57 protein-coding genes, 1 tRNA gene, 1 pseudogene and 1 riboswitch (1 of these 60 running past the window's edge) are annotated in these 54,953 nt (G+C 62.9%); of the genes and pseudogenes, 29 read left to right on the plus strand and 30 right to left on the minus strand.

Features of this window, described 5'->3' with window-relative positions:
* Positions 1–242: 242 nt before the first annotated feature.
* The 6 genes from rpsJ to IEY26_RS13605 all read right to left on the minus strand — a co-directional run bounded on the left by rpsJ (position 243) and on the right by IEY26_RS13605 (position 6,782).
* Positions 243–551: a 30S ribosomal protein S10 gene (gene rpsJ / locus IEY26_RS13580; protein WP_188979879.1), complete on the minus strand. Its 309-nt coding sequence runs from the start codon at positions 549–551 to the stop codon at positions 243–245.
* 2 nt (positions 552–553) lie between these two features.
* Positions 554–1,816 (minus strand): translation elongation factor EF-1 subunit alpha, encoded by a 1,263-nt coding sequence (gene tuf / locus IEY26_RS13585; RefSeq protein WP_188979881.1) that lies wholly within the window; start codon positions 1,814–1,816, stop codon positions 554–556.
* Between the two features lie 189 nt (positions 1,817–2,005).
* Positions 2,006–2,953, minus strand: coding sequence for a homoserine dehydrogenase (locus IEY26_RS13590; protein ID WP_188979883.1), 948 nt, complete (start codon positions 2,951–2,953; stop codon positions 2,006–2,008).
* Positions 2,950–3,480 carry an amino acid-binding protein gene (locus tag IEY26_RS13595; RefSeq protein ID WP_229774142.1) on the minus strand — a complete coding sequence of 177 codons (531 nt, stop codon included), beginning with the start codon at positions 3,478–3,480 and terminating at the stop codon, positions 2,950–2,952. The genes IEY26_RS13590 and IEY26_RS13595 overlap by 4 nt, the downstream gene beginning before the upstream one ends.
* Before the next feature lie 326 nt (positions 3,481–3,806).
* Positions 3,807–5,993 carry an elongation factor EF-2 gene (locus IEY26_RS13600; protein ID WP_188979888.1) on the minus strand — a complete coding sequence of 729 codons (2,187 nt, stop codon included), beginning with the start codon at positions 5,991–5,993 and terminating at the stop codon, positions 3,807–3,809.
* A gap of 99 nt (positions 5,994–6,092) precedes the next feature.
* Complete coding sequence (locus IEY26_RS13605) at positions 6,093–6,782, minus strand: PHP domain-containing protein (protein ID WP_188979889.1); 690 nt, start codon at positions 6,780–6,782, stop codon at positions 6,093–6,095.
* A gap of 347 nt (positions 6,783–7,129) precedes the next feature.
* Between IEY26_RS13605 and IEY26_RS13610 the strand changes: the two genes are divergently transcribed.
* The gene (locus IEY26_RS13610) at positions 7,130–7,891 is read left to right on the plus strand and encodes a DUF5781 family protein (protein ID WP_188979891.1); all 762 of its coding nucleotides are present in this window, start codon (positions 7,130–7,132) and stop codon (positions 7,889–7,891) included.
* A gap of 25 nt (positions 7,892–7,916) precedes the next feature.
* Here the strand turns inward: IEY26_RS13610 and IEY26_RS13615 are convergent, their stop codons facing one another.
* The 10 genes from IEY26_RS13615 to IEY26_RS13660 all read right to left on the minus strand — a co-directional run bounded on the left by IEY26_RS13615 (position 7,917) and on the right by IEY26_RS13660 (position 18,720).
* Complete coding sequence (locus IEY26_RS13615; RefSeq protein WP_188979893.1) at positions 7,917–8,066, minus strand: hypothetical protein; 150 nt, start codon at positions 8,064–8,066, stop codon at positions 7,917–7,919.
* A 116-nt stretch (positions 8,067–8,182) separates the two neighbouring features.
* Entirely contained in the window at positions 8,183–8,797 is a 615-nt protein-coding gene (locus IEY26_RS13620) for a 30S ribosomal protein S7 (protein WP_188979895.1), read from the minus strand.
* The gene (locus IEY26_RS13625; RefSeq protein ID WP_188979897.1) at positions 8,798–9,226 is read right to left on the minus strand and encodes a 30S ribosomal protein S12; all 429 of its coding nucleotides are present in this window, start codon (positions 9,224–9,226) and stop codon (positions 8,798–8,800) included.
* A gap of 79 nt (positions 9,227–9,305) precedes the next feature.
* Positions 9,306–10,157: a mechanosensitive ion channel family protein gene (locus IEY26_RS13630; protein WP_188979899.1), complete on the minus strand. Its 852-nt coding sequence runs from the start codon at positions 10,155–10,157 to the stop codon at positions 9,306–9,308.
* A gap of 400 nt (positions 10,158–10,557) precedes the next feature.
* Complete coding sequence (locus tag IEY26_RS13635; protein WP_188979901.1) at positions 10,558–10,989, minus strand: NusA-like transcription termination signal-binding factor; 432 nt, start codon at positions 10,987–10,989, stop codon at positions 10,558–10,560.
* Positions 10,990–10,992: 3 nt separating this feature from the next.
* Positions 10,993–12,186 (minus strand): DNA-directed RNA polymerase subunit A'', encoded by a 1,194-nt coding sequence (gene rpoA2 / locus IEY26_RS13640; RefSeq protein WP_188979903.1) that lies wholly within the window; start codon positions 12,184–12,186, stop codon positions 10,993–10,995.
* On the minus strand, positions 12,187–15,096 hold the full coding sequence (locus IEY26_RS13645) for a DNA-directed RNA polymerase subunit A' (RefSeq protein ID WP_188979905.1): 2,910 nt from the start codon (positions 15,094–15,096) through the stop codon (positions 12,187–12,189). It abuts the gene before it with no gap.
* A 3-nt stretch (positions 15,097–15,099) separates the two neighbouring features.
* The gene (gene rpoB / locus IEY26_RS13650; RefSeq protein ID WP_188979907.1) at positions 15,100–16,926 is read right to left on the minus strand and encodes a DNA-directed RNA polymerase subunit B; all 1,827 of its coding nucleotides are present in this window, start codon (positions 16,924–16,926) and stop codon (positions 15,100–15,102) included.
* A 4-nt stretch (positions 16,927–16,930) separates the two neighbouring features.
* Complete coding sequence (locus IEY26_RS13655; RefSeq protein WP_188979909.1) at positions 16,931–18,493, minus strand: DNA-directed RNA polymerase subunit B''; 1,563 nt, start codon at positions 18,491–18,493, stop codon at positions 16,931–16,933.
* Positions 18,490–18,720, minus strand: coding sequence for a DNA-directed RNA polymerase subunit H (locus tag IEY26_RS13660; protein WP_188979911.1), 231 nt, complete (start codon positions 18,718–18,720; stop codon positions 18,490–18,492). The genes IEY26_RS13655 and IEY26_RS13660 overlap by 4 nt, the downstream gene beginning before the upstream one ends.
* A 176-nt stretch (positions 18,721–18,896) precedes the next feature.
* Here IEY26_RS13660 and IEY26_RS13665 point away from each other — a divergent pair.
* The 3 genes from IEY26_RS13665 (at position 18,897) to IEY26_RS13675 (ending at position 20,487) form a co-directional block, all read left to right on the plus strand.
* Positions 18,897–18,969: transfer RNA gene (locus tag IEY26_RS13665), tRNA-Asp, on the plus strand.
* Between the two features lie 164 nt (positions 18,970–19,133).
* Positions 19,134–19,448: a quaternary ammonium compound efflux SMR transporter SugE gene (gene sugE, locus IEY26_RS13670; RefSeq protein WP_188979912.1), complete on the plus strand. Its 315-nt coding sequence runs from the start codon at positions 19,134–19,136 to the stop codon at positions 19,446–19,448.
* A 49-nt stretch (positions 19,449–19,497) separates the two neighbouring features.
* The gene (locus IEY26_RS13675) at positions 19,498–20,487 is read left to right on the plus strand and encodes a deoxyhypusine synthase (RefSeq protein WP_188979914.1); all 990 of its coding nucleotides are present in this window, start codon (positions 19,498–19,500) and stop codon (positions 20,485–20,487) included.
* 71 nt (positions 20,488–20,558) lie between these two features.
* On the opposite strand, the gene IEY26_RS13680 is transcribed toward IEY26_RS13675, so the two are convergent.
* On the minus strand, positions 20,559–21,158 hold the full coding sequence (locus tag IEY26_RS13680; protein ID WP_188979916.1) for a TetR/AcrR family transcriptional regulator: 600 nt from the start codon (positions 21,156–21,158) through the stop codon (positions 20,559–20,561).
* Positions 21,159–21,260: 102 nt separating this feature from the next.
* Positions 21,261–21,328, plus strand: a riboswitch (Fluoride riboswitch).
* A 2-nt stretch (positions 21,329–21,330) separates the two neighbouring features.
* On the opposite strand from IEY26_RS13680, the gene IEY26_RS13685 reads away from it, so the two are divergent.
* From IEY26_RS13685 to IEY26_RS13695, 3 genes are read left to right on the plus strand one after another with little or no spacing between them, the layout of a single operon-like run.
* Complete coding sequence (locus IEY26_RS13685; RefSeq protein ID WP_188979917.1) at positions 21,331–21,717, plus strand: CrcB family protein; 387 nt, start codon at positions 21,331–21,333, stop codon at positions 21,715–21,717.
* On the plus strand, positions 21,714–22,073 hold the full coding sequence (crcB, locus tag IEY26_RS13690; protein ID WP_188979919.1) for a fluoride efflux transporter CrcB: 360 nt from the start codon (positions 21,714–21,716) through the stop codon (positions 22,071–22,073). Before IEY26_RS13685 ends, crcB begins: the two co-directional genes overlap by 4 nt.
* Before the next feature lie 47 nt (positions 22,074–22,120).
* Positions 22,121–22,774, plus strand: a complete 654-nt coding sequence (locus tag IEY26_RS13695) for a hypothetical protein (RefSeq protein WP_188979921.1) — start codon at positions 22,121–22,123, stop codon at positions 22,772–22,774.
* A gap of 46 nt (positions 22,775–22,820) precedes the next feature.
* On the opposite strand, the gene IEY26_RS13700 is transcribed toward IEY26_RS13695, so the two are convergent.
* Positions 22,821–23,066: a type II toxin-antitoxin system HicA family toxin gene (locus tag IEY26_RS13700; protein ID WP_188979922.1), complete on the minus strand. Its 246-nt coding sequence runs from the start codon at positions 23,064–23,066 to the stop codon at positions 22,821–22,823.
* Entirely contained in the window at positions 23,067–23,330 is a 264-nt protein-coding gene (locus IEY26_RS13705) for a type II toxin-antitoxin system HicB family antitoxin (protein WP_188979924.1), read from the minus strand.
* Positions 23,331–23,461: 131 nt separating this feature from the next.
* Here IEY26_RS13705 and IEY26_RS13710 point away from each other — a divergent pair, with 131 nt between their 5' ends.
* Positions 23,462–24,532, plus strand: a complete 1,071-nt coding sequence (locus tag IEY26_RS13710) for an aminotransferase class I/II-fold pyridoxal phosphate-dependent enzyme (protein WP_188979926.1) — start codon at positions 23,462–23,464, stop codon at positions 24,530–24,532.
* A gap of 52 nt (positions 24,533–24,584) precedes the next feature.
* On the opposite strand, the gene IEY26_RS13715 is transcribed toward IEY26_RS13710, so the two are convergent.
* From IEY26_RS13715 to IEY26_RS13730, 4 genes are all read right to left on the minus strand, one after another.
* Positions 24,585–26,552, minus strand: a complete 1,968-nt coding sequence (locus tag IEY26_RS13715; protein WP_188979928.1) for a DUF7282 domain-containing protein — start codon at positions 26,550–26,552, stop codon at positions 24,585–24,587.
* 117 nt (positions 26,553–26,669) lie between these two features.
* Positions 26,670–27,443, minus strand: a complete 774-nt coding sequence (locus IEY26_RS13720) for a hypothetical protein (RefSeq protein ID WP_188979930.1) — start codon at positions 27,441–27,443, stop codon at positions 26,670–26,672.
* Positions 27,444–27,515: 72 nt separating this feature from the next.
* Positions 27,516–28,721 carry a PQQ-binding-like beta-propeller repeat protein gene (locus tag IEY26_RS13725; RefSeq protein WP_188979932.1) on the minus strand — a complete coding sequence of 402 codons (1,206 nt, stop codon included), beginning with the start codon at positions 28,719–28,721 and terminating at the stop codon, positions 27,516–27,518.
* A gap of 189 nt (positions 28,722–28,910) precedes the next feature.
* Positions 28,911–29,435, minus strand: coding sequence for an adenine nucleotide alpha hydrolase family protein (locus tag IEY26_RS13730; RefSeq protein WP_188979934.1), 525 nt, complete (start codon positions 29,433–29,435; stop codon positions 28,911–28,913).
* Between the two features lie 204 nt (positions 29,436–29,639).
* Between IEY26_RS13730 and IEY26_RS13735 the strand changes: the two genes are divergently transcribed.
* The 11 genes from IEY26_RS13735 to IEY26_RS13785 all read left to right on the plus strand — a co-directional run bounded on the left by IEY26_RS13735 (position 29,640) and on the right by IEY26_RS13785 (position 39,353).
* Positions 29,640–29,795 carry an HVO_A0556 family zinc finger protein gene (locus IEY26_RS13735; protein ID WP_188979936.1) on the plus strand — a complete coding sequence of 52 codons (156 nt, stop codon included), beginning with the start codon at positions 29,640–29,642 and terminating at the stop codon, positions 29,793–29,795.
* Between the two features lie 162 nt (positions 29,796–29,957).
* Positions 29,958–31,151: an ABC transporter substrate-binding protein gene (locus IEY26_RS13740; RefSeq protein WP_188979938.1), complete on the plus strand. Its 1,194-nt coding sequence runs from the start codon at positions 29,958–29,960 to the stop codon at positions 31,149–31,151.
* Between the two features lie 357 nt (positions 31,152–31,508).
* A complete protein-coding gene (locus IEY26_RS13745) occupies positions 31,509–31,895 on the plus strand; it encodes a MaoC family dehydratase (protein ID WP_188979940.1) in 387 nt (128 codons plus the stop codon).
* A gap of 48 nt (positions 31,896–31,943) precedes the next feature.
* Entirely contained in the window at positions 31,944–32,330 is a 387-nt protein-coding gene (locus IEY26_RS13750) for a DoxX family protein (protein ID WP_188979941.1), read from the plus strand.
* Between the two features lie 48 nt (positions 32,331–32,378).
* Positions 32,379–32,654, plus strand: coding sequence for an AbrB/MazE/SpoVT family DNA-binding domain-containing protein (locus IEY26_RS13755; protein WP_188979943.1), 276 nt, complete (start codon positions 32,379–32,381; stop codon positions 32,652–32,654).
* Entirely contained in the window at positions 32,651–33,034 is a 384-nt protein-coding gene (locus IEY26_RS13760; protein WP_188979945.1) for a PIN domain-containing protein, read from the plus strand. The genes IEY26_RS13755 and IEY26_RS13760 overlap by 4 nt, the downstream gene beginning before the upstream one ends.
* 39 nt (positions 33,035–33,073) lie before the next feature.
* Positions 33,074–33,886 (plus strand): undecaprenyl-diphosphate phosphatase, encoded by an 813-nt coding sequence (locus tag IEY26_RS13765; RefSeq protein ID WP_188979947.1) that lies wholly within the window; start codon positions 33,074–33,076, stop codon positions 33,884–33,886.
* 100 nt (positions 33,887–33,986) lie between these two features.
* Entirely contained in the window at positions 33,987–37,190 is a 3,204-nt protein-coding gene (locus tag IEY26_RS13770; RefSeq protein ID WP_188979949.1) for a PKD domain-containing protein, read from the plus strand.
* Between the two features lie 71 nt (positions 37,191–37,261).
* Positions 37,262–38,029: a hypothetical protein gene (locus IEY26_RS13775; protein ID WP_188979951.1), complete on the plus strand. Its 768-nt coding sequence runs from the start codon at positions 37,262–37,264 to the stop codon at positions 38,027–38,029.
* Positions 38,030–38,034: 5 nt separating this feature from the next.
* On the plus strand, positions 38,035–38,814 hold the full coding sequence (locus IEY26_RS13780; RefSeq protein WP_188979953.1) for a hypothetical protein: 780 nt from the start codon (positions 38,035–38,037) through the stop codon (positions 38,812–38,814).
* Entirely contained in the window at positions 38,811–39,353 is a 543-nt protein-coding gene (locus IEY26_RS13785; RefSeq protein ID WP_188979955.1) for a hypothetical protein, read from the plus strand. The genes IEY26_RS13780 and IEY26_RS13785 overlap by 4 nt, the downstream gene beginning before the upstream one ends.
* A gap of 100 nt (positions 39,354–39,453) precedes the next feature.
* On the opposite strand, the gene IEY26_RS13790 is transcribed toward IEY26_RS13785, so the two are convergent.
* Positions 39,454–40,170 (minus strand): SDR family NAD(P)-dependent oxidoreductase, encoded by a 717-nt coding sequence (locus tag IEY26_RS13790; protein ID WP_188979957.1) that lies wholly within the window; start codon positions 40,168–40,170, stop codon positions 39,454–39,456.
* 188 nt (positions 40,171–40,358) lie between these two features.
* Between IEY26_RS13790 and IEY26_RS13795 the strand changes: the two genes are divergently transcribed.
* The 5 genes from IEY26_RS13795 (at position 40,359) to IEY26_RS13815 (ending at position 43,139) form a co-directional block, all read left to right on the plus strand.
* Positions 40,359–40,970, plus strand: coding sequence for a nucleotidyltransferase (locus IEY26_RS13795; RefSeq protein WP_188979959.1), 612 nt, complete (start codon positions 40,359–40,361; stop codon positions 40,968–40,970).
* Positions 40,948–41,145: a hypothetical protein gene (locus IEY26_RS13800; protein ID WP_188980344.1), complete on the plus strand. Its 198-nt coding sequence runs from the start codon at positions 40,948–40,950 to the stop codon at positions 41,143–41,145. Before IEY26_RS13795 ends, IEY26_RS13800 begins: the two co-directional genes overlap by 23 nt.
* Positions 41,146–41,210: 65 nt before the next feature.
* Positions 41,211–41,459 carry an AbrB/MazE/SpoVT family DNA-binding domain-containing protein gene (locus tag IEY26_RS13805; RefSeq protein ID WP_188979961.1) on the plus strand — a complete coding sequence of 83 codons (249 nt, stop codon included), beginning with the start codon at positions 41,211–41,213 and terminating at the stop codon, positions 41,457–41,459.
* Between the two features lie 149 nt (positions 41,460–41,608).
* Positions 41,609–42,658: a CNNM domain-containing protein gene (locus tag IEY26_RS13810; RefSeq protein WP_188979963.1), complete on the plus strand. Its 1,050-nt coding sequence runs from the start codon at positions 41,609–41,611 to the stop codon at positions 42,656–42,658.
* A 46-nt stretch (positions 42,659–42,704) separates the two neighbouring features.
* A complete protein-coding gene (locus IEY26_RS13815) occupies positions 42,705–43,139 on the plus strand; it encodes a hypothetical protein (protein ID WP_188979965.1) in 435 nt (144 codons plus the stop codon).
* Here the strand turns inward: IEY26_RS13815 and IEY26_RS13820 are convergent.
* The 4 genes and pseudogenes from IEY26_RS13820 to IEY26_RS13835 all read right to left on the minus strand — a co-directional run bounded on the left by IEY26_RS13820 (position 43,136) and on the right by IEY26_RS13835 (position 44,605).
* Positions 43,136–43,651: a DUF7342 family protein gene (locus IEY26_RS13820; protein ID WP_188979967.1), complete on the minus strand. Its 516-nt coding sequence runs from the start codon at positions 43,649–43,651 to the stop codon at positions 43,136–43,138. The genes IEY26_RS13815 and IEY26_RS13820 overlap by 4 nt on opposite strands.
* 71 nt (positions 43,652–43,722) lie before the next feature.
* Positions 43,723–43,887 (minus strand): annotated as a pseudogene (locus tag IEY26_RS13825) (PIN domain-containing protein); the annotation flags it as partial.
* Positions 43,888–44,047: 160 nt separating this feature from the next.
* Entirely contained in the window at positions 44,048–44,248 is a 201-nt protein-coding gene (locus IEY26_RS13830) for a type II toxin-antitoxin system RelE family toxin (protein WP_229774158.1), read from the minus strand.
* Positions 44,249–44,314: 66 nt separating this feature from the next.
* Positions 44,315–44,605 carry a ribbon-helix-helix domain-containing protein gene (locus tag IEY26_RS13835; RefSeq protein WP_229774144.1) on the minus strand — a complete coding sequence of 97 codons (291 nt, stop codon included), beginning with the start codon at positions 44,603–44,605 and terminating at the stop codon, positions 44,315–44,317.
* 419 nt (positions 44,606–45,024) lie between these two features.
* Here IEY26_RS13835 and IEY26_RS13840 point away from each other — a divergent pair, with 419 nt between their 5' ends.
* The 4 genes from IEY26_RS13840 to IEY26_RS13855 are packed head-to-tail and all read left to right on the plus strand — an operon-like array spanning position 45,025 to position 51,736.
* Complete coding sequence (locus tag IEY26_RS13840) at positions 45,025–47,949, plus strand: LamG-like jellyroll fold domain-containing protein (RefSeq protein WP_188979969.1); 2,925 nt, start codon at positions 45,025–45,027, stop codon at positions 47,947–47,949.
* 55 nt (positions 47,950–48,004) lie between these two features.
* Positions 48,005–49,036 carry a glycosyltransferase family 4 protein gene (locus IEY26_RS13845; protein ID WP_188979971.1) on the plus strand — a complete coding sequence of 344 codons (1,032 nt, stop codon included), beginning with the start codon at positions 48,005–48,007 and terminating at the stop codon, positions 49,034–49,036.
* Positions 49,033–50,127 (plus strand): glycosyltransferase, encoded by a 1,095-nt coding sequence (locus IEY26_RS13850; RefSeq protein ID WP_188979973.1) that lies wholly within the window; start codon positions 49,033–49,035, stop codon positions 50,125–50,127. Before IEY26_RS13845 ends, IEY26_RS13850 begins: the two co-directional genes overlap by 4 nt.
* Complete coding sequence (locus tag IEY26_RS13855; RefSeq protein WP_188979974.1) at positions 50,120–51,736, plus strand: O-antigen ligase family protein; 1,617 nt, start codon at positions 50,120–50,122, stop codon at positions 51,734–51,736. The genes IEY26_RS13850 and IEY26_RS13855 overlap by 8 nt, the downstream gene beginning before the upstream one ends.
* Position 51,737: 1 nt before the next feature.
* On the opposite strand, the gene IEY26_RS13860 is transcribed toward IEY26_RS13855, so the two are convergent.
* Complete coding sequence (locus tag IEY26_RS13860) at positions 51,738–53,165, minus strand: flippase (protein ID WP_188979977.1); 1,428 nt, start codon at positions 53,163–53,165, stop codon at positions 51,738–51,740.
* Positions 53,166–53,702: 537 nt separating this feature from the next.
* Between IEY26_RS13860 and IEY26_RS13865 the strand changes: the two genes are divergently transcribed.
* Positions 53,703–54,338: a glycosyltransferase gene (locus IEY26_RS13865; RefSeq protein ID WP_229774159.1), complete on the plus strand. Its 636-nt coding sequence runs from the start codon at positions 53,703–53,705 to the stop codon at positions 54,336–54,338.
* 1 nt (position 54,339) lies between these two features.
* Here the strand turns inward: IEY26_RS13865 and IEY26_RS13870 are convergent, their stop codons facing one another.
* A protein-coding gene (locus IEY26_RS13870; protein ID WP_188979981.1) for a glycosyltransferase crosses the window boundary here: on the minus strand, positions 54,340–54,953 show its 3' portion. The gene runs 250 nt beyond the window's last position; 614 of the gene's 864 nt are visible here — the last part of the coding sequence; its start codon lies off the right edge, out of view; it ends in the stop codon at positions 54,340–54,342.

The following is a 54,953-nucleotide window of genomic DNA, read 5'->3' on the forward strand; positions in this document are numbered from 1 at the left end:
TCTACGAGCCCGCGTTCGCATTCATTTGTAGCCGACCGTCGTTATTTGTACCTTGTGTTTCGAGCGTCCGAAGCGGGCGAAGCGGGGGCGGACGGCAGGAGTGTCGCCACTGTGGGGCGTGAAGAACGGGAGAGAGTGTGGAGAGAGAAGTCCGAGTGCGCGTAGCGCGTCCCACGCGCATCCACGCGGCGAACTTCGATGTGGCTGGAACGCGTCAGAGGGCGTTCGAGCCGGTGATGCGGTTAGTCTTCCAAGACGATCTCGATGGAGACGTCGTTGGGGACCTGGATCCGCATGAGCTGGCGGAGTGCGCGCTCGTCGGCGTCGATGTCGATGAGGCGCTTGTGGACGCGCATCTCCCAGTGCTCCCACGTCGCCGTCCCCTCACCGTCGGGGGACTTGCGCGAGGGGACGTTCAGTTTCTTCGTCGGGAGCGGCACAGGGCCGCTCAGGCTGACGCCGGTCTTGTCCGCGATCTCCCGGACGTCGTCGCAGATGTCGTCCAGGTCGTCGGGGCTAACGCCGGCGAGTCGCACTCGTGCCTGCTGCATGCTTATTCGTTGACCGAGAGGACCTTCCCGGCCGCGATGGTCTGACCCATGTCACGGACAGCGAAGGAGCCGAGTTCCGGAATCTCGGAGGACGGTTCGATGCTGAGGGGCTTCTGCGGGCGCACGGTGACGACCGCAGCGTCGCCGGACTGGATGAAGTCCGGGTTCTCCTCGGCGACCTCGCCCGTGGACGGGTCCATCTTCTGGTCGATGGACTCGATGGTACACGCGACCTGTGCGGTGTGCGCGTGGAAGACCGGCGTGTAGCCGGCCGTGATGACGGACGGGTGCTGCATGACGACGACCTGCGCCTGGAAGGTCTCGGCGACCGTCGGCGGTTCGTCGGCGGGGCCACAGACGTCACCACGGCGGATGTCGTCCTTACCGATGCCGCGGACGTTGAACCCGACGTTGTCACCGGGCTCGGCCTCGGGGACCTCTTCGTGGTGCATCTCGATGGTCTTGACCTCGCCACCGACGTCGGACGGCTGGAAGCTGACGTTGTCGCCGACGTTCATGATGCCGGTCTCGATACGTCCGACGGGGACGGTACCGATGCCGGAGATGGTGTAGACGTCCTGAATCGGGAGGCGCAGCGGCGCGTCCGTCGGGGGCTGCGGCTCCGGAAGGTTGTTGAGGGATTCGAGGAGCGTGTCGCCGTCGTACCACGGCGTGTTCTCCGAGGGTTCGGAGACGTTGTCGCCCTCGAAGGCGGACGTCGGGACGAAGGAGGCGTCCTCCGTCGGGAACGCGACCTGATTGAGGAGGTCGGTGACGTCGGAGACGACTTCCTTGTACTTGTTCTCGTCGTAGTCGACGACGTCCATCTTGTTGACAGCGACGATCATCTCGTCGATGCCGAGGGTGCGCGCGAGGAAGACGTGCTCGCGCGTCTGGGGCGCGACACCGTCGTCGGCGGCGACGACGAGGACGGCGTTGTCGGCCTGGGACGCGCCGGTAATCATGTTCTTGACGAAGTCGCGGTGACCAGGACAGTCGACGATCGTGAAGTAGTATTCGTCGGTGTCGAACTCCTGGTGGGCGATGTCGATGGTGACACCGCGCTCACGCTCTTCGGCGAGGTTGTCCATGACGTAGGCGAACTCGAAGCCGCCCTTGCCCTTCTCTTCTGCTTCCTCGCGGTGCTGCTCGATGACGTGCTCGGGGACACTCCCGGTCTCGAAGAGGAGTCGCCCGACCATCGTACTCTTCCCGTGGTCAACGTGGCCGATGACGGCCAGGTTCTGGTGCGGTTTGTCGCTCATGGTGGGATATCGCGCTAAGCGCGCTCTGTGGAATGTATTCGCCAGTTTCGATTAAAACCGTTTCGATACGCCCTGATACCGAGGTCGACGCCGTCTCCCGGTTTGCGCCACGCGACCTCGACCCACGCCACACCCAACCACGGGGCGGCAGTGAGTCGCCGCATCCACCGCCTGTCGGAGTCGGCGCGGTCAGTCGGCGAGCCGGTCGACGTCCGCGAGCACGGCCGTCGCGGTCTCCGGCCCGCCCGCCCCGCGGCCGCTGAGGTTCAGCCGGCCGGCGTTCGTCGTCTCCAACTGCACGATGTTCTGCGTCCCCGTGACGGCGAGCGTGTCGTTCTCCGGGAGGAGGCGCGGCGCGACCCGAGCGTTGCCGGCCTCGTCGACCTCGCCGACGAGCCGCACCGTCCGCCCGTCCTCCGCCGCGAGCTCCAGCGCGCTCCCCGGGATGTCCGTGATGCCGCGGACGTCGACGTCGTCGAGCGTGTACCCGCCGCCGTGGAGGACGTTCGCCACGATGGCGCACTTCAACGCCGCGTCGATACCCTCCACGTCGAACGCCGGGTCGGCCTCGGCGACGCCGAGGTCCTGCGCTTCCGCGAGCACGTGCTCGTAGTCGAGCCCCTCCGCCGCCATGCGCGTGAGGATGAAGTTCGCCGTGCCGTTCAGCACGCCGCGAGCCGCCGTCACGCGGCCCGCGCCGACGCCGTCGATGGTGGCGATCGCGGGAATCGCGCCCGCGACCGTCGCCTCGAACCGGAGGTCGCCCGCGCTCTCGTCGACGAGCGCCTGGAGGTCGTCGTAGCGCTCCGCGACCGGCCCCTTGTTCGCGAGGACGACGTCGCGGTCGCGCGCCAAGGCCGCCTCGGCGTGCCCGAACCCGGGCTGTGCGTCGTCGAGCGTCGTCGGCGTCGCCTCCACGAGACAGTCGTAGTCCGCGTCGAGCACGGCCGCGACGTCCTTCTCGCCGACCACGCCGTCCGCGTCCTTCCGCTCGAAGACCGCGTCCGCGTCGAGGCCGCCCGCCTCGACCACACCGCTGGACGAGTCCGCGAGCGCGACGACCTCGTGGCCGTACTCGCCGGCGAGCTCCACGACGGACCGGCCGACCGCGCCCGCGCCGAGAACGGCGAGCTTCATCGGTCCGCCCCCACGAGCGGCTCGACGACAGTGAGGTCTTTCTCGTCCGCGAGGTCACGCACCTTCTCCAGCGTCTCGTCCACCGCGCCCGTCTCCGCCGCGAGGCGAACGCGCGCCGCGCTGATCCCCGCCATCCCGGACTCGTCGGTGAGCGAGAAGTCCACGACGGTCGCCCGCCCGCAGTCCTCGATGCGTTCGAGGGTGTCCGAGAGGTCGGTCTCCACGAGGTGGCCCGCGAGCAACACCGTGAGCTCTTCCCCGTAGCGTTCCGCGCCCGCCTGCACGACGTTCACGCCGTGGTCGCGGAGCGCCTCCACGATCCGGTCGAACTGCATCGGCGTACACTCCAGATCGACCTCCACGGGAATCCGCCCGCGCGGCGTCCGATGCCCGCGCTCGTGGAACACGCTCAGGAGGTTCCCGCCGTGCTCCGCCACCGGCTCCAACGCCCCCAGCAGCTCCCCGGGCTCGTCGACCAGTTCGAGGCGGACCGTATGCGCCTGCCGCGACGTCTCCGCATCACTCACCGCAACCACCCCCGAACGGAGCCGACCGCCGAACGGGACCGGTCCCGACCCGGCTGACGAATCGGCTCGTACCAATCTCTCCCCGTCTACTAATCCGGGCCGCAGCTGTCGCTCCCCGTCCGTCGAACCGGGTCGCCCCTGTTCCAGTCGCGGCGCTCTGTCGTCGCTTCCTGGCGATGCGAACACGAGGCGCGTCCGGATGCATACTTCGACTCACGGCCGGCGCGCGCTATAAGGCTTCGGCAGTGCCACGGTTTGCCGCTCCCGGCGAGGCCGCGGCTACCCGGTCGAAAAACGCGAAGAGAAGGCCGACGCGGCGTCGGTGGTTAGAAGTAGTTGATCGCTTCGGGCAGCTCGGTCTTCATGCCCTTGCGCTCGCGGATCTCGTTGATGATCTCCGGCTGGAGGTTGTCGGAGAGCACGCGGAAGCCCGCGTTCTCCGTGTTCCAAGAGGCACGCCCCTCGGTGGCGGAGCGGATGTCGCTGGAGAACCCGATCATCTCGTCGACCGGCGCGATCCCCTCGACGACCATGAGGTCGCCCTCCTGGTACATGTCGTCGACGCGGCCGCGGCGACCCTGAATCTCGCCGGACGCCGCGCCCATGTGCTCCGTCGGGACGTCGATGCGGACGTCCTGAATCGGTTCGAGGAGCCGGATTTCGGCGTCGATGAGGGCGTTGTGGACGGCCTGGCGGACGGCGGGGATGACCTGCGCGGGACCGCGGTGGATGGCGTCCTCGTGGAGGCGAGCGTCGTGGAGGCGGATGAGCGCGCCCTGGACCGGCTCGGCGGCGAGCGGGCCGTCGTCGAGCGCCTCGGTGAGCCCCTCGTTCACGAGCTCCATCGTCTCGTTGAGGTGCTGAATCCCCTTCGTGTCGTCCACGAAGATGTTCGTCTTGTGGATGGTCTCGATGTTCTGCGAGGTGTCCTTGTCCATGCCGGCTTCCTGGAGGGCTTCGCGGCGCTCCTGCTCCGGCATGTCCATCGAGACGTCGCCGAGCTGGATGAGGTCGACGATCTCCTCGCTGAGCGGCTCCACGGTGATGTAGAACCGGTTGTGGTTGTTCGGCGAGCGACCCTCGACCTCGCGGGACTCCGTCGTCGGGGCCTCGCGGTAGACGACGATCGGCTCACCGGTGTTGACGGGGATACCCTGGTTCCGCTCGATACGCTGCGTGATGACCTCGAGGTGGAGTTCACCCTGCCCGCTGATGAGGTGCTCGCCCGTGTCCTCGTTAATCTCGATGCGGATGGTCGGGTCTTCCTTCGCGACCTGCTGGAGCGTCTCGATGAGCTTCGGCAGGTCGTCCATGTTCTGCGCCTCGACGGACTTCGTGATGACCGGCTCCGAGATGTGTTCGATGGACTCGAACGGCGTCATCTCGACGGAGGAGACCGTGGACCCCGCGATGGCGTCCTTCAGGCCCGTGACGGCCGCGATGTTGCCCGCGGGGACCTTCTCCACTTCCTCGCGCTCGCCACCCATGTAGATGCCGACGGACTGCACGCGGTTCGTGCCGGCAGTCCCGGAGACGTAGAGGTCCTGGCCCTTCTCGATAGTCCCGGAGAAGACGCGGCCGGCGGCGATTTCGCCGGCGTGCGGGTCGATACCGATGTCGGTGACCATGAGGACGACCTCGCCGTCGGGGTCGACGTCACGCATGTCGTGTGCGAGGTCGGAGTCCGCGTCCCCGCGCCAGATGGTGGGGATACGACGCGGCTGTGCGTCGAACGGGTCGGGGAAGTGCTCCGCGACCATGTCGAGCACGACGTCCGAGAGCGGCGTGCGCTCGTGGAGCTCCTGGCGCTTGTCGGCGCGCTCGAGGTCGATGATGTCGCCGAAGTCGATCCCGGTGGCCTGCATCGACGGCATGGAGACGCCCCACTTGTAGAGGGCGGACCCGAACGCGACCGTGCCGTCCTCGACGGAGACCGTCCAGTCGTCGATGTCGTCCATGTCCTCCGTCATCCCGCGGATGAGCTCGTTGACGTCCTCGATGACGTCGAGGAGGCGCTGTTGCATCTCCTCCGGGCCCTCCTGGAGCTCGGAGATGAGGCGGTCGACCTTGTTGATGAAGAGCGCCGGCTTGACGCCCTCGCGGAGCGCCTGCCGAACGACCGTCTCCGTCTGCGGCATCGCGCCCTCGACGGCGTCGACGACGACGAGCGCGCCGTCGACGGCGCGCATCGCGCGCGTCACGTCGCCGCCGAAGTCGACGTGGCCCGGCGTGTCGATGAGGTTCACGAGGTGGTCGTCGCCCTCGTACTCGTGCGTCATGGAGACGTTCGCGGCGTCGATCGTGATACCGCGTTCCTGCTCGTCCTCCTCCGTGTCCATCGCGAGCTGCTGGCCCGCGGTCTCGTCGGAGATCATCCCCGCGCCGGCGAGGAGGTTGTCAGTGAGCGTGGTCTTCCCGTGGTCGACGTGGGCGGCGATGGCGATGTTCCGGATCTGCTCCGGGTTGTCCATCAGCCGCTCACACTGTTCGACGATCTTCTTACGTCGGCCCATTATGGACGCATATACCGCCAGTGGGTTCAAAAGGGTAGTGTTTCGCCGTCGGCAAACGCCGCTGTCTGCGGGCGTCTGACACGGTTCACCTCCGGAGGCCTACCGGAACGGGTTGACCTGCCGCGCGGCCGACCCGAGGAGCTTCTTCCCGTACGTCACGGGCGACGGCGGGCGGGCGACGACGTTCGTGTCGCCGACCCACATCGCGTCGAGCACGGCCTGCCGCGTCGGTTCCTCGCCGGGCGGGAGGCGAACGGACGTCGCGGCCTGCCCGACGTCCGCGAGCGTCCGGGCGTTACTCCCCGCGTACGCGCCGCGGTCGCCCGTCCCCGCGACGCGCGCGGACTGCGTGTTCGTGATGCCGCGCATCGTGTCGGCGTCGTAGACTTCGAGCCCGACGCCGGGCGGGAGAGAGTCGAGGTCGACGCCGCCGAACTCGCGCTCCTGCACGGCGGGGACGACGGGGACGATGGTCTCGTCGAGGAGGGCGCGCGCGGTCTCCGCGATGGGGCGGCCGGGCTCTGGCGTCGCCTCGGCACCGAGCGCGAGCAGCGGCCCGTCCGCCGTGGACACTTCGACGCCGGGAATCCCGAGCAGGCTGTGTTCGGCCGCGAGGTCCGGGAGGAGTTCCGTCGCCGCCGCCGCGGTATCCCGGTCCGTCACGACGAGGCCGTCGAGGCCGACGTCGGCCGCGCGCTCGACGACCGCCTCCAGCGACGGGTAGGACTCGTCCGTCCCCTCGGTGTGTACGTGCGTGTCGATGTAGAGCGTGTGACCCGCCCCGGTCACGGTTCCGACAGCTCCATGCGCGGAATAAAATCGATGGAGGCTCATAACTCCCCGTGCCGACCCACCCAAAGCCACGCATCCAGTGGTCGCGAGAATCCCCGGACGACCATCCCCATCAGGGATTATCCATCTCGGACGCGAGAGAGGGAAGTCGACCACCGGCTACGGCCAGTGAACCAACCACCCGTCCCGGCGGATTGAAAGGGCGAGGGCTTTCCCTCGTCGTCTCCGGATTCGCCGTTCTCGTTGTCGCTGTTCGCACGGGGGAAGGACGACACACGGACTCACACCGGCACGACTCACTCGAGGCGAAACACCCATACGCTACGGCCCTGTGAGGTAGTACCATGGACGTTCGGGTACAGGGGGCCGTGCCGCCGGGGCCCTTCCTCGGCGCACGCGACCTCTTCGAAGCGACACACGACCTGGAGAAGCCCGTTCGCGTCCGCGTGCGCGACGACCCCGACGAGCGGACGTGGGCCGGCCACTACGACGACCACCACGTGCTCAACATCTCCCGGCAGGCCGCCACCTCAATCATGGCGCGCGAACTCGCCCTCCACGAGTACGCCCACATGCACCGCCACGAGGAAGCCCACCCCAGCCACACCTTCGACCTCCGGGAAGCCGTCTACCTCGGCCTCGCTGGGAAGTCCGTCGAGCGCCGCGTCCTCCACCAGTGCCGGCAGCTCGCGAACCACGCGAAGGACATCTACGCCGACGACATCACCCTCACCGTCGGCCCGACGGACAAACTCGTCACCTTCCTCGAATCCGAACTCGCCGCGTCCGTCGCCGACAACCCCCGGGAGCGCCGACAGGGCCACCGCCTCACCGCGGGCGCGGACCCCACGATGACCGCCGTGAACGCCGCGTTCGCCGTCGCCCTCCTCGAACGCCACGACCTCCTCGACGACGACCACCGCATCTACGCGCTCGCCCACGCCGCCAGCGAGGACGCCCCCAGCGTCGACGTCGACTGGTTCCGCACGCGCTTCAAGACGCTCGCGACCGACGTCGACGAATCCGCCTACCGCCGCGTCCTCGTCGACCTCGTCCAGGCGTTCGTCGACGCCCAGGACGCCACCGCCCGCCCCGCCGCCGACTGACCCTTCGACTCGTCGCCCGATTCGGTCACGACTCCTCCGTGACGGAGTCGTGCACGCGCCGCAGAAACCCCGCGTAGCGTTCGAACGTCGACGTCTCACAGCCCACGAGCACGCCGTCCTCGATGCGGCAGGCCGCGCCCTCCGGATACTCGCGCTCTGCGTCCGACTCACTCATGTACGCGACTGACGCGGTCGACGCCCCTTAGTCCCCGGGCTGGCGCGGAGAGCGAGCGCTATCCGGCGTGAATCCGGAGAGATAGAGACAGCAGAAACCGCTAACGACCGGCCGGGTTAGCGGGCGGCGGCCGCGACGCGTTCTTTCTCCTCTTTCTGACCGATTGCGTACGTCTGCATGTCGTAGTCGGCCGCGCCGAGGAGCTGCTGGGCGAGCGCTTCGGAGGCGGGCGTCGCCGACTTGTAGGACGCGGAGTGCGCGCCGTCGGCGAGGAACTTCAGCGCCTGGTCGACGCGGCGCTGCGGTGCGACGTCGACGGCTTTCGGCACCGAGATGCCACCGTACTTGAGGCGGACGGTCTCCTCACGGGGCGCGGCGTTCTCGACCGCGCGAACGAGGATCTGCGCCGGGTTCTCCTCGGTCTGCTCGTGGATCTGGTCGAAGGCGTCACGGACGATCTTGAGCGCCTTCTGCTTCTTCCCCGTGTTGTCCTCAGTCGCCATCAGGCGGTTCGTGAGCCGCTCGACGACGGAGATCTGGGACTTCTGGAACTGCTTCGACGCGTGGCGACCCATCGTGTGGGCGATGGGCGTCACGGCGATGTAGCGCTTCGTGGACGGGTCGCGGAACTGGATCTCGGAGACGTCCCACTTACCGAAGAGGTCGGCCTCGGTCTCCTGCTCTTCGCTCCCGGCCGGCTTCTCGGGTTCGGGTGCTTCGCTCTCGCTCATTTATCGGACAGGTTTCTCCGCGTTCCCGCGGACGAGTTCGATCATCGAGACGCCGTTCACTTTCTCGACCTTGTAGTTGACACCGGACAGGTCGCCCATCGCACGACCCTTCGCGCCACCGATACCGGCGATGGTGACTTCGTCGTGCTCGTCGATGAACGAGATTGCGCCGTCACCGGGACAGAACGCGGTGACCTGTTTCCCGTTCTTGATGAGCTGCACCCGGACGCATTTCCGGATGGCGGAGTTCGGCTGTTTCGCTTCGATACCGACCTTCTCCAGCACGATGCCGCGACCCTGAGGTGCGCCCTCGAGCGGGTCGGACTTCTGGGAGAGGCCCCGTTCGCGCCGCGCGTAGTCCGAGTCGGACCACCGCTGATTCTGGCGGTCCTTCTTCAGTTTGCGAGCGGCGTACTTACCGTTCGGCATACGCACGAATTCCCGGTGCAGATACTTAAGCCCGGTCTTTTGCGGGCAAGCGTGTGACCCGGGACCACGCACTCAGTGGTCAGCGCCGGTCCTCGACGGCGACGGTCCCCGAGAGCTCCTGCTGGCTCGGGGGATTGATGCTGATACCGGCGTCGGCGAGGTCGGCGGCGACGCGTTCGACGAACGCCGTCCGCACCACGCCGACCGGCGTCTCCTCCGGGCTCCGAATCCAGTAGCGCGCCCGGAGGTCGATGGAGGTCGCGCCGAACCCGGAGACGCGGACGGTCGGTTCGGGCTCGGCGAGCACGCGGTCGTCGGCGGCCGCCGCCGCCTTCGTGAGCCGAATGGCCTCCTCGACGTCGTCCTCGTAGCGAATCCCGAAGGTGTCCGTTATCCGGTAGCGGTTACCGCGGTACGGCGTCCGCAGCGCGTTCGTCGTCAGCTGGGAGTTCGGGACGGAGACGATTTCGCCGTTCGGCGTGCGGACGCGCGTCACCCGGAAGTCGATCTGCTCGACCGTCCCCGCCTGGTCCGCCCACTCGACGTAGTCGCCGACGTTGAAGTCCTCGTCCGCGACGAGGAAGACGCCGCTGACGAGGTTCCCGATGACGTCCTGACCGGCGACGCCGAGCGCGAGCGTCGCGGCGGCGACGACGAGCGCCGACCCCTGGAACGCGCTCCCGAACCCGGCGAGCGCGGTCGCGAGCGCCACGCCGACGACGGCGACGGCGACCTTCGTGTAGAGCCGCGTCGCGTTCGCGAGCGTCGGATTCCCCCGGTTCCGCCGCGTCACGAGCTTGACGAGCGGCGGCACGAGGAGAAATCGACCCGCCGCGTACGTCACCGCGACGACGACGATGAACACGAGGCACTGGACGAGGAGGTCGTGGTACTGTGCGAGCACCGACTCGACGCCCGGCGGCACAGTCACCACGCGACGAACACCCGAAGCATACCACGACTCCGCCCCCGCTCCACAAGAACCCACAGGCTACAGATTGCGTGCAGGCGACGCACTCCCCGATACTCAACGCTACGCCGCCGTCTCCGAACGAGGGCGTTAAGCCACCACGCGACTACATACCTCGGACTCGCCGCGCTATCACACTTGAAGGCTTACACCGCTAGGAAGCGGAAGCAGAATACTGCAAGCGTCCGCGAGCGAGCGGTTCGAAGAACTCGAGCGAAGCGGTTCACTCGCGCGAGCCAGCGAGCGCGAGGCCGACGACTGAACGGAACGAGCGAAGCGAGAGAAGTGAAGGAGGAGTGCTTTTAGCGTAGCTTTTACCGAGCGAGGCCGCCGGAGGCGGCCGAGCGCAGAGTAAAAGGTACTATGTCAGCTGAATGTCGTCGACGTCGTAGTGGCGTTTGGCGAGGTGTTTCGCCATCTCGATGTTCTTGCCGCCTTCGCCGATGGCGACGCCGCGGTCGTCGTGGTCGACTTCGGCGTAAGCGACGGTGTCCGCGCCCTCCACCTCGCTGACGGTGACGTTATAGACGGCGGCGGGCGCGAGGGCGTTCGCGACGAAGCCCTTGGCCGTGGGGGCGTCTTCGACGAGTTCGATGTCGTGGCCGAGTTTCGCTTCGAGGTCGCGGATGCGGCTGCCGTCGGGGCCGATGGCCTGCCCCATCTCGCCGGCTTTGACGACGAAGACGATGCGGTCGTGGTCGTCGTCGACGACGCAGTCGAGGGCAGTCGCCTCGGTGGCGTCCTCGAACGCGGTGATGTACCGCCGCGCCTGGTCGTCGAGCGTGACGGGCACGAGCTAGTCGCTCCGGCTGGGCTTTGCGCCCATGCGTAGGTCGACGTCGCCGGTGCCGAGGCGGATGGGTTTCCCGACGATGACGTTCTCGATGACGCCGTCGAGGTCGTCGGCCTCGCCGTAGATGGCGGCGTCGAGCAGGTGGTTGACGGTGACTTCGAACGCGGCGCGGGCGAGCACTGAGTCCTTGTTCCCGGAGATGCCGTGCCGGCCGATGGACTGGATGGTGCCGTCGTTCGTCATGATGTCCGCGACGAGCATGAGGTGGCGGATGTTCACGTCGCCGAGCCCCTGCTCTTCGAGGGTGTCCATCGTCTCCTCGATGATGGCCTCGCGGGCGGCCTCGATGCCGAGGGTCTTGTGGACTTCGTGGATGTTGTTACACGTGGTGCGCGTGGTGTCGACGCCGTCGATTTTGAGCGCCTTCTTCAGCGCGCTCCCCTCCGTGTAGAGGACGAACTCCTCGCCGTCCTCGGTCTCTTCCTTCCGGATGACGACGCGGTCGATGTCCTTCAGGCCCTTGAAGACGATGTCGCGGAGCTGCTCGATGAGCTGGAGGAGCTCGCGGTAGCTCGGCTGCTCCGGGCCGAACTCGAGGACGGTCCCGGACTGGTTGACCTGCACGCCGAGGGAGTCCTGAATGGTCTCCGCGACTTCCTGGGCGACGAGGGTGGCGTCGTCCATGCGCGGCCAGCGTTCGAGGAGCGTCTCGTCGTTCAGGTCGATGCGGACGATCATGTCCGCGACGTTCGTGGAGATGTCGCCGAGCGCGAGGATGCGCGTCGCCTCGATGTTCCAGACGACTTCGTGTGCGTTCTCGCGGTCCGTCGCGTACTCCTCCTCCAGGTGGACGGTCATCGTCGGCGTGTCCGGGGATTTCCGGGCGTCCACGAGCTCGATGAGTCGCGGGAGGCCCTGCGTGACGTCGAGTTCGGCGACGCCCGCGTAGTGGAAGGTGTTCATCGTCATCTGCGTCCCCGGCTCACCGATGGACTGCGCGGAGACGGTGCCGACCGGCTCCAGCGGGTCGACGCGGGAGTCGCGGTAGAACGCTTCGGTGGCGCTCGCGATCTGGTCGGCGTCCTCGACGGTGACGTCGTCGCGCGCTTCGATGGTGTCGTAGACTTCGTCCTTGAGGCGTCGCGGGAGTTCCGTGTCCTCGACGACGGCTTCCATGTCCTCGGTGATGTCGGTCATTTAGTCGTCCCCCTCGGCGGTCCAGGACTCGCCGTGCTCGGAGAGGTTGGTCGGCGGGCGTTTCTTCCCGATGAACTCGTCGAGGTCTTCCTGCGTGTCGAATTCGGCTTCGAGCACGCGGTCGGCGATGTGGTCGACGTCGATCTCGGTCTCCTCGCTGGAGGAGACGCGGACGGGACTGGTGCCGTCCTCGCCGAACTCGAACTGGACGATGGTGTCCGACGTGTCGCGGACGGTGCCGTCGTACTGCGTTTCGAGCTCGGAGAGCGCGTTGATGAGGCGGCGCTGGAGGTAGCCGGACTTCGACGTCCGGACTGCGGTGTCGACGAGGCCCTCGCGGCCGCCCATCGCGTGGAAGAAGAACTCCTTCGGCGTCAGCCCGGACGTGTAGGAGTTCTCGACGAACCCGTGGGCTTCACTGGAGAGGTCGTTCTCCTCGAAGTGGCTGAGCGTGCGGTTCTCGTACCCGCGGTTGATGCGCTCGCCTCGGACTGCCTGCTGGCCGACACAGCCGGCCATCTGTGTGAGGTTGAGGAGGGAGCCACGCGCCCCGGAGTTCGCCATGACCACGGCGGGATTGTCGTCGGCGAAGTGGTCTTCGGCGATGGACCCGGCGGAGTCGCGCGCCTTCGAGAGCGCCTGCATGGCCTTCATCTCGAGCGTCTCGTCGACCGTGCGGCCGGGGAGGCTCTCGAGTTCGTCGGCCTCGTAGGTCTCGATGAGCTTCTGGACCTGGTCGTAGGCGTTGTCGATAGCGTCGTCGATCTGCTCTCGGGCTTCGCCCGGGATGGTCTCGTCGTCGATCCCGATACTGAACCCGAAGTGCATGATGGCGCGCATCGCGAGCGAGGCGACCTCGTTGATGAAGATGCGGCCACGCGTGTTGCCGTAGATCTTCGTGATGGAGTCGACGATCTCGCTGCCGAACTCGCCGACGCCGTCCTCGTCAATCGTCCCTTCGACGAGCTGGCCGTCCTCGATGACGACGTCGTCGCCGGTCGAGGAGGAGAACTCGAGGTTGAGGTCGTCGGGGAGGAGTTCGCTGAAGAGCTGGCGGCCCGTCCAGTAGGGGACGCCGTCCTCCTCGCCCATCGCCTCGGGGAGTTCGTGGATGCGGGTCTCCCGGAGGAGGTCGAGCGCCTGCGTCTCGTTGAACCGGGGGTTCTCGTTCGTCAGGAGGTACATCCCGCTGATGTGGTCCTGAATCGCGCCGATGATGTTCTCGCCGAAGCGCGGGCTGAGAATCTGCTCCTGGACGCGCATGAGGACGCGCGCTTCTGCACGGGCCTCCTCGTTCTGGAGGGCGTGCATGTTCATCTCGTCGCCGTCGAAGTCGGCGTTGTACGGCGGGCAGACGACCGTGTTCAGCCGGAACGTCTTGTACGGCATCACGACGACTTCGTGCGCCATAATGGACATCCGGTGGAGGGACGGCTGGCGGTTGAAGACGACGATGTCGCCGTCGATGAGGTGGCGCTGGACCTCCCAGCCGGGTTCCACGCGTTCCGCGAGCTCCTCACAGACCTTCTCGGTGACGCGGACGCGGCGGCCGTCGGGTCGCTTCACGTAGTTCGCGCCGGGGTGGCCTTCGGGGCCGTTCCGGACGTACTGGCGGGCGCGTTCGATGTTCGTCTCGTTGACGACCATCGTCTGCGTCATCTCCTTCGCGACGCGGTCGGGGACGCCGACCTCGTTCAGGCTGAGCGTCGGGTCGGGGGAGATGACCGTACGCGCGGAGAAGTTCACGCGCTTCCCGGAGAGGGAGTTACGGAACCGCCCCTCCTTCCCCTTGAGGCGCTGGGAGAGCGTCTTCAGGGGGCGGCCGGAGCGGTGGCGCGCCGGCGGCGTCCCGCTGATCTCGTTGTCCATGAACGTCGTGACGTGGTACTGGAGGAGCTCCCAGAGGTCCTCGATGATGAGCTGGGGCGCACCCGCCTCGCGGTTCTCCATGAACCGCTGGTTGATGCGGATGATGTCCACCAGCTTGTGCGTCAGGTCGTCCTCGGAGCGCTGCCCGTTGTCGAGCGTGATGGACGGTCGCGCCGTGACGGGCGGAACCGGGAGGACGGTGAGGATGATCCACTCCGGTCGGCTGTGCTCGGCGTCGATGCCGAGCGCGTAGAGGTCCTCGTCCGGGATGTCCTCGAACCAGTCCCGGATGTCGCTCGGCATGAGCTTATTCATGTCCTCCGTCGTGAGGTCGGCGTCGAGCGCCTTCTCGAGGGCCTCGCGGTCCTCGCGTCGCGGCCGGAACTCCCCGCTGAGTATCTCGTTGATGCGGGAGAGCTCGAGGTCGGTCTCCTCGGAGAGCTCGATGGGGCTGACGCCCTCGTCGTCCTCGTCGTCAGGCTGCATCGCGCCCGCGATGCGTTCCGAGTAGTCACCGGCGAGGACCTGCTGGACCTCGTAGTAGGTGGTTGGTTTCTCGTGTTTGACGTCGTACTGGACTTCGCCGCAGTACGGGCAGTTTGACTTCTTCCGCGCCTCCCGAATCGCGGCCTTCGTGACGTCGGAGACGTCCTGCTTGAGGCCCTTCGTCCGCTCGATGTCCGAGAGGTACTCGTCTTTCTCCTCTTCCGTGAGGAGGAGGCGACTGCAGTCGCGGCAGGTCCCGCGGAGCAGGCGGCGGATGAGCTTCGCGAACCCGACGTGGATGACGGGCGCGGCGAGCTCGATGTGGCCGAAGTGGCCGTTACACGACCCGCTGCGGTGCCCGCAGGTCTTACACTCCAGACCGGGGTCGATGACGCCGAGGCGCGGGTCCATCAGCCCCATGTCGATGGGGAAGCCGTCGTCGTCGTAGGTGTCGGCCGTGATGACCTTCGTCGCGCTCATCTCGCGGTACTCCTCGGGGTTCATCAGCCCGAAGCTGATCTCACCGATCTCCTTGGGGGCTTGTCCTGCACTCATGTATTAGACTGCGTCCTCCAGTTCCAGGCGCGGGGCGATGCCGAGCGCCTTCATCTCGTCGAGCAGGAGCTTGAACGCGTAGCTCATCTCGAGTTCGTGTACGTCCGTCTCCTCCTCGCAGTTCGGACAGTACACGCGGCGTTGCTCGCGGTTCTCCACGGCCGTCATCCCACAGTTCCCGCAGATGTGGACGTACTCCTGGTCGGAGGACTCGAGGAGCCGCTCCTTGATGACGAGCGCCGCGCCGTGCCCGATGACGGCGTCACGCTCCATCTCACCGAGGCGGAGACCACCTTCACGCGCACGCCCCTCCGTGGGCTGGCGCGTGAGGACCTGCACGGGGCCTTTCGAGCGCGCGTGCATCTTGTTCGACACCATGTGGTACAGCTTGTGGTAGAAGATCTCCCCGGTGAAGATCTCTGCCTCGACCTTCTCCCCGGAGATGCCGGAGTAGAAGACCTCCTTCCCGCCGCCGTCGAACCCGCGTTTTTCGAGCATCTCGCGGAGTTCCTCCTCATCCTCGCCCGTGAAGGCGGTGCCGTCGACGGGGCGGCCTTCCATCGCGCCGGCCTTCCCGCCGAGCATCTCCAGCACGTGGCCGACCGTCATGCGGGACGGGAGCGCGTGCGGGTTCAGGACGAGGTCGGGGACGACGCCGTCCTGCGTGAACGGCATGTCCTCGTGCGGCGCGAGGTGGCCGATAACGCCCTTCTGCCCGTGGCGGGACGCGAACTTGTCCCCGAGCTCGGGGACGCGTTCGTCGCGCACGGAGACTTTCGCGAGCTTCGAGCCGTCCTCGCCCTCCATGAGCGTGACGGTGTCGACGACGCCGTCCTCGCCGGACCGCATCGTCACCGACGTCTCGCGGCGCTTCTGCGGGCTGAGCCCGCCCATCTCGTCGGGCTCCTCTAAGAACCGCGGCGGGCTCGTTTTACCCACTAAGACGGAGTTCTCGTCCACCGGCGTCTCCGGGTTGACGAGGCCGTCGTCGTCGAGGTGCTTGTAGGCGTCCTCGCCGCGTGCGCCGCGCACGTCGGTGTCCGGACGCTCGAAGCGGTCTTCCTGCCCGCCGGGGTAGCGGCGTTCCTCGCCCTCGTAGGTGCGGAAGAAGTGCGAGCGGCCGAGCGCGCGCTCGACGGACGCCTTGTTCATGACGAGCGCGTCCTCGATGTTGAAGCCCTCGTAGCTCATCACGGCGACCGTGAAGTTCTGGCCCGCGGGGCGGTCGTCGTAGCCGATCTGCTTCGTCGTCTGCGTGTTCACCATCGCCGCCTGCGGGTAGTGCATCAGGTGCTGGCGGGTGTCCGGGCGAATCCGGTAGTTCGCAGACGGGAGGCCGAGGGACTGCTTCATCATCCCCGCGCCCATCGTAATGCGCGGCGAGGCGTTGTGCTCGGGGTACGGAACCATCCCCGCGCCGATACCGAAGATGAGCTGCGGGTCGATTTCGAGGTGCGTGTGGTTCTCCGTGAGCTCGTCGCGCTCGACGCCGACGAGGATGTCCTCCTCTTCCTCGGCGTCGATGAACTCGATCTTCCCGGCGTCGACGAGCGACTCGAAGTCGAGGTCGCCGTCGCCGACGGCCTCCATCTCCTCCTCGCTGATGATGGGCTCGCCGTCCTCGACGACGAGGAGCGGGCGGCGGGCGCGGCCGGCGTCGGCGTTGACGATGACTTCGCCCGTGCGCTCCTTGACGGAGACGTTCACCATCTCGCTGACGTCGCCGCGGCGGCGTGCTTCTCGGATCTGTTCTGCGAGCTCGTGCGGGTCCTCGTGGGTCCCGACGAGACTCCCGTTGACGTAGACTTTCGCGTCTCGTGCCTGACTCATGTAGTTAGTCGTCCGCGGAGATTGCCTCGGTCGCGAGGCCGGGGACGCCCTCGACGCCCATAGAGGCGAGTTCCTGTTTGAGTTCCGATTCGTCGTCGACGTTCTGTGAGAGCTCCATCGCCTGCGCGAAGTTCTTCACCAGCCCGCAGTTCGGGCCCTCCGGCGTCTCGGAGGGACAGATGCGACCCCACTGGGTCGCGTGCAGGTCACGCGCCTCGAAGTGCGGCTGACTGCGACTGAGCGGGCTGCGGAGCCGCCGGAGGTGAGAGAGCACGCCCATGAAGTCGGTTCGGTCGACGAGCTGGGAGACCCCAGACCGCCCGCCGACCCAGTTCCCCGTCGCGATGGGGTGTTCGAGGCGCTCCGTGAGCACGTCGGACCGGACGACCGTGTTCACGTTCAGCTGGCGGTTCCGCATGTTCGCCCGCTCCAGCTGGTACTTCACGTCACGCGCGAGCTTGTTCAGCGCCGTGCGGAACAGGTCGCGCATCAGGTCGCCGGAGACCTTCAGGCGCTTGTTCGCGTAGTGGTCTTTGTCGTCGGACTCGCGGCGGCCGAGCGCGAGCTCGAAGCACGCCTCCGCCATCCGGCAGAGGTAGAACGCCTTGTTCATCCGCGTCTCCTCCTCCTCGATGCCCTCCTCGTGGAGGTGCGGCAGGAGGTAGCGGTCGATGACGTAGTTCGCGCGCTTCAGCTGGTAGTTCTTCCCCTGACCGGAGGCGACGCGCTTCCCGAGCGTCTCGATGGCTTCCTCCTGGGACTGGACGTCCGCTTCCTCCAGGTTCTCCAGCATGAACTTCACGATCTCCGGGTCCTCGGAGACGCGGTGGACGATCTCCTCGTCGGATTCGAGGCCGAGCGCCCGAACGAGCGTCACGAAGTTGATCGAGCCCGAGACGGACGGGAAGGAGACTTCGAGGATGCCGGAGCGGTTCCGCTCACAGAGCACGAGCGCGCGGTAGCCGCGGCGCTGACTGAACGTCTTGGCGACCTGAATCTCGTCGCCGTACTTCGTGTCGTACTCCGCGAGGATCTTGTTCGGCGCGAGGTCCTCGCTCGTCATCAGCACGCGCTCCGAGCCGTTGACGATGAAGTAGCCACCGGGGTCGGCGGGGTCCTCGCCGATGTCGATGAGCTCCTCGTCGCTGAACCCGTGGATGTTACACTTCTGCGACCCGACCATTATCGGCATGCGGCCGACCTTCGTCTCGGTCGTGTCGAGGACCTTCTCCTCTTCTTCTTCGCCGCCGCGGACGATGCTCATCTCCATGAACACCGGCGCGGAGTACGTGATGTTCCGGAGGCGGGCTTCCTGCGGGTAGAGGAGCTCCTCCGACCCGTCGGCCTCCCGAACGCGCGGCGTGACGACGCGCACGTCGCCCAGCTCGACCCACACCGGCTCTTCTTCTTCCTTGTCGCCGATGTCGGTCTCGATTCGCTCTTTCTCCGTCACGACTTCCTGCATCCCGCGTTCCAGGAAGGCGTTGTAGGAGCGGAAGTGGTGTTCCGCGAGTCGTTCCTTCGAGAAATACGCCTTCGACAGCTCTCTTCTGTTATCTTCCATCATTCGATGACTAATCGGTACACAGTCGCTTTATCCGTCGTGCGCGAGTCCCGAACGATCTCGATGACGTCCCCGACCTCTGCGTCATCGGGCAGCGCGGGGTCCTTGCGCTTGATTTTCGGGAGCGATGTCCGCTCGATGTCGTACTCGTCGAGCACCTCCTCGACGTCCTCCTCGTCGAGGATGTTGTGCTCGGGAACGAGTTCGTGGTTGCTTACGTCATTAACCATGGATGCACCTGAGGGGGCCAAAGTCGGCTCTCACGAGATACTACAGTTTAGTTTGAAGGGGCGGCATTTATTTCTTCGCAAATCAACGCGTGCGTGCGTAGCTCTTCCACGCAGACCGGCGGTTCGCAAGTCTTAATTATGTACCCCGGTTACGAAGAAGTGCAGCAAGGCAGCGTGCCCGGATGGTGTAGTGGCCCATCATACAACCCTGTCACGGTTGTGACGCGGGTTCAAATCCCGCTCCGGGCGTACTTTTACCGAAACCAACTCACGAGCGACGCTTGTCGTCGCGGAACGCGGGTCGCCGTTAGTCGACGGGAGCGTGGAGGGTGGTGAGTGCGCCGTCGACGCGACGGGTGTCGTCGTGGGTGCGAACCAGAAGGCGGTAGGCGTGGGGGTGAGGAGGAGGGAGTATGTCGTGGTTCCTGCTGGTCGTCGCGGGGTTGTTCGAGGTGGCGTGGGCGATCGGGTTAGAGTATTCGGAGGGGTTGTCGCGGCCGGTGCCGGCGACGGCGGTGGCGATGGTGGTGAGTCTGGTGTTGCTGGCGCAGGCGGTGAAGGAGTTGCCCATCGGGACGGCGTACGCGGTGTGGACGGGAATCGGGGCGGTGGGGACGGCGCTCCTGGGAATCGTGTTGTTCGACGAGTCGGCGTCGCTGGCGCGGCTGGGGTTCATCTCGGTCATCGTGTTCGGCATCGTGGGGTTGCATTTCGTGTCGGGGCAGTGAGCGAGGGCGTCCCGAGCGATTGAAGCCGTCGCTCCCGCTAGGGTGGCGTATGAGCGAGGAGAACGTGGACGAGACGAAGGAGAACGTGATTCCGGGTTCCGAGGAGGAGCTCGACACGAAGGACGTGCGCGGGTACGATTTCCGCGGGGAGTTCGATTTCGCGGAGCTGCTCGCGAGCTACGAGACGACGGGCTTTCAGGCGACGCAGCTCGCTGAAGCCGTCGAGATTGCGGAGGAGATGCAAGAAGAGGACGCGACGGTCTACCTCACGCTGACGTCGAACATCATCTCGTCGGGCCTCCGGGAGACGGTCGCGTACCTCGTCCGAGAGGGGTACGTCGACGTCATCATCACGACCTCCGGCTCGCTGACGGAGGACGTCATCAAAACGGCGAAGCCGTTCAAGATGGGGGAGTGGGACGCAGACGAGGCAGAGCTCCGCGAGCGCGGCATCAACAGATTAGGAAATATCTACGTCCCCTCGGACCGGTACGTGTGGCTGGAGGAGTACCTCTACGACTTCTTCGAGGATTTCTTCGCGGAGGAGAAGGTGCGGACGCCGACGGAGTTCGCGGCCGAGCTGGGCGCGACGCTCGACGACGAGGACAGCGTCCTCAAGCAGGCGGCGGACAACGACGTCCCGATCTTCTGCCCGGCGCTCACGGACGCCGAAGTCGGGAACTTCCTCTACTACTACCGGAACGGCTACGACTCGGAGGTCGGCATCGAAATCCTCGACGACTACGATACGCTCATCGAGAACGGCCTGCTCGCGGATACGACGGGGCTCATCGCGGTCGGCGGCGGCGTGCCGAAACACCACGCCATCATGACGAACCTCTTCCGCGGCGGCGCGGACTACGCCATCTACATCTCCACCGGGATGGAGGGCGACGGCTCGCTCTCCGGCGCGCCGCCGAACGAGGCGGTGTCGTGGGGGAAGATCAAGCAGGAGAACAAGAACTACACGCAGGTGGAGGCGGAGGCGACGCTCGTCTTCCCGCTGCTCGTCGCGGGCGCGTTCAAACTCAACGGCTGAGAGAGATAGAGCTCGGGGCGTCGTCGGGTCGTCATTGGGATCGGGTCGTCCTCGGGTCGTCGGGTCGTGAGTCAGTCGGCGCGGACGTGGGAGCGGATGAAGCCGTCGACGGCGGCGCGGGTGGTGTCGATGGCGTCGTCGTCGTCGAAGACGATGGTTCTGGTGCGTGCGCCTTCGGCGAGGACGAGGATGGTTTCGGCGACGCGGGTGGGGTCGACGTCGGCGAAGTCGCCGGCGTCGACGCCGTCGCGGACGATGTCGGCGATGAAGCCCCGGAGGTGGGCGTCGTTCTCGACGAACTGTTCGCGGTAGGCTTCGACGTAGGGGGCTTGCGAGCGGAGTTCGAGGAGGGCGGTCTGGAAGTCGGAGTGGGCTTCGGGGTCGGAGAGGAGGAGGTCGACGGTGGCGTCGAGGCGTTCGCGGGGCGTGTCGGCGTCGGCTGATTCGACGGCGTCAACGAGGCGGTCGAGGAAGGTTCCGACGAAGGCGACGAGGAGGTCCTGTTTGGTGTCGTAGTGGTAGTGGAGGAGGCTCTGTGACTTCTCGAACTCGTCGGCGATGGTCTCCATCGTGAGGTCGGCGTAGCCGTGTTCGCGGAGCGCCTCGTAGGTGGCGTCCATGATCTGTTGTCGCGTCTCGGGCGGCGGGCCGCTCTCGTTCGACTCGCTCATTGTGACTGACTAGTCAGTCACCCCGGGTAAGGGTTGTGCTTCAGGCGGTTGCACGAGTCGCCCCGGAACCGCCGGGGTTTTTGCTGACGCGCCGCGTCCGGGCCGGTAACGGGCGATGGGGTCCGCCTCGGTAACCGCCGGACACGCCGGCTGATGACTCCTTCTCACAGCCATGTCCAGACACCCGCTGCTCACGGTCGAAGTCGTCGTCCTCGTCGCCATCGGCGGGTTCGCCGGTGCGAACCTCCGGTATCTCGCCGCGGAACTCCTCCCCGGTCTCCCCGGCACCCTCCTGGCGAACGTCCTCGGCGCGACGCTCCTGGGATTCCTCCTCTACGAGGCCGAGCTCACCGGGCTGCTCGCGGAGCGCACGCACGTCGTCGTCGGCACCGGCTTCCTCTCCTCCTTCACGACGTACAGCACGTTCGTCGTGCAGTCCCTCCAGCAGTCGCCGCTCCTGCTCGCGGGGAACGTCGTCGCGACCTACGCGCTCGGGTTCGCTGGCGTGCTCGTCGGCCGCCGCGCCGCTCGCGCCGTCGACGCGAGGTGGGCGGCGTGATCGCGTTCGACGCGGCACAGCTCGTCGGCGCGGGCGGCGCGCTCGGCGCGCTCTGTCGGCACGCCGTCAGCACGCGCCTCCCCGCCGAGGACTACCCGCTCGGCACGCTCGCCGTGAACGTCCTCGGGAGCTTCACGCTCGGTCTCCTCACGTTCTCCGGCGTCGGCGGCGACGCTCTCCTCTTCCTCGGGACGGGCGCGTGCGGCGCGTTCACCACCTTCTCCTCGTTCGCCTACGAGACGATGCGGTTCGTCGAAGCCGACGACTACGCGCGCGCCATCATCTACGGCGGCGGTACCTTCCTCGCCGCGAGCGCCGCCGTCCTCCTCGCGTGGGTCGTCACCCGCGCGCTCTGACCCGGGTTCCGGTAGAGCCAACTCCCTGCCGCGTCGTGATACCGGTAATGTCCCGGCCGGACGAGATTCATCGATCCGACGCCGCGCGCGCCGTCGTCGACCGCTACCACCGGCGTGAACGCGCGCTGAGCGCGCTCCTCGTCGTGGTCGTCGTCGCCGTCTTCCTCGCCGCGTACGTCACGCTCCCGACCCTCTACGGTCTCGCCGTCGCCGCCCTCCTTATTCTCGTCGCCCGCGCGCCGATCCTCCACTCGCGGGGGACGATTCGCCTCCGCACCGACGACGACCCCGACGCCGTCGCCGACGCCTTCACCGGGCCGACGCCGCCCGTGCTCGCCTTCCAGTGGGGCGTCGCCGACGACATCACGCGAGCGGACGAAACCACCTACCACGTCTCCTACCTCTTCGGTCTGCGCTCCGTCGAGATGACCGTCGAAACGACCGAGACGACCACGGAAGACGGCGAGCGACGCGTTACGCTCGACGTCGCGGCGAACGACCGCCCGTGGGCGACGTACACCGCGAGAATTCACGTCGAGGGCGACGCGACAGTCGTCGACGTCGACTACGCGGGCGAGCGCCGCTTCGGCCTCCGCCGCCTCCCCCAGCAACTCCTCACCGAACGCTACCGCGACGACGCCCTCCACGCACAGGGCTACACGGTCCTCGACCGCGACGCCCACTTCGGCGTCGGCCGCTGAACGCTCGTGTCCGTGACACGGCCGTCAGCGCCGAAACAACACGTTCTCAAGAATGCTCGGCAATCCACGCACACCACTCGTGGAAATCGTCAGCGCCACACTGTTCCGCGATGGAGTGCAGTGTCCCGATTTTCACTTCGTCGTGCTGAGGGACATCAACGTTCCGAACCTCCCCAGTATCCGGGTTCTCGTAGCGGAGTCGAACGTGACTCCCGGTTCGAGAGGTGGGGACGTAGTTGAAATCGGTGAGAACACCGATGATTTCGCGGCCGGAGAACGTCGTCCGCACCATCTACTGCAGGAAGTCGGGAAGTTCCTTCTCCTCGTCGGACGGCTCGATACCTAACTCATCTCGAAGAAACTCGTCGGGGTCGTCAATAGGCTCTCCACCGCCTTCATGGAGTGTGAGTGCCTCTGCCAACTGTGAGAGGGCTTCGGCTTTCGTGTTCCCCCCTCGGGCAATCCCCGTTTCCCCGTCGATGGCGGTAATGGTACCGTCGTCCTCGTGGACGAATTCGACGCCCTCACCGCCGTTATCTCGGGACGCGCTCGCCATGACGGTGAGAGATACCGCGTCCTCGGGTAAAAGCCTTCGTGGGGTCGCTGCTCCGACCTTCGAGGGTGAATCGTCCGCGCCGCGTTCGCCGGGAGCAGAAGGGCTATTGTGCGGCTCTCCCGAGGCGGCGTATGGAGCTTCCGCCGTTCGAACTGGAGCGCTGGCTGGACGAGTACGAGCCGGACGCGGACCTGATGCTCGCGGAGAGCGGCGTTCGGAGTCTCGCGTCGACGCGGTTCGACCTCGACGTCGACGACCTCGGGTACGTCATCCCGACGGACGGAACGCCCGAGTTCCGCGCGGAGATCGCCGAGCGCTACGGGCGGGACGCGGAGAACGTCGTGCTCACCTGCGGGACGCAGGAGGCGGACTTCCTGACGTTCATGGCCCTGCTCGACGAGGGCGACCACTCGGTCGTCGTGTCGCCGACGTACCAGTCGCTCGCGAGCGTCCCCGGCTCGGTCGGCGACGTGACGGAGGTTCGGACGGAGCCGCCCGAGTGGGAGCTCTCCGTGGACGCGGTGGCCGAGGCGATGCGTCCGGAGACGACGCTCGTCGTGCTCACGAACCCGAGCAACCCGACCGGGAAGTACCTCGGCGAGGAGACGATGCGGGCGCTCTACGACCTCGTCGCGGACCGCGACGCCTACCTCCTCGTCGACGAAGTCTACCGAATGCTCGCCGACGACCCGCACCCGCCCGCCGCCGCGCTCGGCCCGCGCGCCATCTCGACGGCCGGCGTCTCGAAATCCTACGGGCTCGCCGGCGCGCGCGTCGGCTGGGTCGTCGCCGACGAGCCCCTCGCCGACGACGTCCGGAAGTGGAAGGATTACACGACCATCTCCCCGCCGAAACTCGGCGCGCGCGTCGCCCGGCGAGCCCTCGGCGAGGAAGAAGCAGAGATCCTCAACGCGAACCGAGCGCACGCGAAGGCGAACCGCGAGCGCGTCGCGGACTTCCTCGACTCCTACGACCTCGACTGGTTCGAACCCACCGGCGTCAACGGCTTCCCCACGGTTCCCGACGGCTTCGAGAACGGGAAGGAGTTCTGTCGCACGCTCTTCGAGGCGGAGAGCGTCGTGCTCGCGCCCGGCGGGGTCTTCGGGTATCCCGACCGCTTCCGCATCGGTTTCGGCCTCCACACCGACGAACTCGAAGCCGGCTTAGAACGCATCGGCCGACACATCGAGACGCGGCAGTAGTCGGGAGCACGTCGGAGTCCACTCGAGCGAGCGGAGGGCGAGGAAAAGCGCGCTACTGCATCCGGTAGCGGACGATGGCGACGAGGGCGATGGCGAGCGCGACGAGGAGGGCGATCCACTGGAGGCCGGCGGCGGAGCCGCGGGGGTCGGGGTTCTCCTGGTTCGCGCGCGTCTGCGCCGCGGTCGTGGTTTGCTGGTCGTCGACGACGCGGATTAGCGCGGTGTCGGTGACGTCGGTGCCGTTGCGCTCGTAGGCGGTGTCGTTCTGCGTGTACGCCGTCGCGTTGTCCGTGTTCTCGTAGGTGACGGCGGTGAGTCGCGTGTCGTCGTCGAGCGCGTCGACGGTGACGGTGACGTTCGCGTGGTCACCGGCGTCGAGGAGAGACGTGTGCCCGACGAGACGCCCCGACTCGGCTTCGAGGACGACGTAGCCCCCATCGGGGAGCGTGAGGTTCCCGACGCGGACGGCCTCGTCGTCACCGAGCGTCTGGTTCGCGAACGTGACGCTCGCGGACGGCCCGGCCGCCGGCCCGTCGAACGACGTTTCGTTCGGCTGCGCCGTCTCGTCCGACGACTCAGCGCTCCCGGTGTTCGTGGACGACGAGTCGGTCGAACTCGAACTCGTGTCGTCGGAGGAGTCGTCCGTCGACGAATCCGTGTTCGACGAATCCGTGTTCGTCGAATCGTCAGACGTGTCCGAAGACGTCGTCGTGGTATCGCTCGTCGTTGTCGTAGTATCGCTGGACGTCGTCGTCGTCGTGGTATCGTCCGTCGTTGTCGTCGTGGTATCGCTGGATGTCGTTGTCGTCGTGGTATCGTCCGTCGTTGTCGTCGTGGTGTCTTCGTGCGTGAGTGTGAGGGCGGCGTCGTCGCTGTTGTCGGTCTGGAGGTCGGTCGCGTGGAAGGTGTAGTCTCCCGTGTAGTCGGAGACGTTCAGTTCGTGGGTGACCGATTCGCCGCCGGGAACGGTGACCGTGTCTTGGCTACTGCTGCTGGCGACGACGGCGTCGCCGAACATCGTGCGGAGGTCGCTCGCGGTGAGGTTGTCCGCGCTCACGCGGACGTCGTAGCCGCCGTGGTCCGCGGTCAGGGTGAGGTTCGCGTGGTCGGCGTTAGTGCGCGTCGAGTCCTCGAAGGCCGCGGCGAAGTCGTAGTCGAGGGCGACGCTCCCGTCGTCGGTGACGGTGGAGCCGTCGTTGGTGGCGTAGGCGTCGCCGTCTGGCTGGCGCGCGACCGCGGTGTACGTCCCGGGTTCGGCGTCAGCGGGGAGCGTTACGGTGAGGTTCTCGTAGGAGCCCGGGTCGAGCGAGCCCGTGCTCGCGACTTGCGTACCGGACGCGTTCTGCACGGTGACGCTCCCGCCCTCGGGGAGGTAGGCGGACGCGACGGTGAGTTCCTGACTCCCGTTCACGGTCTGGTCGTCGAGGGCGACGGACGCGGGCGGGTGGTAGGTGACGTTGTCCGTGCGGTCGTAGTCCGAGCTCTGCGGGTTGGCGACGAGGTTCACGGGTTCGGTCTGCGCCGAGCTCGGGTTCTGGACGTCCTCGTAGACGACGACGAGTTCGTCGCCGTTCTCGACGTCGTACTGGCCGCCGAGGGTGACGACGAGGGAGTGGCCGTTGTTCTTCGCGGAGACGTCTGCGACGTCCGTCATCGCGTTCGTGTCGACGGCGCGGCCGGCGTCGTCGTTCCCCGCGTCGATTCCGACGACGAGGAGGTCGGACTGGTCGACGTCACTCACGTCCGCCGTGTCGTAGTTCACGCGGTAGCCGGTCCACGACGACCCGGAGACGCTCGAGGAGCCGGCGTCGACGCCGAGGTGGGTTTCGTGCGTGCTGTTCGCCCCGACGCGTGCGGGTTGGGCGTCGACGATTGCGCCGTTCACCGCGTCGCCGGCCGTCGTGTTCGCCGCGGCCGCCGTCCCGCCGAAGGTCGCGACGCCGGCGACCGCGGCGAGCAGCAGGAACGCGGACAGTACGACCGCCGAGAGCGGTCGCTGCGTTGTGAGTGTCGTAGACATGGGGAACACAGCCGGCGGGTTCGCCGCCGAGATATACGTAAAAAATACTGTAAGCCGGAAGAGGGTTTTGGCCGACTCGACCGGAACGCGGAGAACGCAGCGTGGAGAGCGCGCGGTCTACCGGACCTGTGCTCGAACGCCGGTCGTATCCGCGTCGGATTCGTCGGTGGCGTCGACGAGCTGTCGGTACGCGCCGACGAGAAGCGCGATGGAGTACACGGAGAAGACGCCCGTGACGACCGAGGAGACGACGTTCCCGAGCGCGGGGCTGGCGGGGTTCAGGAAGCCGACGATCGCGCCGACGACGAGTGCGATGGTGAAGACCGCGACGCCGAGGAAGAAGAGGCGGAGGCGGTGGCCGGACGTGAGCGCCCAGCTGCGCTCGAGGGATTCGACGACGCCGGCGTCCTCGATGGTGACGGCGAGCTGTGCGAAGACGAGGCTCACCGCGAGGAAGATGCCCGGGACGAAGAGCGCGATGGTCCCGAGGAGCACCGCGATGGTGGTGATGATGGAGACGGCGACGAGCACGAGGACGGTGCGCACGAGGTTGCGGGTGTGCTCGGCCGTCGGGACGTTGTCGATGTCGTGGTAGAGCGCGCGCATCGCGACGATGCTGAGGACGATGCCGCCGACGCCGAGGAGAACGGTGAGCACCCCGCTGACCGCGGCCGGCATTCCGACGGCGAGCGGGTAGGACGACGCGAGTTCGCCGCTCGGAACGCGGCCCGCGACGAGCGACGCGCCGAGCGACTGGACGCTCACCTGCATCGCGAGCTGGTAGAGGACGTACACTGCGGCGAGGATCATCCCGCCGCGCGTGGTCAGTCGGCCGCCGGCGTAGCTGAACGCGGCCGACAGACTGAGTTTGGTGTTGTCTGTGGAGGACACGTCCGGAAGTGGACACTAATCACGTATATAGCCGGGTGGTTCGTCCGCGAATCCGGCAACTATCGCTGGGAGTTAGTCGGCGACGCGGAAGACGCCGTGAGTGCGGCCGGGGCCGGCGTAGTAGAGTTCGCCGTCGCGGACGGCCGGCGCGGTGGAGAGCGCGGGGCGGGCGTCGAGGGTGAGCGACCACTGGTCGTCGCCGGTCGCGGCGTCGAACGCGTAGAGCGCGTTCCGGCCGAGAGCGAAGCGGGTGTCCGCGGCGACGACGGGCGGCCGGGGGCCGAAAGAGGCGTTCACGGACCGCTCCCAGACGCGGTCGCCCGTCTGCGCGTCGAAGGCCGCGAGCGCACCGTCGCTACTCTGCGCGTGGAGTCGGCCGTCCGCGAGTGCGAGCCGGGCGCTTCCGTCCTCGGGGAGCGAGAGCGACGCCTGCCACCGTGTCGAGCCGTCGTCGAGGGCGAGCGCGTACACGTCGCCGCGGTGCGCCGCGTAGTAGAGGTGCGTGTCGCCGACGGCGAGTGGCACGCCGCTCTGCGGGAGCGTGTCGCGCCGCCAGCGCACGTCCCCCGTCGCGGGGTCGAGCGCCGCGACGCCGGTCTGTTCGCGGTCTTCTCCCGTCGGCGTGTAGACGACGCCGTCACGGGCGGTGAGACCCGGGTACGTCCCGCCCGCGTCGTACGACCACTGCGTCGCCCCCGTCACGGGGTCGCGGCCGTAGACCGTGCGTCCGCCGACGTCGACGACCGTGTCCGCGGCGAGCGCGGGCGCGTTCGCCGACGCGCCGTACCCGCCCGCGGTCGTCTTCCAGCAGAGCGCGCCGTCCCGCGCGTCGTACGCCGCGACGTGCTCTGCAGTCGAGACGAACACCGCGTCCCCGGCGACCGTCGGCGTCGACTTCCCGTGCGGGTAGTCGACCGTCCACGACGCCGCCCCGTCGAGTCCGAAGCCGCGGTAGGAACCAGTCTCGCCGTCGCCGTCGCTCCGCCCGACGAAACCCCGGCCGTCGGCGAGTGAAACCCCTGAGGCGACGGCCGACGGCCGCGGCACGACGCCCTCGACGGTCGCTCCGTCGGACGGGCCGCTCGCCGCCGTGAAGCCGGTGTTCGCGAAGTCGTATTGGTACGTCGGCCACGCACCGTCGACGGGTCCGACGGGCGCGTTCCGCTCGTACGTGCGTGAGTCACCGAGACCGACGCCGAGGCAGCCGGAGAGGGTGAGCGCAGCCGTCGAGCCGAGCGCGGCGAGCGCTGACCGCCGCGTGATGCTGTTGGAGGGCATACGGGTTCGTGTCGTGACAGCGAGGGTAAATAGCTACGGACTGAGCAGGCCGCGGATACGGTGTCAGTAGACAGTCATCGAGTCCGACTCGCCACGCCCGGACACGGCGACGGCGACCCGGCATGACTCCACGGGAATCCCCCCGAGGGGCGAGCGGGCGGAGCGTGCGACGGCGGCGACAGCGGGCGGTCAGTCGCGGCGGTAGAAGTCGGATTTCAGCCGCGGGTTGACGTCTTCCGGAAGGGGTTTACGGACGAGCACGACGTTGTACTCTTGCTCGGTCGAGACGCGCGCGCCGACGCTCATCATCGGGGTGGCGATGCGGCCCGCGTTCTCGCTCCCGACGAAGACGGTGCTCGCGCCGAGCGACCGGGCTTTCCGTCGGAGTTTCTGCCCGATGGTCCCCGCCGCCGACGTGCCCGTTCGCTCGTAGTCGAACGACGCGTTCGGCGCGATGTCCGTCACCTGCTCGTGCAGGCGCTCGACGACGACTCGGTGGTCGAACTCCTCGTCCTCACCGATCCACCCCTTCTTCCTCGCGTACGACGCTCGCTCGGGGATGACGCTCACTGCGGTGACCTTCGGTGGGTCTTCTCGCTGCGCGAACGTCTGCAGTTCCCGCGGGAGGTTCTCGAATCCGACCTCGTGAATCCGAGCGTTGACGAGCGCCGCCTCCGAGAGCGGGGACCCGTCGAACGGAACGACGAAAGGCATACCAAAGCGACAGCGTGCAGAAACATAGAGGTTGAGTAAGATAGCAGATACTTCTCGGCCACAAATATGCGGACCCCGCGACTGGAACGCCTCTATCCGACGCGACCGACTGCGACGGTATCGAACGCGAACCCCCGAGGATATAGCGTCCTATAGAGAGGTACGGCGGGAAAGTATTTGTTCACCCGGCGAAAACCCCGAGGTATGAGTTCGACTCACACCTCGACGTCGCTCGTCGGCCGGCTCGACGGCGACGACTGCGCCTTCTGCGACGACGGCACGCTCGTGCGGGGAACCTACAAGGACAACGACGCCGTCCTCTGCGAAGCGTGCGGCACCCCGACCCTCCAGCGGTTCTGATCCTGGGCGTTCGCAGACGGACACACCGAGCGTCGTCTGTTCTCGGCGTCGCCGAGCGGTCGCCGTCCGGGCATCACTAACCGGTTCCGCGGTCCGGTGCTGTCAGCGTCGCCCGCGGACAGAACCGAAGCGGTTTTCAATATTTAGGCGCGCCTAAAGCGCATGGCAGGTGACGCCAACCGAACGGAGCCGACGCGACGGAGCTACATCAAGTACGGGAGCGGAGTCGTCGCGAGCGGCCTGCTCGCGGGCTGCTCCGGAAGCGGCGGCGAGCAGCCGACCGAGAAAGAGACGGGAACGGGGACGACCACCGGTACGACCGCGGACGCGAGCTACTCGGTGACGATGGAGCCGATGGGGACGGTCACCTTCGACGAGCCGCCCGAGACCTGGCTCTCCTTCCTCAGCACGTACGGCGACATGGGAATCGCCCTCGGGAAAGCCGACGGACTCCGCGGCCTCTGGGACCCGTCGAACGTCCCCACCGTCTTCTACGATTACCTCCCGGGCGTCGACGTCTCGCTCGACGACGTCGCGAAAGTCGGCGGCGACGGCGGCCTGGACAAGGAGATTTTCTACAGCCTCGACTGCGACGTGCACGTCGTCGACCCGAACTGGCTCGGCGTCCTCGACGAGAACTGGACGGCCGACGACACGGCGGAGATCGAACGCGAGGTCGGTCCGTTCATCGGGAACTACATCCGGCGGCGCGGCGACGAGTGGCACGACTACCGCTACTACTCGCTGTACGAGGCGTTCGAACTCGTCGCCGACGCGTTCGACGAATCCGCGCGGTACGACGCCTATCACGCCGCACACGAGGAGATGCAGTCCACGATTCAATCGACGCTCCCGCCGATGAGCGAGCGCCCGACCGTCGGCTTGCTCTCCGTGAACTCCGACTTCGAAACCGGGTCGTTCTGGGCGTACCCCGTCCAGCCCGGGAACAACCACAAGCAGTACCGCGACCTCGAAATCCGCGGGGCCTTCGACGCGCACATCGACGGCAGCTACGCGAACTGGGACTACGAACAACTCCTGGAAGTCGACCCCGACGCCATCGTGTTCCAGTACGGCCTCACCCACGTCTCCACGGAGGAGTTCGAAGCGAAAGTCGAGCGGATGCGCGACGACCCGGTCGGCAAACAGCTGAGCGCCGTGCAGAACGACCGCCTCTACCGCGGCGGCGGCTCCTACCAGGGCCCCATCGTCAACCTCTTCCAGACCGAAGCCGCCGCCCGCCAGTTCTACCCGGACGCCTTCGGCGAGTGGAACGGCCTCGAAACGCTCGCGGACGACTCGCTCACGCTCTTCGACCGCCAGCGAATCGCCGACATCCTCAACGGCGACATCTAACGACCACGGGGAGGCGTGCGCCGCTTCGACGAGAACGACACCGCCCCCACACACCTCACGTCGGTTGTTCTTCCGGCGTGCAGTCGCCCCAGTTCGACGAGCGGGTTCGGCTCACGAGCGCGACACCCCCACACCGGACGTCGTCCGTTCCCACGGCGTCGACGAGACGGTAACCGACCCTCACGAGAGCCACCACCCGCCAACACACACCTCGCGTCGTCTGTTCTTCGGCCTCACGCCCGTCGACGACGCCCGGTGTGGGGGTGACGCGCGTCGAGAGAGTCGACGAGAATCGGGTGTCCATGTATCTGACCGGTACGTCGATACGGCGAAGTGTCGTTAACGAGGGTGATTCCGATGAGTCGACCGAGAGCGGGCGAAACTCGGACGTTCGAGCGGACGTTCACCGTCGAGGACGTCCAGCGGTTCGCCGACCTGAGCGGCGACGACCAGCCCCGGCACGCCGAGCCGGACGAGGACGAGCGCGTGATGGTACAGGGGTCGTTGACCGCGACGCTCCCGACGAAACCGGTGAGCGATAGCGAAGTGCTGGCCAGCACGACGGAGTTCGACTTCCACCGGCCCGTCTACACCGGCGAGCGAATCGCCTGCCGCTCGACCGGCGAGTCCGTCGCGGAGCGCGACGACCGCTACGAGTTCACGACCGACGTCGTCTGCGAGAACGACGACGGCGAAACCGTGTTGACCTCGACGACGGACGGCATCATCTGGAAGGAGGGGTGAGGTGGGACGCGAGTGGGTTTTTTCGCCGTGGAACGCGAAGGCGAGAGTATGGCGTCCAGTGATTCCGGTTCGCGTCCGTCTCGACTCGGCCGCATCGCGCTCGGGCTCGGGCTCGCGCTCCAGGCGAGCGAGGATTTCCGCGACCTCGACGACCACGTGGAGTACGCGAAGTCGGGCGGCGTCCCGGTGCCCGAGATTCTCGCGCCGCTCGGGTCGGCGACGATGATCGCCGCGGGACTCGGCATCGCGCTCTGGCGACTCCCCCGTCTCTCGACGGCCGCCGCCGCCGGCGCGCTCTCCGCCATCACCCTCACCATGCACGACTTCTGGACGAAAGACCCCGACGACCGGAGCGGCGACCGCCTCGCCTTCTTCGGGAACCTCACCATGTTCGGCGGCGTCCTCGTCTTCCTCCGCGAGGCCTACCGCGAGTAGTCATATTTTGGGATAAGTTCTTTGTTTCTCCCAACTATACGCTATTCTATGGCAGTGGAAACGGATTCGCACGGGAGACTCTATCTCTCAGCAGACCTGAGGAAGAAGTACGGCGAGAAATTCCACGTCGTCGAGTATGCAGACCGGATAGAACTCATACCCATCGACGACGACCCCCTCCAAGCGGTCCGCGAAGCCACCGGTGGGGCATTCAAAGACAAATCTATCGAGGAACTTCGAGATGAAACCCGAGAGCAGGCTAAAAGCGACGCTGAAGCCGGATTCGAGCGAGGGCGACAGTCCTCAAAGAGTAGCGATAGATGACCGTGTACGTCGAGACAGACTTCCTTCTGGCGCTCGCTAAGGATTCTGATTGGCTCAAAAAACAGGCCGAGGAGGCCTTAGAAGAATATGACGTCGTCACGTCGACGTACGCCTATCTGGAACTCCTCCTCATTCGTGAGCGGTACGAGTTCGATTCCGTCAAGCTGTTTTCGAATATGCTCGAGCTCGTTCCCGTCGAAACCGAGGAAGAACACCAGATTGTCCTCAAAGCGGTGAACTACTTTGACGATGGAATGTCGGCGTTCGACGCTTTCCACGCAGCAACCGCCGAAACGCGTGACCATCAAATTCTCGGCTCAGACAGCGCATACGATGCCGTCGACGTGGATCGAATTCGGTTAGAGCCCGACGACGAATGACCGAAAACCGCTTTAGGCGACGTCGGAGATGAACGAGTGATGGAACTCTCGGTCGTCGTCGCGTTCGTTCTCGGGGTCTTGCAGGGCGTGTTGGAGTGGCTGCCGGTGTCGAGCGAGGGGAACGTTTCCCTAGTTCTCACGCTCCTCGGCGAGGACCCGGTGGTGGCGACGAAACTCGCGCTCTTCCTCCACCTGGGTACAGGAATCGCGGCGCTCGCGTACTACCGCGACGACGTCCGCGACCTCCTGTACGATGTCCCCGAGTGGCGGCCGTCGACGTGGTTCGACGCGGAGAGCGCCGACCTCTCCTTCATCGTGCTCGCCACGCTCGCCTCGGGAATCGTCGGCGTCGTCGTCTACGGCGCGCTCGAAGCCGTCGTCACCGGCACGACGACGAACGGCTTCGTCGTCATCGTCGCCGTCCTCCTCCTCCTCACCGGCCTCCTCCAGAAGTTCGCCGCCGGCTTCATGGCCGAACGCGAAACCCCCACCGCCCTCGACGCCGTCCTCGTCGGCGCTGGCCAAGGCCTCGCCCTCCTCCCGGGCGTGTCTCGCTCCGGCACCACCGTCAGCATCCTCCTCCTCCGGGGCTACGACGAGAACGCCGCCCTCCGCCTCTCCTTCGTCCTCGCCATCCCCGCCTCCGTCGCCGCCGCCGGCCTCACCCTCGTCACCGACGGCCTCATCGTCGCCGGCGTCCTCCCCACGCTCGTCATGGTCGCCGCCGCCGCCACCGTCGGCTACCTCACTATCGACGCCCTCACCCGCCTCGTCGACCGCGTCGCCTTCTGGCTCGTCTGCGTCGCCTTCGCCCTCCTCATGCTCGCCGGCGTCTTCTTCCTCTCCGGGTAGGACCAGCATCGAAGCTGTCTGATCGCGTGTCGAGTATTGCTGGACGACATGTTGCAGGCACGCAATCTTTAATTATCAGGATGATTGTCTGTAGCACAGAATGGAACGTGGGAGCGTCGCGGGCATATTCGTCGTCAGCATCCTTGTCTTGAGTGCGGTTGCAGGGGTCGGACTCTCGGCGGGGTTCGCGAGCGATGGCGATCCGCCGACGGCAATGAATGCTCGTAGCGACGGGGCAGGGGAGTCAGTCAGAGAGGGAGTCGAGTACGCGAGACCGGCAGAGCGTCCGGCACTGGGTCGTACGGGGGGAACACGACCGGCTACAGACCCAGAAGACCCGGACCCCTCTATCGTAACTGTCCAAGCACCAGACGAGATCTCGGTCGGGGACTCCGCGATCATCGACGTCTATGTCGACAACGAGGGCGGAACCGCGGGGTCTTCGTCAACGATTTCGATGAGTTTCCCGGCGTTCGACAGCAGTCGCGACACCGACCGGTTACAGGTTCGCCGGAACGAACTCACGTCGCGGAATATCGTCGGTGCGGGTGAGACGATTCACACGAGGAGCGGAGACTCGGCGTCCGCGGACTACGCATTGGTTGAAGGATCAACGGAGAGCAACGAATGGGGCAGCGGAGCGCAGAAACGACTCTCGGTGAGTGTCACACCGGAGACAGCGGGAACGTTCACCGTATACGTTCGAGCGACGCTTACCGACGACGGCGACTGGAAGACGAAGTTCAGTGCGCCTGATGCAGGAGCTGTCGATCAACAGGGATACGTTGTTCGTGAGATTACAATTGACGTCGTCGAGCCGAAAGAGAGTATATCTATCTTCCCGGAAGATGAGAACGGAGAAGTTCCAAACGACCCCGATATCCTCCTAAGACGCGCTTCCGATGGAGAGACAAAGAGTCTCGAGTTAAACGCACGCGGAAAATGCACGAACTGCGCGTGGTTCAAAGATTCGTTCGTCGACCCGGGATCGTATCGAGCGTATGTCAAAGTCGATTCAAACTACTGGGGGTGGCGGGACGTTACCGTCTCCGAGGGTGAAGGCGAGTACATCACCTTCGATCGTGGAGGAACGTGGATTCGAGACATCGAACTCGACACCGACGAGTCTGGTGGAAACCCCAGAGTCGCACCGGGGAGTGAGATTCCAGTGACGATCGACACGTACAAGCAGAACCACGGCTCGGACGTGAGAGTGAAATTATACGCCCACGAGGAAGGCACGAGCCGGCCGGAGACGCCGACCAAAACCATCTCTCGCGGCGTCAGCAATGGTGCGAACACGTATCAGGCGGAGTTGTCAGCACCATACGACGAGGGAACGTACGAAATTGATTACGTCGTCGAGACGTACTTCTCCGAGTTCGGCGGGTATCGAGTTACCGATGTCGTCGACGGGCAGACGGTTCGCGTGGAGGCGTACGAGCCACCGCAGATCGATGGCTCATCTCCGGGGACACGCGAACTCACCGTGAAGCCGGGGGAGACGTCGACGTTCTCAGTGTCAGCGTCCGACCCCGATACGGCGAGTTCGCGCCTCGACGTGCAGTGGTTCGTCGACGGGACACAGACGGTCTCGGGCTCCAAGTTCCAGTTGAACCCCGAGAAGTACAGCGCTGGGGAGCACGACGTGTCGGTCGTCGTCGGGGACGGCTCGGCGCGAACGGAGGATGCGCGGGCATCGTGGACGGTCTCGGTCGTGAAGCCGCCGCACGTGACATCAGTGACGCCGACAGACGGGACGGTCGCTCCAGGGGAACCCATCGAATTCTCGGTCCGCGCGGACGACCCGAACGGATACGCGATTACGGACTACTCTTGGAGCATCGGCGGGAAACACCTCGTCGGAGAACGAGTGAGCTACACTTTCGGGAAAACCGGAACGGTCACTGCGGAGGTGACCGCGACGAACAGCAAGGGCGTGTCGACGACGAAAACGTTCGAAGTGACGGTCTCGGGGACGAGCCCGGATATCACCGAAGTCGGCCCCGAGAACAGGACCGTTCGAATCGGTGAATCGGTGTCGTTCGCCGCCAAAGCGGTCGATCCCGCAGGGCGAGACGTGTCTATGTCGTACCAGTGGCGTATCGATGGTGAAGACGCGTTCACGACTCGAACGGGGTCGCGGTCGTTCACAGAAGCGGGAACGCACCGGGTCACGGTCGTCGCGACGAACGAGTTCGGGATGAAGTCGACCGAATCATTCGACGTCAAGGTGTTGAACGACCAGCCCGAACTGTCCGTCATGTCGCCATCGGGCGGTGCAGCGACAGTACAGTCGAAGAAGACCGTGCAGTTCGTTGGTCGAGTCGTGAACGAGGACGCGTCGAACGTTCGGGTAAATCTACGAGTCGACGGAGAGGTCATCGACCGGAAGGACGTCAGCGATTCGCCCGGACAAGTGACGTTTCGGACGAAGTTCGAGAACCCGGGTTCGCATTCGGTCGAACTCGTGGGGAGGGACGGTCACGGAGCGTCATCGTCGGTGTCGTGGGACGTCAAGGTCACAAGCCGGAAGCCCGTGTTCGAATCGTGGAGTCCAGAGGTGGGAAGGATGACTGCACTGACGCCGTCGACGTGGAACTTCTCAGCGGAGGCGCGAGACCCAGAGGGACAGAGTGTCACGTACGAGTGGTCGGTCGACGGGAGTTACGTCTCGGACGGAACGGAACTCCGGAAGCAGTTCACGACACACGGTGAACACACCGTCTCGGTGACGGCAATAGACCCGCAGGGAGTGAATCGGACGCATGAGTGGGCGGTCGTGACGAAGAGTTTCACCGTCGAGCCGAACGTCCGGAATCACGCGACAGAACAAGAGGTGAACGTGGATAACGGGACGACGACGTTCCTCTCGGTGTCGATGCAGAACCCGCAGGTGAACAATCGGAGCGCGGAGGTCGAGTTCGTGATCGACCTCCCGAGCGGCGTGGCGATCAAGCGGATGGCGAACGTGCACGCGTCCTCAACCGGGGACGCGGTCGGCTCGGCAACGTTGCGTCCCGGTGACGAGAAGTCGATGCGTCTAGGAATCTTCGTGAAAGACGAGAGTCTCCGCGGAGAGTCCGTGACGGTCGATTACGAGGTCCGGTACTATCCCAGCGGGCGGAAAGGCGACTACCACTCGGTGCTTGATCAGTCGTCGACGATCGATCTGGTCGGAAACCAAGAGACGCAAGCCGAGAAGGCGAACCAGTTGACTGTTACGGGGAGTCCAGGATTCACGGTCGTGTCGGGGTTGCTTGCGCTGGGTGTCGGGATATTGGTCGCACTCCGTCGACAGTGATTACGTGTAATCTCTACTAGTATGCCAAACACTTATGGTGTACTAGTCTGTTGGTGTTGGTGGAGCCGAAGATGAAACTGAGTCCACACAAATCAGTCACCGTCGCCGTGCTCGCCACGGTGCTGCTCACCGCGAGTATCGCTGGCCCGGCCGCCGCCGCAACCGGTGGTGTACAGTTCGCCGCGACGAATAACACGACGACTACGACCCAAGCCCAGACGACGCAGACGAGTGAACAGTGCGACCCCTCGAATCCCGAGCTACAGCAGGCGCGCCTCTACACTGACGATCCAACTATCACGAAGGACAGCCCCGGCGTCATCTCGGGTTCGCTCGTGACGGACATCACGAACGACTGCCGGATCGTCGTGCAGCTTACGCTTACCGTCCCGAACGGGATGTACATCCAGGGTTCGAGTGACGTCGGCAGCGGCGGTGGTGGTCTCGTCACGAACACCATCGAAGTCGACCCCGGTGAGAGTAAGTCACTCCGAGCGACTGTCTTCAGCAACAACCTCGGGACGAAGACCGTCACCGCCGACCTGACCTACTTCCCCAAGGGCCACAAGGATATGGCCCGCGAGCTCGACGGCCAGATGCTCGAGTTCACCACCGAGGAGAAGGCGATGCCGGATACCAAGAGCGACGGCGGAAACGAATCCGTGAACGACGCGAGCACCCCCAACGAGGGGAGGAATACGCTGCTCGGCGGCGAGTCCGTGTGGTCGAAAAATATGTTGACGATCGTCATCGTCGGCTTACTCCTGCTCCTCGGTGCCGCGATGTACGTCATGGTTCCGGACACGTTCAAGTTCGACTTCGACATCGGGAAACGGTAGAGAGGATGTTCGGGAACTGGTTCGGCGGCGACGACGAGAACGAGCAGGAAGCAGACGAGGGCGAGTGGAGCGTCTCAGTCAGCTCGAACGTCGACCACCTCGCGGATACGGACGTCACGCTGTCCGTGGACCACGTCTACAGTCGAGAACGCGACGGCGGTACGTCGACAACAGGGAGCGTCTCGCCGAGCACGCCGCGAAAGCCGTCTAAGCCGGGGACCGAAGACGGACCGGAGGACGTGACACGAGGAAAGATGGCGTTCCCGCGCGATAAGCCGTTCATGCAGGCGATGGAAATTCGCGGGAAGAACGGCGCGCATCCGCGTGTCGAAACCGTGTACGTCGTCACAGGCGACACGTATACGCGACCAACTGACGTGTTCGCGCTCGACGATCCAAAGTTCTTCTCGAAGGCGACACCGACGGCGGTATCGTCGTACGGGAAGCAGATGGCCAAGCAGGTCGCCGCGAATTTCGCGGACGGCGAGGCTCCGCGGCTCGTCGCGCGATTCCACACCCACCCCAGCGGGAAGGTGATTCCGAGCGCAACCGACCAGAAGAGCGCCGAGAAGATTCGCACGCAGTTCGAGGAGGCGCTCGGAACGACGGATTTCGAGTTCTTCCACGGAATCCACGCCTATCGGGAGGCGTCTGTCGGGCCAGGTGAACGCCACGCTCCGGAGCAGACCGGAAGCAACGTATGCTGGTACGGCGAACAGTACCGGCATGAACTCGGCGTCTTTGACGCTCGCTTCCAGACACCGAAAGAGGTCGTCGTGGAATGACTGAGGCGTTCGACGTCCGCGACATCGACCCGGAGTTCCGGGACGCGCTTCACCGCGCGCTCGAAGAACGCCCGGAGGAGTTACGCGAGTTCCTCGCGCGACAGGGATATCTCGAACCGGACGAGGACGCCGACGAGATCGTCGGCAACGAACAGGAACTCTCGGAGTCCGAGCGTCACCTCCTCGGCGTGGTCGAGGAACTCGCCTCTCCCCACTCCACCCAGCAGATCATCAACGTCATCCAGCGTGAAGACCAGTACGAGAGCCTCCGGAACCAGTACGAGTCGCTCAAACACCGCCCGTGGGTCAGCGACAAGCTGAACAAGCTCGTCCGGAAGGGCCGAATCGGACGATACCGGGATGGCCGCACGGTGATGTACACGTCGGATCCCGCGGAGGCGATTCGTCACTGGGCACTCCACAACAACCGATTCGTCGACGAACTCTCTGGTTCGGATATCGACGAAATCGTCTCCGCGACCAATATGAATCGCGAAACGGTTCGCGCCGGCCTCTACGAACTGATCGATCGCGAGTAACTCACCGCAAGACGACCGTTTTTTCTCCAGAATGCGTGTAGAGACGCGACTCAGCGCCGCGAGACAGCACGAGCGCGTTCGAGAGGGTTAACTCCGACAGCTAAAGGAATTCGGTCGTCTGCGGGCCGTTCGTGAGGTGGACTTCGAAGGCCTGCGTGCTCGCGTCCTGCTCGACGAGGTGACAGTAGGTGTCGGCGATGTCGTCGGGGTCGAGGAAGGTGTCGTCGTCGCGGTCGGGGTGGTGGTCGCGCGTGCGCGGGTTGTCGATCTGGCCGTCGACGACGACGTGGGCGGCGTGCACGCCCTCGTCGCCGTACTCTTGGGCGATGTCCATGGCCATACCGCGCGCGCCGAACTTCCCGGCAGTGAAGCTGATCGCGCCGCCGCGGCTGCGGACGGCGGAGGTCGCGCCCGTGAAGATGACGGTGCCGCCGTCCTCGTCGCGCATGTCGCCGACGGCTTCCTGCGCGCAGACGAACGCGCCGCGCTGATTGACCTTCCAGGCGTTCTCGAACTCGTCTTCCGTGGTGTCCATGAGGCCGCGCCAGGACGCCGAGCTCGCGTTGTAGACGAGGACGTCGATGCTCCCGAAGAACCCGCGCACGGTATCGAACGCCTGCCGAACCTCCTCGGGCTCCCGGAGGTCGACGGGGACGGCGAGGCCGTCGCCCGGCCCGTCGAGGTCCTCTGCGAGCTCGCCGATGTACTCCTCCGTCCGCGCGAACGACGCCACGTCGCAGCCCTCGTTCGAGAATTTGCGCGCGAGCGACGCACCCAGTCCCGGGCCGACCCCGGCGACGACGACGGTTCGTGCCATACTCGGTGATTTTCCGGCGACCACATAGGCGTGATGACCGCCGTGGACGTCGTCTTGGCTCGCTGCGGAACGACCGTTCGGCGACCCCGCCGCCGTACGCTCCAACGACGATGTCGAACGGATCCGGGAGCGGCGACGCGAGAGAAGAGAGCAGACACACTAATACACCCGTCATTCAACTTCAGTCTATGGAACTCAACGAAGGCGAGCTTCAGGTGTCTCGTGAGTTGTCTGCGCTCGACGAGGAGGTGGTCGAGTTCGTTAGCGTCCTCAATGATTGTGGTATCAATTACGTTATCGTGAGTGGGTATGTCGCAATCCTCACTGGCCGCTCTCGGGCAACGGAAGATGTCGATATTGTTCTAGAGCGTTTAACTCAACAGCGAACTGAATATTTGGCTAAGACGCTCAAACAGAGGGGGTATTGGGGAATGGCAATGCCTCTCGACAAAATGTACGAGATGATGAGTAATGGTGATCGGATCCGCGTAGCCGAAGAGGGAGAGCTGATTCCGAACTTCGAACTCTGGTTTGCGAAAAACGAGGTTGAACGAGAAGCACTCAACAAGGCGATCACAGCAGTGCCCGGTGATTCTCAGCTCAACATTAGTCCGCTCGAACTCCGAATCGCCTACAAGCTTCGTCTCGCCCAGCACGCCGGAAGCACGTCAGGGAAAGATTTCGAAGACGCACTCCACCTATACGAGACATTCGAGGAATCGCTTAATACGGAGCAACTCGAAGAGTATCTCAGAGACCTCGAAGTTGAGGACTACTATGATCAGCTCCGACGAGCTTAACGATGAGATTGAGCGGAATGTTGAGAACCGCCGGTCGTTCATCAAGCAGTGGGCTGCCTACATCCGTGAGCACGACGACGAGGAGTGGTCACGGCAGCAAAACAAGCTCATCAACCCTCAGATTCAGCGCGCAAACGAACTCGCCAAGAAGGGCGAAATTGGCCGCGTAGAGTGAAGGCCTGCTCCGACGGGATGGATTTTGATTCTGGATATCTGTCGCCGGTTCACGCTCTATGACGCATGAATGAGACTATCGACTTCGAAAGTACGGTCTCGGAGAACCGAGTGAATATTCCGGGCCGTATTCGTCGAGAGCTCGATATCGACGATGGGGACCGGCTGCGCTGGCAGATCGAAGACGACGGAGTGCTCCGTGTTTGTGTCGTCCAGCAGCGAAGCGGTACGTTCAGTGATTTCGATGGCTACGACGGTGATGGTGACACCGACGTCGAGACTGAACACGACGCGTGGGGCGTCAACGTCAGCTAGATGCCGCGAGCACTCGTCGATACGACCGCCCTCTTCGCCGCTGCCTATCGACTGGACACCGCAACCAATCCCTATCAGCCAGGATAGTCGCCATCGTATCCGCCGCCCGTCGCCTATTTACTGCGTCCCTCGGTAGGACGGAGGGAAGGATGACTCCGATCGAGGTGAGCGTTCGGCTGCTCGCGGGGCTGGGGTTGATTCTCGCGAACGGTTTCTTCGTCGCGATCGAGTTCGGGTTGACGCGCGCGCGCCAGTTCAGCGAAGCGGAGTTCGTCGACGGGAACCCCGCGCTGGAGCGGGCGTGGGAGATGACGAACGACCTCGAAGTCTATCTGACGACGTGCCAGGTGGGGATCACGGCGTCGAGTATCGCGGTGGGGATCGTCGCGGAGCCCGCGCTCGCCGCGCTCTTCGAACCCTACTTCTCGGGAACGGGGCTGGCGTCGGTGGGTGCGGGCGCGATTCTCGCGTTCGCCATCATCAACCTCCTCCACCTCACGCACGGCGAGCAGACGCCGACGTATCTCGGCGTCGAGCGCTCCCGGACCGTCTGCCGGTACGGGGCCGCGCCGCTCTACTGGTTCCACTGGATGATTTCTCCAATTATTACGCTCGGCGACGGCATCGCGAAAGGGACACTGAAGCTCTTCGGCGTCGAGATGACGGGCGCGTGGCTCGAAACCGAACAGGACGTCCTCGAGTCCCGCGCGGACCTTCGGAACCGCCTCGACTCCCTCCTCGAACGCGGCGAGCTCCCCGAGGAACGCCGCGAGGAAGTGATGAACGCCCTCGACGCCGACGAGCTCGCGATCAGCGAGATCATGGTGCCCGAAGCGGACATCATCTCGCTCTCCGTGACCGCGTCCGTCGAGGAGAACATGGACCGCGTCCGGCACAGCCCCCACACGCGCTTCCCGCTCGTCGGCGACGACCTCACGGACTTCCACGGCATCGTCTACGCCCCTCAGATCATCCACCACTACGAGGGCCTCAAAGCGGGTTCGACGTCCTTCGAGGAGATCGCCGCACCGCCCATGACGCTCGCGGCGAACACGACGGTGAGCGACGCCTTCGACCAGTTCCAGGCCGAAGACCAGGAAATCGCCCTCGTCATCCGCGACGGCGACGTCGTCGGCCTGTTGACGGCGACCGACGCGCTAGAGACAGTGATGGGGAACCTCGAAGACCCACTCGACTAACTGGGGTGGGTGCGAAACACGAAGGCGGCGTTCGCAGTCCTCGTCGGTGGCGCTACGTGTCCCAGACAGCGCCGAGTCGCTCGTCGACGTCGTCGAGAACGGTGTCGAGGACGACGAAGAAATCGGCGGGATAGTTAGCGTCCACCGCATCGGATGTTCCCGCGTCCGGTGGCCGGTGAAAGTGATCGCGGCGATTATGCGGGTTCTCGTGGCGGTCCCAGCGACACATCCACGTGCGGTCCTCCCAGGCTTCCCGGTACGTGACGAAGAACGCACCGTCGGTGTAAGCTCGGAGCTCGAGTGTTGCCACCTGGAGAGCGTTGGGGAAGTACTGGTCGTCGAGTGTGGCGACGACGGATTCGGGTTTCTCCCGAGGGAACACGGAGACAGTTTCGACGTGCGAGAGTCGACCGAGACGTTGTGCGACCGCACGCAGGAGTGGTTCATCGAGGACGCGGTCGGGTGGCTCGTTCGCCATTAAGCGTGGGCGGGAGCGTCGTCCGCACGGGATTGACGGGCGCGTTCGAGTTCGCGGATGCGACGTCGGACGGTCCGCCACGCTTGCACCGCCTCCCAGACGTCCTCGACACCCGTGTAGTCGCCGTGTTTGAGCGCGTCGACGTCACTCGGATTCTCGACATCGAATCGGTCTCGGTACGCTCGCTCTTGCTCGGTGAGATCTTCGAGTTTCGCTCGGAGCGCCTCTTCCGGTTGTGAGCGGAGTCGCTCGATACGCCGCCACTCGAAGTACTGTTCGTTCCGCGTAAACTCGTCCGGGGACGTGTTCGTCTGCTCGACGACGCCGAGTTCCGCGAACCACTGGAGGTAGTCTCGCGCCGTCTCCTTCGAGACGTCGGCTCGCTCAGCGATCGCTCGGACGCGCGTCGGTTCCGTAAGCTGGAGCGCGACCCGATACAGCCGGTCACGCGTCGACTCGTTCTCTCGTTGCTCTCGCCACTCCTCCCCCATCGACGGTGCATTCTCCCCGCTCATCGCAGGATAATACGAGCGATCGGCAAGTATAGTTTGCGGTCGGTAGAGTAGTCGATAGGCGAGACGCCGAATCAGACGTCGTGGTCTCGGAACGCGAAGAGATCGATGTCGTCGAAGTCGTCGTCGGCACCGACGACGAGCGTGGCGTCGCGTTCGCGGGCCAGGGCGACCGCGTGCGCGTCCGCGATGGAGATGTGGCCGTCGGCCGTCACCTCGCCGGCGAGCTGCCAGTCGGGTGGAAGCGTGTGGCGCGTTCAGTCCTCGCGTTCACGTTCGGCGTCGCGCTCGTCGCGGACTCGCTCGGTAATCTCACCAGGTTCACGACCGTCGCTGTGAATGCCGTGGATCGACACGAGAAGAAACCGCGCCAGCAACGACTGCGTCGGGGGACTCCCCTCAGTCGTCGTCTCCTCGATACGCACTCCCTCGCTTCCGAATGATGAGTACGTACAGAACCTCGTCCTCGCGGTCTGCACGACAGCCGAGGCGGAAGGGGCCGATACGGGGTTTCTGATGCGGCGTACCCTGAAGCGGTTCGAGGTAGGCGGTCGGCTCGCGCCACGGATCGTCGACGATCTCGTCCAGCTTCGACGTGATTCGCTCGCGTCCGTACGCGTCGAGGCTGTCGAACTGACGGCGGGCGCGGTCGGTTAGCTCCCAGTCTCAGCCCTCCGCCATCGATTCGCCCTCGCCGTCGAGACCGTACTCCGCTTTCACCTCGTCACTGGAGTGCGTGCGGCCCTTCTGGATGTCGACCTCGCTCGCGAGCATCGCCTTCAGGTCGGCGCGGTCGAACTCGGGGTGTTTCACCGCGTCCCGGAGGACGGCGCGAATGAACTCACTACGGTTCGTGTACCCGAGTTCCTCCCACGTCGCGTCGACGTCGTCGAGAACGGTGTCGGGCATCCGAATCTGAACCGTCGTCTGGTTCGAGGAACTATCGGCTTCAGACATACCGTTGTAATGGTGATTACCACACAGAGCCATCACGCTAGTGAGATGAGTATGCACGGGAACGCTTCGAGTTCCGGTTGTCCTACCCCGCAGTGGTTTGTGGCAACGTTCTACACAGCGTTCAGTGAAGCAGGTTCGGCCGGACGAGACCACGAAGTCGACGTTTCCGAAAGCCCCCTCGCGCAAACCGCAGGAGTGTGCTTGGACGTCGTCGTTTCCGAAAGCCCCCTCGTTCTCGACGGCTGCGACTCGCTGCGCGCGCTCGCTTCACTCGCGTGCTTGCGTCGTCTCGCTCGCCGAGAACTCGGCCCCTTTCGATGCCCCACCCGGAGTGGATGTGTCGGCTGCTGGAGCGCGTCGTGTTGGTGGGTGTCCGGTAGTCCGCGCGTTTTAACTGCCAGTCCCTCTCGTATGCTTGTATGACTGACGTGCGCGCGGCGGCCGCGGCGTTCGCCGCCGACCGCGACGGCGGCGACGACGCCCTCCGCGCCGTGCTCGCCGTCGACGAATCCGGTGACGCCTGGACGTTCGACGACGTCGATATCGACTCCGGGACGTTCGGCGAGCTCGTGTCGCGAGGCATCGTCGAGAAGGAAGACGGCGGGTATCGCGTCGCCGACCGCGCTGCGGTGCGGGCCGCCCTCGACGGCGAAGAAGTCGCGGAGGCAGAGCCGCGCGAGTTCGGGTTCTCACTCCCCAGCGTTGATCGCCGTACTGCCGGCGCGCTCTCCGGGTCGCTCCTCGTCCTCCTCGCCTTCCGACTGTTCGCGCTCCCGGACGTCTACCAGCTCGGCCGCACCGTCCTCCTCGCGAACGACCCCTACTACTACCGCTACTGGCTCTTCCAGTTCCTCCAGACCGGTGGGAGTCCGCTGACCGTTCCCGAGGGGATTCGCATCGGCGAACCCCTCTACGTCCTCTTCCTCCAAGTTCTCACGACGCTGCTCGGCGGGACGGAGCGCGCCGCGAACCTCGTCCTCGCCTGGTATCCCGTGGTCACTGCACTCGTCACCGGCGTCGCCGTGTATCTCACTGCCGTTCGGCTCACGGACGACCGCCGCGTCGGGGTCGCGAGTGTGTTGATTCTGGCTGTCACGCCCGCACACGCCTACCGAACGGCGATCGGGTTCTCCGACCACCACCCCTTCGACTTCTTCGTTCTTTCCCTCAGTCTGCTCGCCGTCGTCGCCCTCACCGCGAAGAAGACCGACACGTTCGACGACGTCCTCCGCGCGGACGTGCTTCCGTGGGCCGCCGCCTTCGGTATCACTGTCGGCTTCCAGGTCCTCGCCTGGAACGCCGGCCCCCTCCTCCTCCTTCCGCTCGCCGTCTACGCGCTTCTCGCTTCGCTCGCCGCCGTCGACGGCGATACCTCACCACTCGCCCGACTCACACCGCTCGCGATCGGGCTCGCGCTCGGCTCCGTGGTTTCCCTCCTCGGCCACTACGGCGCAGGCTGGCAGGAAACCTACATGGCCATCACGCCCCTCCTCCTGCTCGCCGGGACGGTTGCCGTCGCGCTCGTCGCCGAAGGAGCGAGCCGCCGTGGCCTCGGCGTCCGCGTCGTCGCCGCGAGCGTCTTCGGCGCAGGCCTCGTCGTCTTCGCGCTCTCGTACGTCCTGCTCCCCGAGTTCGGCTCCGAGTTCGTCCAGCAGGTCAGTCAGCTCTTCCTCCACACCGGCCAAGAGAACATCGCCGAGGTTCGCAGCCTCTTCTCCACCCAGTTCGGCATTATCACCGGCCCCTTCTTCTTCTTCGGCCTCTCCCTCTTCTTCGCCATCCCCGCCTTCGCCTGGGCCGCCTGGCACGGCTGGAACCACGACCGCCCCGCGTGGCTCGTCGCGTCCGCCTACGCCTGGGTCTTCTTCGTCCTCACTATCGCCCAGGTCCGGTTTGCGGGGGAATTGGCGATTGTCGGGGCGGTGTTTGGTGGGTTCGCCTTTGTGTGGCTGGCGAATCGGCTGGAGTTAGCCGCCGCTCCAGGGATCGGCGAGTCGTCGACGTCGAACCCCTGGCGCGACGACGACTCTGAAGAAGCCACGTTCACGCTTCCAGACGCGCGGACTGTGGGGTCACTCTTCGTGGTGTTCCTGCTCATCGGCGGCCTCTGCGCGATGATGACGCCCATTCGGACCGGGGCAATCACCCACGACGCCAGTACGGTGCAGACGGCGAACGCCATGAACGAGTACGCCGAGACGCACAACCAGACCTGGCCCGAGAACTACGTGTTCAGTGAATGGAGCAATAATCGGGTGTATAACGCGTTTGTGAGTGGGCAGTCGAAGAGTTATGGGTATGCCCGCGCGAACTACGTGGACTTCCTCACCAGCACGAACGGGAGCGAGTGGTACCAGACGCTCGGGTCTAGACGCGGATTCGTCGTGACGCAGCCGTACCCCGCCGTGAACGCCTCCGAGGACTCGCTCTACTACAAACTCCAAGAGCAGTGGGGCGTTGGCACTAAGCACTACCGAGCCATCTACGGCAGCGAGAACGGCAAGAAAGCCTTCGAGACCGTCGAAGGAGCGACAATTACTGGCCCTGCGAACGGAAGTCAAAGCCAGCTCTCCGGAACAATCACTGTTGACGGGCAGTCCGTCGACGTCAATCAGAACGTCGACGTCAATCACGGCGTCTACGTGACGAATATCTCCAACCCCGGTACATACACTGTGAACGGGCAATCAGTGACCGTGAGCGAAGACGACGTCGCCGACGGCGACCGCGTCTCCACATTCGACGGCCCCGGCGTCGCCTCCTACTCCTTCAACGAAGGCGAAGGCGACGTAGCCTACGACCGCTGGGGCGGCCATCACGCCAAATTGCACAACGTTAGCTGGACAGAGGGTGTGAACGGGAGCGCCGTCGAATTCAACGGGAGCGGATACGTGCAAGCCCCCGTCCCGAGTCAAGACGAATTTACTGTGAGTTTGTGGGTGAAACCGGACGAGTTGGACACGACGAGCGGGAACGACTATCGGCACTTAGTGCGTGGTTCGACCGGGGCGATGTTAATTCTCGAAGAGAATGGTCGGGTGTCGTTTCGGATTCCAGGAGGAGAGAGACGTCTCTGGATGGCAGGTCAAATCTCTAACGACGAGTGGAGCCATATCACAGCAGTCTACAACGGAGAGTCACGAAGTCTCTACATCAATGGGGAGAACGTTGGCACACAGGAAGTCAGTAACGAGAACGCAGACTGGGGCCCGTGGATTCGAATTGGCGGTAACGCAGGTCTCAGCCACACCTTTAACGGCAGTATCGACTCGACACAGGTCTATGGACGCGCGTTAACGGAGGGCGAAGTGAAGAACCAGACATCACGGGCGGGTGGGCAGTGAAATGATTCGAGTTGGTGTAAATAGCCGTTCGCTCTCGAAGCCCGAGCCGACTGGTGTGAGCCGATATACGCGGAATATCGTTGAAGCATTAAATCGTCGAGACGACGTTGAGTTGGTTCTGCTTGGCGTAGACGAACGACCGGAAGGGGTTAGCAGTGAGGCCGATGTCTTGAGTACGGGAGCAGCACCACACAGCGGTCTGAGAGCCCACTTCTGGGAACAGTTTATTCTTCCGCGGACCGCATCACAAATCGACATTGACGTCCTCTACGTCCCGTCTGGAAACCCTCCGATATACGCTCCTGTTCCAGTCGTGGGGACAATTCATGACTTGAGCCCGATCCGACACCCAGAATGGTTCTCAAACAAGTACGCTCTCCTCTACCGAATTGTAACACCACTCGCTATCCGAGGAACCTCGCATATCGTCGCGATATCTGAGTTCACTCGACAAGAGATTGACTCCCTCTACGACACTCAATCTCCGATAAGTGTGGTCCATAACGGGATACCAGGACGTGTAGAGCCTACCAAGCCCGATGACGCACCGGCTACCGAGTCATACTTTCTGTACGTCGGAAGTACGAATCCCAGAAAGAACCTGAATCGACTGGTATCTGCCTATCAAACCTACCGAGAAGGTAGGTCCGATCCCAAATCACTGGTGCTAGTTGGGCCTGACAAAGACGTTCACGGACAAACCGCGCTTAGAAATGGTAGTGGTGTCCAAAGAATGGGATACGTAAGTGACGCCGAGCTGGAGTGGCTATACCAGAACGCCGTTGGCTTCGTTTACCCGAGCCTCTACGAGGGGTTCGGAATGCCAATTCTTGAATCAATGCGAGCAGGCACCCCCGTTCTGACGAGTCGTAATGGGGCAACAGAAGAGGTTGCAGACGATGCGGCAGTGCTCGTCGACCCGACAGACACGGCAGCTATCGCACAAGGACTTACCGAGGTCATCAAGCGTAGATCGGAACTAATCGATGCAGGCAGAGAACGAACACAGATGTTCTCTTGGGACCGAGCGGCCGAACAGTATGTGGAAGTTTTCCACCAAGCCGCAAGTTCGGAGGGCGCAAAATGAAGATAGTTCACGCCGGGAAATACTACTACCCGGATAAAGGAGGAATTGAACAAGTCATACAGACACTCGCCGAGGGAGCGGCCGATAGAGGACACGACGCGAACGTAGTTGCGGCAGCGTCCGGTTGGCGGGGGGGATCATTCAAGCACAACGGCGTTGATGTGACGAAGTCCGGGGAGATGGCACAAATGATGGGAGTTCCTGCAGCACCGACTTATCCACTCAAACTCCGCCGAGCTGCTCAAAGCGCTGATGTCGTTCATCACCACCTCCCCAATCCGCTTGACGTTGGTTCGTCATTCATTCTAAACCACGATGGTGTTGATATCGTCACGTATCACAGCGATATCGTCCGCCAGTCAGAGTTCTTGCGAGCTTATCGCCCTATCCTCCGAAAGTTCCTCAAATCCGTTGACGGGATTATCACCACCTCTCCACAGCTCCGAGAGAACTCCTCAATACTGAAAGAGTTTCAGGAGAAAACGACGGTCATCCCACTTGGAATCGACTTAGAGCAATATCGGCCAGACGAAATCCAATCCTACGATATTGACAAGCCAGTTGTCCTTTTCGTCGGACGGCTGAACTACTATAAGGGCGTAGAATATCTGGTTCGCGCAGCGGCACAAATCAACGCAAGAGTCGTCATCGTTGGCGATGGCGACCGACGAGAGTCTCTTGAAGAGCTTACTACCGAGCTCGGCGTCGACGACTGCGTCTCCTTTGAAGGGAAGGTCAGCGAGCAGAGTTTAAAGCGATGGTACAAGACAGCAGACGTATTCGCCCTCCCCAGCATTGAACCCAGTGAAGCCTTCGGCGTCGTTCAGCTCGAAGCGATGGCGTTCGAAACGCCCGTCGTAAATACGGATTTACCAACTGGGGTTCCCTGGGTGAGTAAGGACGGTGAAACCGGTTTTACCATCCACTCCTCGTCATCAGAACAGCTATCCGAGGCTCTAAGAAAACTGTTACTGGATGAGGGACTGCGTAACCATCTTGGAACTAAAGCCCGCCAACGAGTAGAAGAGAAATTCGAAAAAAACCATATGGTAAATAAGACGATCAAGTTTTACGAACAGAATAATGAGTGAACCTAATCCGATAAAAGTGGTAAGAAAGCTCTGTTCAGACACGGGGAAGACGGACCAATTTGTTAGACTTACATTAGCTCTTACAATAGGAATATTTATAATAGTTCCAACACTTACAGTGGCTCTCCGGTTTGTAATACCACAACCACTAGCGTCGTTGACTTCCTTGGGACTAGTGGTTGGAAGCTACTCATTAGGGGCGATATACAGGCAGCACACGAGGCAGGGAATTGTAGCCGCACTATTAGTATTCATTACAATATCAGCAAATGTTCCTTTAGGGACAGAAGAGGCAATCCTATTTTCAATAGGGCCACAGATACTACTTGCTCAAGTTCCGATGGTAATGGCGGTTTTCGCATTATGGCACAAATTTGAACGGGTCTCAGTAAGTACAGTAGTATTTTTATTAGGAATCAGCGTGTGGCCGATAATCTCCGCGCCCGTTATCCCAGGACCACGACCAACTATGGCGGTTTACTACGGGATCTACCTAGCACAAGCTGCAGTCACATATTATATATTTCACCAATCCATAATATCTAAGATAATTACAATTGAAGAGTTCATACAAAGCACACTAGTTGTTGTGTTTGGACATATAATATTCAGCATCATGCAATTGATTAATTCTCAACCAATCGGGTTATCATATCTAGGTGAGTCTACTAGAGGGACAATTGCCACAATCACACAATTTGGGGTGACAGTTCAAATAGGACCCTATATTAGTGGATTGGCCGGGGGGGGAGCACTTACAGTTCTATTAGTAAGCACGCTTCCAGCGGCGATTATCTTGGGAGTGGTTAAGACAGATTTACGTTGGATGTTGGTCGCGATCGCATCTACTGCAATTATCCGTATGACTGCGTGGGATTCAGCAAAAGGGGGGGCGCTTATTGGACTCACAGTCACCCTATTGATAATCATACATTATGGGTATTATAAGAAACGTGAGTATATACAAGGAGCATTCGTTACAGTCATTCTGTCAGTTGGTGTCCTACTGCTCTCAGCTCGGCGCACCATTTCGAAAAGGTCAGCAGCCACACAGAACAAGAATGAGAATCCAACCAATAGTACGGTTGGACAAAAACAACCAGAAACCCATGGCACATCAGCTGGTTCAACACCAGAATGGCAGAGGAAGTTCCTCCAAGGGGAGTGGTCAAACAAGATTAATGCCAATATACCAATATTCGATACATCGAATCTTTCGCCAAGAATTCACCAATATATCAGTGGAATTGATCTGGCGCTACAATATCCGGTAACAGGCATCGGAGGTGCAAATTATTACTATATTTCATCTCAAGTAGATGGAAAAGAGAGAGTCATGCATAATATAACTATAGCAATACTGGCTGAGACAGGAATTATTGGCTTATTACTGTGGGGAGGGCTGTTTCTAACATCAATTAAACAAGGGCTAAATACTATCATACAAACCAGTGACACCACGAAATCATATACATTATTAGCCATTATCGCAGGCCTAATATCGACGCTCGCTCAGTTACAATTTAGCCCCCATCTAATTAGCCATACAGCTCTGTTCCCATTAATGGCGATGCTTGGAGCGCTAGCGGGTACAGGTCGAAGAGACTGATTTAGGTAGATATCGGTGAGAACTCCCGTAAGAGGCGTATATCTTCCTCGTCAAGAACCCTCATCAGCAAACACAAAACCGTGTATGTGAATATTCCAACTGTCACATGAACAAAAAGGCCACCAGGAGAATGGAGAACGACCAAGGCCATAGCAAATGAACAAACAATAGATTTCAATATGCTAACTAATATCGTGTTGCTAATAAAATAGCCTAGGCACTTAGCCGCATAAGACGTATAGGCGAGACCAATTGCTGCGGTGATAACAGTCGCAATCGCAGCACCAAGAACACCAACGTGCACAATCAAGATTGCATTGAGTATAACGTTAGACGTCAGTTCAATTGCCGAAGCCCGTAGATTTGCAGACTGTGCATCTAAGGCCTTTAGTAAATATGCAAAGGGCCAAGAGAGGGAGATCAAGACAAAATTCCAGATTAGTATTCGAAGAATTATTGAAGAACGATCGTATTGTGGGCCGAAGAGAAGTGATATCAAATTTGGAGAGATACAGACAACTCCGAAACCCATTGGAATAGAAATAATTGACACATATTTTATTAGGCGTCCAAATAAGAAGGAGAGTTCCACCTCATCTGATTTACGAGACATCATTGGATAGACACTCAAAACCAGAGGAGACATCACAGACACAAGCCCCATCATGATTTTATATGGTGCACTGTACATCCCAACCGAACTAGTACCGATTAATTTGGAAAGCATGAGAACATCAATATTGTTATAGAGTGTCACTAATCCACCAGAAAGGGCGAATGGGATCGTAGCAGAAAGTATTGTTCTAATTCCGATAAAAGATATTGAGAGATGAGTGTTGTCAAACACATGGCAGTAAAGAGCAAATGAGAAGGCCAAAGAAATGAGATTCGAGAGGATATAAATTGATGAAAGCATGAAAATACCACCGGAAGACTGCATGAGGAACCAACCACCACCGAGTTTGATAGAAGCACGCAGTACCTCTGAGAGAGCTGTAATCCACATCAAGTCATGACCGTTGAATGTAGAATGAAACGAACGGGTTAGATACCGAAATACAAGGCTGACCGCGAAGAGAGCAGAGCAAATGAGAACGACAGACGAATATCCAAGCAATAGTGACGATACAACAACAAGAGGAACCATAATAACTCCCGCAAAGAATCGAATAGAAAGTAGCGAAGTTGTATAACGTGCGGTCAGGGAGGACGACCGTGCGACTTCCCGAGTAACAACTTCATCTGCACCAAGGCTAACGAGAATTGAGAAGACGGATGCAAGAGAGAGAGCGGCAGCAAATGAGCCAAAATCATCAGGTCCAAGATACCAAACAACAAGCGTAAAAAACCAAAAGTCGAATGCCTTAGATATTAGGTTAGAGGTAAATAAAGAGGAGACGTTACGGAGAACAGGAGGAAGACGCACCATAGAGGCACATGACTGTCTGTCTTAATAAAGAGATGGCGATTGCGATATCGAAACGACGATGATATACAAGAAGTTAGAACCACTATAATGAGTGTGAAACGAGTGCTCTTGTTCACACCGAAGTATCCACCTTACCAAGGTGGTGCACCGACCTATTATTCAAACTTGGTTCAAGAATTAGAGCGTACCGAAATCACGGTAGTTACTCAGGCTCATCCAAACAAGCCACTAAGAGAGAATAAAGAAGGTACATCGATCTATCGTACAGTCTATCGGCCACATTGGGGCGGCAAAATGATGGGTACCCTTGTCGGGGTCTTTAGTCTGTTCCTTACGATCATTGCGGTATATTGTATAAACAAGCAGGACACAATAATAGCGCATGCTTCGTCTATTTCAACCTTTGCGGCGTCGGTTACGTCGGAAGTTACACGTACGCCAATCATCTATGACTGCCGCGATCTATCAATTCGAGAGTGCTTAGTCAAGATTGGATATGACCGTGAGTATATCAGTTGTTCACCTAGTGTGGACCAGATGTTGATTTCATTTGGTGTTAAAGATGAGAATATTAAACGAGTAGAAATAGTGAATCCGGAATACACGTCGAGATTTGAGCGAGAACCCCATATAACAAACAACGAGAGTGGAGAATACTATCGATGTATATATGTAGGTGCTTTGGAACCGCATAAGAATGTCCACTCGTTGGTAAAAGCGCTTCAGTTAGTGCCAAGTGGAGAAATTAAGTTAGATATCGTAGGGAACGGCTCTGAGCGAGAGCGATTACAAGACCTAGTGGAGAGAAGGGACCTAACAGACACGGTAGACTTTCATGGTGAGCTTGACCACAGAACAGTACTCAAGATGATTCGTGATTCGAATCTTTTGATCCACCCATCAAAGAGAGAAACAGGCCCAAGAACGGTTCAAGAAGCACAACAGATTGGGACGCCGGTAATAGCAACACCAGTGGGGAAAACGCCAGAACTCATTAGCCACATGAAAAATGGACTCCTCACAAGAGACGATCCAGAAAATATCGCAGAGAATATCAACTATGCATTAAATAATCAAAGAGAGATGAGGGAAATGGCTATTGAAGGGCAGAAGAGTTTCTCGCCAGCGGAATGGGATAAGACTGTCAAGACAATAAATAAACTAGTTAATTGAATCATCTGAACAGATATGGGTGTCGCAGGCCATCAACAGCAATACAATGTCTCTCTTCGATATCAGTCAGTGTAACAGACTCCGCATCGATCCTTGCGTTTAGATCGCCTTTAGAAGAGTAGTCATTAGGTGTAGAATATTTTTCTCGGGGTAGAGATAAGACCTTGGCATATATACTGGATAGAACTTCCCAGAGAACTCGAGAAACGGAGTAGTGAGACAAGGACCAACGAATCCAGCTCATTAGAGATATTCCGACTTGAAAGTCAGTGATCTTCTGGGAAATCCCATTACGTATTTTCTGCATGAATCCAGGATCGTATCCGATCGAGACACAAACAGGATCGTGTTCTAGCCAGATTAGTTGGTTCTGTTCAAATAGTCGCCGCCAGAGATCACGATCTTCTCCACGCTGAAGGTTCCGGTAAGGGCCATACCTTAACAACAGATCTTTCGAAGATACGTTAAGGTTATTCCCTTTTAGGTACACATCCTCACAAACAGAATCGCGGATCTTTTCGTAGATAGTGACGAAATCCAAGATTCCAGCATAGTAACAGTCGTCTGCGTCCAATTGGAGGAGAATATGTTCTCCTTTAGCATGTTGGACAGCAA

It is taken from the genome of Halocalculus aciditolerans, from assembly GCF_014647475.1.
Classification (GTDB): domain Archaea; phylum Halobacteriota; class Halobacteria; order Halobacteriales; family Halobacteriaceae; genus Halocalculus; species Halocalculus aciditolerans.

What these genes read in the sequence shown, in the direction of transcription:
- IEY26_RS13840 (WP_188979969.1), top strand. Translation starts at nt 45,025, where the DNA reads ATGACTGACGTGCGCGCGGCGGCCGCGGCGTTCGCCGCCGACCGCGAC.
- IEY26_RS13735 (WP_188979936.1), top strand. Translation starts at nt 29,640, where the DNA reads ATGAGTTCGACTCACACCTCGACGTCGCTCGTCGGCCGGCTCGACGGC.
- IEY26_RS13790 (WP_188979957.1), bottom strand. Translation starts at nt 40,170, where the DNA reads ATGGCACGAACCGTCGTCGTCGCCGGGGTCGGCCCGGGACTGGGTGCG.
- rpoA2 (WP_188979903.1), bottom strand. Translation starts at nt 12,186, where the DNA reads ATGACCGACATCACCGAGGACATGGAAGCCGTCGTCGAGGACACGGAA.
- IEY26_RS13710 (WP_188979926.1), top strand. Translation starts at nt 23,462, where the DNA reads ATGGAGCTTCCGCCGTTCGAACTGGAGCGCTGGCTGGACGAGTACGAG.
- IEY26_RS13615 (WP_188979893.1), bottom strand. Translation starts at nt 8,066, where the DNA reads ATGAGTGAGTCGGACGCAGAGCGCGAGTATCCGGAGGGCGCGGCCTGC.
- IEY26_RS13775 (WP_188979951.1), top strand. Translation starts at nt 37,262, where the DNA reads ATGAAACTGAGTCCACACAAATCAGTCACCGTCGCCGTGCTCGCCACG.
- IEY26_RS13865 (WP_229774159.1), top strand. Translation starts at nt 53,703, where the DNA reads ATGTTGATTTCATTTGGTGTTAAAGATGAGAATATTAAACGAGTAGAA.
- IEY26_RS13770 (WP_188979949.1), top strand. Translation starts at nt 33,987, where the DNA reads ATGGAACGTGGGAGCGTCGCGGGCATATTCGTCGTCAGCATCCTTGTC.
- IEY26_RS13715 (WP_188979928.1), bottom strand. Translation starts at nt 26,552, where the DNA reads ATGTCTACGACACTCACAACGCAGCGACCGCTCTCGGCGGTCGTACTG.
- IEY26_RS13695 (WP_188979921.1), top strand. Translation starts at nt 22,121, where the DNA reads ATGTCCCGGCCGGACGAGATTCATCGATCCGACGCCGCGCGCGCCGTC.
- IEY26_RS13590 (WP_188979883.1), bottom strand. Translation starts at nt 2,953, where the DNA reads ATGAAGCTCGCCGTTCTCGGCGCGGGCGCGGTCGGCCGGTCCGTCGTG.
- IEY26_RS13680 (WP_188979916.1), bottom strand. Translation starts at nt 21,158, where the DNA reads ATGAGCGAGTCGAACGAGAGCGGCCCGCCGCCCGAGACGCGACAACAG.
- IEY26_RS13645 (WP_188979905.1), bottom strand. Translation starts at nt 15,096, where the DNA reads ATGAGTGCAGGACAAGCCCCCAAGGAGATCGGTGAGATCAGCTTCGGG.
- IEY26_RS13655 (WP_188979909.1), bottom strand. Translation starts at nt 18,493, where the DNA reads ATGATGGAAGATAACAGAAGAGAGCTGTCGAAGGCGTATTTCTCGAAG.
- IEY26_RS13700 (WP_188979922.1), bottom strand. Translation starts at nt 23,066, where the DNA reads ATGGTGCGGACGACGTTCTCCGGCCGCGAAATCATCGGTGTTCTCACC.
- IEY26_RS13780 (WP_188979953.1), top strand. Translation starts at nt 38,035, where the DNA reads ATGTTCGGGAACTGGTTCGGCGGCGACGACGAGAACGAGCAGGAAGCA.
- IEY26_RS13705 (WP_188979924.1), bottom strand. Translation starts at nt 23,330, where the DNA reads ATGGCGAGCGCGTCCCGAGATAACGGCGGTGAGGGCGTCGAATTCGTC.
- IEY26_RS13835 (WP_229774144.1), bottom strand. Translation starts at nt 44,605, where the DNA reads ATGTCTGAAGCCGATAGTTCCTCGAACCAGACGACGGTTCAGATTCGG.
- IEY26_RS13800 (WP_188980344.1), top strand. Translation starts at nt 40,948, where the DNA reads ATGATCAGCTCCGACGAGCTTAACGATGAGATTGAGCGGAATGTTGAG.
- IEY26_RS13860 (WP_188979977.1), bottom strand. Translation starts at nt 53,165, where the DNA reads ATGGTGCGTCTTCCTCCTGTTCTCCGTAACGTCTCCTCTTTATTTACC.
- IEY26_RS13725 (WP_188979932.1), bottom strand. Translation starts at nt 28,721, where the DNA reads ATGCCCTCCAACAGCATCACGCGGCGGTCAGCGCTCGCCGCGCTCGGC.
- IEY26_RS13820 (WP_188979967.1), bottom strand. Translation starts at nt 43,651, where the DNA reads ATGAGCGGGGAGAATGCACCGTCGATGGGGGAGGAGTGGCGAGAGCAA.
- IEY26_RS13620 (WP_188979895.1), bottom strand. Translation starts at nt 8,797, where the DNA reads ATGAGCGAGAGCGAAGCACCCGAACCCGAGAAGCCGGCCGGGAGCGAA.
- sugE (WP_188979912.1), top strand. Translation starts at nt 19,134, where the DNA reads ATGTCGTGGTTCCTGCTGGTCGTCGCGGGGTTGTTCGAGGTGGCGTGG.
- IEY26_RS13750 (WP_188979941.1), top strand. Translation starts at nt 31,944, where the DNA reads ATGGCGTCCAGTGATTCCGGTTCGCGTCCGTCTCGACTCGGCCGCATC.
- IEY26_RS13685 (WP_188979917.1), top strand. Translation starts at nt 21,331, where the DNA reads ATGTCCAGACACCCGCTGCTCACGGTCGAAGTCGTCGTCCTCGTCGCC.
- tuf (WP_188979881.1), bottom strand. Translation starts at nt 1,816, where the DNA reads ATGAGCGACAAACCGCACCAGAACCTGGCCGTCATCGGCCACGTTGAC.
- IEY26_RS13795 (WP_188979959.1), top strand. Translation starts at nt 40,359, where the DNA reads ATGGAACTCAACGAAGGCGAGCTTCAGGTGTCTCGTGAGTTGTCTGCG.
- IEY26_RS13810 (WP_188979963.1), top strand. Translation starts at nt 41,609, where the DNA reads ATGACTCCGATCGAGGTGAGCGTTCGGCTGCTCGCGGGGCTGGGGTTG.
- rpsJ (WP_188979879.1), bottom strand. Translation starts at nt 551, where the DNA reads ATGCAGCAGGCACGAGTGCGACTCGCCGGCGTTAGCCCCGACGACCTG.
- IEY26_RS13760 (WP_188979945.1), top strand. Translation starts at nt 32,651, where the DNA reads ATGACCGTGTACGTCGAGACAGACTTCCTTCTGGCGCTCGCTAAGGAT.
- IEY26_RS13745 (WP_188979940.1), top strand. Translation starts at nt 31,509, where the DNA reads ATGAGTCGACCGAGAGCGGGCGAAACTCGGACGTTCGAGCGGACGTTC.
- IEY26_RS13765 (WP_188979947.1), top strand. Translation starts at nt 33,074, where the DNA reads ATGGAACTCTCGGTCGTCGTCGCGTTCGTTCTCGGGGTCTTGCAGGGC.
- IEY26_RS13755 (WP_188979943.1), top strand. Translation starts at nt 32,379, where the DNA reads ATGGCAGTGGAAACGGATTCGCACGGGAGACTCTATCTCTCAGCAGAC.
- IEY26_RS13855 (WP_188979974.1), top strand. Translation starts at nt 50,120, where the DNA reads ATGAGTGAACCTAATCCGATAAAAGTGGTAAGAAAGCTCTGTTCAGAC.
- IEY26_RS13660 (WP_188979911.1), bottom strand. Translation starts at nt 18,720, where the DNA reads ATGGTTAATGACGTAAGCAACCACGAACTCGTTCCCGAGCACAACATC.
- IEY26_RS13730 (WP_188979934.1), bottom strand. Translation starts at nt 29,435, where the DNA reads ATGCCTTTCGTCGTTCCGTTCGACGGGTCCCCGCTCTCGGAGGCGGCG.
- IEY26_RS13805 (WP_188979961.1), top strand. Translation starts at nt 41,211, where the DNA reads ATGAATGAGACTATCGACTTCGAAAGTACGGTCTCGGAGAACCGAGTG.
- IEY26_RS13675 (WP_188979914.1), top strand. Translation starts at nt 19,498, where the DNA reads ATGAGCGAGGAGAACGTGGACGAGACGAAGGAGAACGTGATTCCGGGT.
- IEY26_RS13740 (WP_188979938.1), top strand. Translation starts at nt 29,958, where the DNA reads ATGGCAGGTGACGCCAACCGAACGGAGCCGACGCGACGGAGCTACATC.
- IEY26_RS13850 (WP_188979973.1), top strand. Translation starts at nt 49,033, where the DNA reads ATGAAGATAGTTCACGCCGGGAAATACTACTACCCGGATAAAGGAGGA.
- rpoB (WP_188979907.1), bottom strand. Translation starts at nt 16,926, where the DNA reads ATGAGTCAGGCACGAGACGCGAAAGTCTACGTCAACGGGAGTCTCGTC.
- IEY26_RS13625 (WP_188979897.1), bottom strand. Translation starts at nt 9,226, where the DNA reads ATGCCGAACGGTAAGTACGCCGCTCGCAAACTGAAGAAGGACCGCCAG.
- IEY26_RS13600 (WP_188979888.1), bottom strand. Translation starts at nt 5,993, where the DNA reads ATGGGCCGACGTAAGAAGATCGTCGAACAGTGTGAGCGGCTGATGGAC.
- IEY26_RS13785 (WP_188979955.1), top strand. Translation starts at nt 38,811, where the DNA reads ATGACTGAGGCGTTCGACGTCCGCGACATCGACCCGGAGTTCCGGGAC.
- IEY26_RS13610 (WP_188979891.1), top strand. Translation starts at nt 7,130, where the DNA reads ATGGACGTTCGGGTACAGGGGGCCGTGCCGCCGGGGCCCTTCCTCGGC.